This is a genomic window from Vibrio sp. 1731 (assembly GCF_033339955.1).
Taxonomy (GTDB): Bacteria; Pseudomonadota; Gammaproteobacteria; order Enterobacterales; family Vibrionaceae; genus Vibrio; species Vibrio alginolyticus.
The window spans coordinates 57,672-115,342 of the sequence record NZ_JAWOVO010000014.1; the positions used below are offsets into that span (position 1 = coordinate 57,672).

The window sequence follows — 57,671 nt, forward strand, 5'->3', positions numbered from 1 at the left end:
TTGATTGTAATTCGCTCAAGGCCTATATTGCTTTTTATCCATAAATGACAATGGTAGATTGCAATGAATAACATTAATCTCATTACAGTGGGGATTGCTTTAGCGGTTTCCGCCCCCTCTGTAATTGCTTCAATCAAAGCACCACACAATGCAGGGAGCTACAATAAAGTTATTAAGGTTCCTTCACACATGAACCAAACAAGTGCAGTTGGCTTGGATGATACTTTAGGCTCCAGAAACATCTCTGACGAAACAATCGTTGAGCTCCCAACCGTCCCAGATGATCCAGTAGGGGACTTTGAGATCCCCAAACCTGGAGAGGATGAAGATGAGGCAGTAGATATTACTATTAACTGTGGATGTGCTTCTGTGAATGTCGCAAGGGGAGCATGTTTTTCTCCAAAAAGAGCTAAAAGCGCAATGGACAGCAAAGCAAGTGGGTACTTTAGCTCATCTTATGGTTCATATTGGCCTAACTCGTCGAACATTGATTTCCTTGTAACATATAACCTGGAAACCAAAGGGATCACAAAAATAGCCATCACTGATCATAGTAAAATATACAATCTCACTGATGAAATCGCTAATGCTGGTTTATTTGAAATTTCCGGGCCAGTGACATCAACTGCTACACCTAGCTGTAGAGTAAGCTTAACTCGTGCTGCGTTTGCTGACATGGGATACTACACAATGGGTGCAGATGATCCATGGAGAGTAAGGTATAGAGGGTGGGCACATTACAACAAACCTTCCGGTTCCAGATACAAAACTGTAAATGGTGGTACCACAAGCACTCGACCTCCATCCGGGAAGACCTACTATTACTAGATAGCTTGAGTTTGTAAAAGCTTTTCTGGGCCTCTCAAACAAACCTTCCTTGGTGTACCAGGTCTTAATATACAAGTGGTACATCAAGGACGTTTTCTTAAAGCGTTAGTTTTCGTCCTAAATGTCACCCCAGACACTATTGGACCATAGTAAATCAATAAGATAGAAGAACACCTCTATCTAAGTGTGACATCTAGGACGAAAGTTTTCTATCTAGTGCCACCGCATATATTTAACTCATTGATATGCTTTTCTACTTTCTTATACTCAAGTAGGCTTTACGTCCTAGATGTCACAGAGAAGAGATTTTTATCTTTATTTTCAATGCTTTAAATATATTCAATGATATCTATAGTAACTAGCTTTTCTTAAATTCCCAACTGGGCTAAACCATTTTACCCCTACGAATGTTTTCGTCCTAGATGTCACCTATCACTCTTTACTGTATATCGAACGTAGAGAAAGTATGACTCCAGTGTGTAGCTTTTTATATCAGCCTAAGGCACAAATAAAATATCTTTTATTTTCAGTCAGTTATAATCATTAAGTTTGAGCTTTATTCTATAGAGTACTGGACACACATTGTTGCTTCTTAAAGTATCATTTTAAAACCGTCCTAAATGTCACCCCTCACGCTCTTGACACAGAAAAACAATTAAAATACATATACTTATAAAAAATCCGATTAAAACATCGCCATAGAACAGTGACACCTAGGACGAAAATAGAGAAAAAAACGCATTGCATATTCATTGATCCCTTACTTTCGTCCTAAGTGTCACCCCTCCAACTAGAAGCAATAGATACTATCCTTATAATTCAATACGTTAGAAGGAGTTCTGAAAAATTAGCTTAACCTTCATTTACAGGGTTTTCATTCAAAGGAAGCAAAAAAGCAGGTTATAAAGAAAGAATTGGGTCTTCATCACCCACAAAACAACTTCAATCACGGATAAAAAACAACAATTAGGGAGTTGGATCACAGTTATTGAGAGGTTTAGCCACCAGCAATATCTGGTAAAGGTGACACTTAGGACGGTATTTTGAGGCAGAACTAGCACACTTGATTGTTGAATGTGCTAGTTGGATGGAAATTTACTTCTTTGGTGTGCTAGTTGAAGCTAATCTTCATCATCTGTGACTATTTCATAGTCGGTTACATCAATGACGTCATCTGATTTCTTCATTGATGTACCTTTAGCATCTTTTGACTCTTCACCAAACTTCTTAATAGCGCTTAGGACAGCAGGGGATATATCTTCACCATTCAGCAATAGTTCTCCAATCTGCTCAGTCAATGCGACCATTTCACTCTGCTTTGGTTGAAGGTTGGCATTGATAGCTTTGATTGCTGACCTTGCAAGGGATAGTTTACTTGGGGCCTTTTTAGAAAGCTCCCAGGTAAACTTAAATGCGACAGTCTTGGTACCTTTTCGAACATCCTCGTAGGAAAGACTTTTGAAAATGTGCAACTTATTAAGTTCTTCAATTGCTGGGTTAAGCCAACGTTTCTTAAGAACCGCAGTTCTGTCATACGAAGAGGGCAGTTGCCACCTAGAGCGCATCCAATCAACATCTAGAATTAGGTTATTTCTTAAATTCTTCCACTGATTGATAGCCTCATAAAGCCTCATGGTATAAACGGAAGATAAGTTTCCTGCTTCACCTATCAGCAGCTGTGTATAGTTTGATGTGGTTTGGTTAATGATACTAATCAACTCAGCATTCAAATACAGCACTACATGTCCTCGTTTAGGACGATAGCTCTGTTTAGTGGTCCAGTGGATAGCATCATAAGCTTTTTCACCATCTTTGCTGTCTTCATCAGGAAGATAGATAACCACACTTTTCTCATGTAAAGATTGTGCTGCGCGTTGTATGTCTCTTGATAGGTTTTTCTTCGACTCATCATCTATCTCGAAGTATTCGATGAACTCTTTGTTAGAAATAGTGATCGGATACTGACCATATTCCATTGTTTTTAAATGTTCGGGAGTAGGGTTTTCCTGATTAATCCGCTTGAGGCACATGTATACAAGCCGCTTCTCATAACGAGTAAGGCTATAAGCTGCCGTTGTTAAAGCGTTCGCTTGTCTAACAGTAAGATCGTTTTTGCTGTTGTTCTCGGTCATGATACTGATACACACAATAAGAAATTGTACCAAATGTAACATTGTAGGCTTAAATGTGCCAGTAAGTAAGCAAACCAACCTTATACATACTTATACAGACTTATCCACAACCGAAAGCGTCCTAGATGGCACGGTAAGTCGTCCTAAGCGATCTTCAAATCTTCCTAAATGTAATAGTGTTTCGTCCTAGATGATCTTAAACGAATTCCTAACTACTTGAATTATAAAAACATAGATAAGTTATCAACACCCTAATAAGATCTTAAAAAAGATCTTAATAAGATCAATAAAAATATTATTATTAAATAGTGTCTAGAAATTAATCAGTTAGAAGGGTAAAGGGACGATCTTGGAGAACAAAGAAGTAGTAATAGTTCTTTTTTTGCATGTTAACTCAAAAAGCCACTCAGTAGAGCTATATGAGCTAATTTGCTCTATTTAGACACATATACCGGGTTGTGTCCAATCATAAGCATAGAGGCGCTCTCAGCTTGCATTTGCCCTAAATTTTCAATGACGATCTTTAGATCATTCATTTAATTAACCATTTGGTTTAAGGATCATACGCACGAACACAATGGGTTTAATCTTCCGAGGCTCTCCAGAACCATCATGTCATATAAACAAAGAAAGTTAAAAAATCATACACAAACAACTGTTATAATATGGTATTTACTGTTATACTAATGGGGAATTAACGGTTCTATCCCGTTGAAATATATGTAATAGCTTGGGGGCTAAAATGAAAAGAAGATCTTTTGTAAGTAGAGAAGAACTAAACTACGCTAAAAATTTACTAGTCTCTTATGGCTGTATGAATAAGGTGATTAACAGCGCAATTCAAATGGTAGATGAACTTGATATTGAGCCTGGCCTAAAGTTCCAGGCTAAGATGGGATCATTTAAGAAGGAATTGGATGTAGCTATATCAGCTATAGGAAAACCAGAATCACGTGCCAAGTTCATTCTAAACATAACGAACTTCTTGGTATCATGGTATGAAAGTGGAAATAAGTGCTTAGACAAGTTCTCGGTTGCCAGGTTTTCAATTTTGCTCTTTCATGCTACTGAACTTAAATTAATATCCGCTCGACAACAATTGGATATCATTTATGGGTGTTTGAAAGTTAGCGAGTTACCAAAATCAGACACACATCTGTTAATCCAACTGCCCATAACCCAGGATATCTTCACTTTAGAGAAAGTGCAGTCTCACCAATCTAAGGCTCATGTTATCAACCAAGACGATCATACCCTCGTTCAACTTGATATATCTGATGTTCCAAAAGAAAACCAAAGTGCGATAATTGGTGCGCTAGACGATTTAAGTCTGGATGAGGTCTCACTTTCAAAAGATGGAAAGTACCTTTCATTACTCGCTCCATTAACCTTGGAATGCGGCTTAGAAGATACACTCAAGAAGGTTGAAGCTCTAAAGGCGTGTTCAATGCTTGATGTATTTTGCCAATTTAAACCAATCTCTTTAGAAGAAATAGCTGTTAAGTATTGGGATGGTAAGCAGTACTTTGATGAGCTGGCGACAATGTATAAAGCAAGCTCTCAGTCAGAATCTACTCGACAAACTATAAGCAGTGCACTTGAACTAGTTAATACCGGTTACATTCTGAGTTCTTTAGATGGTTTATCCACTCTTTGTCATCGTTTAGCTGTAGATACGGACAAGGACTATAAATATAAAGGATCGTCAGCTCTATATGAGCTTCTGGACACTCTAAGGGGGTTTTATAGAGACTTACTATGGAAACTCGAAGATATGGGTTATGAGTTTCAATATACATCTGCATTTTCGAACGTGCTTTAGTTGATTTTCGGGGATTCCGATTAATGCTTCCACTAACTAAACACATTAACTCGGATTCCCTTTGCTCCCTGTCGCACTTACAAGGTCATAGCGCTAGATTTTAGCTGTATGTACTGGATAGAAACTAGGCATGGGTATAGAAGTTAATCAGAAACACTTCGACTTGATTTAACGTTTGACACTAATTAATAAATCAGCACTCAGAGGGAAACATTTTGTCAGATTTAGACTTCACAAAGCACTGGACATCCGAACGTACCCGCAAAAAGCAAACAGCTCTAACAAAGCTATCAAATGGACTTCTAAAAGAAGTAGTCGAAGACCCATTCTCTAGAGACTTGTTTGAACTCGAAGAAATTGAAGCGATGAAAGTCGCAGCAAAGGCTTTGAGTAAAGCAAAAGAAAAGTTTACCAAAATTAAAGAGAAGAAAGCCCGTATCGAAAAACGTAAGGCTCAAGAGTTAGCAAACATCAATAAACAAGCGAAAAAATATGCTATTGAGGTATTAGATTCGCTTAATTCCAATCCGGATACTTTTACACGAGAACAGCTGTGCCTATGGGTGACGGTCGCTCACTTTACTAGTTCTGTTTTAGATCCTGAGAGTTGGGAGATAGACATTAACGATAATATTGCTAATCACTATTTAGAGAGTGATCACGCATTAAGAAGGCGTAATGTTTGGACTATGAGAAGTAAGGCTCTAAACGCTTTCGAAAATTATTTTAAAAGAGCATGGCAATTCTCTTTTGAAACAGACTCTTGGGTAGTACGAGTGCCAATTAAAGAGTCCGTAGCACAACTTAAGGCACTAATAAATCATGATGAGTACATCAAAAATGAAAAGCTATATGCTCATTTACTTGAGCCTTTAGAGGCTTACAATCGTGAGGTTGATGCAATTAAACGACGCAAGAACATGAAGTCTATTTAACCAGGAGAAGATTCACCAATGACATACGAAGAATTGTACGCCGACTGGGAGTATTTGTTTAAAAAAGTTGGCTGTGCTGAAGACATGACGGGTGGTTATGTTGACTCTGAAGATTTAGAGGAACTACTTAAAAAGCCAACTAAATCTACAGCAAAGAACTGCTTGAATAGACAGATCGATTATTGGTTCAGAGCTGGAATTCAGTTCGACTATGACCTCAAAGGTAGGTCGGTTTTCGATCTCATAGAAGAGTATCCGAAGATAGAAGAAATCGCAGACAGACACTTTGTTGATTTAGATGATTGTCCCGACCCTTTCGTTAAGACAAATGATTAAAGGGGAAAGCATGGTAGATTTATCTATTTATAATATTCGACCTGAGCCTAAAGAAGCTGTCTGCATTGGCTGCGGGTGTAGTGATAATAATGCATGTTTTGAGAACTCCCAGGCATGTTATTGGCTAAAAGTGGATAGAGAAAAACAGCAAGGTGTTTGCTCAAACTGTCATGACCTTTTGTCTCAGTAAATTTAGGAAATGGATGAATTTTCTATAATCACAATCGCTTAATGCCTAACTATAGGAAGGAAATAATGAGTCGTCTTGAAACACTTATAGAACAGAGCAATGATGAACTTTGTAGTGTGTCAGTCCCTGTTAAAGAACAGTGTCTGAACCGATGCAATGAATGTCCAGTTGATGATGAGTTAATTGGAACGTTGACAACAGATAGTAAGAGCTCAACAGAAGAGTCACCAAATGAGTGAGAAAGTACTTCTAGGCACATTATTGGTTGCAGGTTTTTTGTTAGCAGTGAGATGGGCATTTAAGAGTGATACATCTTCATTTGATGAAGCACTTAACAGGTTTCTATCAAGTGAACAACGAAAAGAGAAGAAAGGTAACTCAAATCCTAGTAGTGCTTACGAACGACGCAGGAAGGCTATGTTTAGCGGCACAGATTCGATGGGTTGCTATCAAAAGCACAAAAAGGCCAACGAAAGGCTTCATCGTAAAAGGTGAACCTTAGATAAAAAAATAGGCCCCATATCATGCAATATGATGACCTGGTTTATTAATTGGTCTGGGATGTATTGGTGTAGGAGAGGAATAAAGTTTCATGCTGGTTGTCTTGAGCATCCACAGATTGAGCGGTCCCATTCAAATACGTTTCTGGACAATTATCATTTTCGGAAAATCAAACATTAGCAATCCATGAACAACTCTATGTCTGGGAAACTACTCCCGAACTCATTATTAAGGTTGATTTAAAACGCCCAGCCCCAATATTCTTATAATCCACCCACAACGCTACCTTGGCTATGCAAATCAAACGAGACTTTGACTACTACCACAACCTTCACAACGTCATTACCCACGCCCTGCTTCATTTGCTGTGTCAGGTTTCCGCATCTTCCCGTTTTGTTCCAGTAAAATCACGCAATGACATACTGATAAAGTACCTTAAGCCAAAGCTCAACGATAAGTCGTTATCGAATATCAAAAAAGACATCAAACTGATGATCAGCTTAGCAAGAAAAAAAGGTGGGAACCTAGAAATGAAACTGCATCAACTTAATTCACAATCGAAGCATACAAAACTCATCGGTGCTGAAAAGCTTTATAACCTACTCGTACACCTTTATGACGTAGAGGGTATCGAATCAAGACTGTTTGAGGAGGGTAGTGAAGCGGAGCCTGGGATTCTTTATATGCTAGAGGAACAAGTCGAACACGGTTTTGACCAAGAACACAATCAACTCACCCCGTTATCGATGCTTATCCAACTAGAGCGTGCACCTGAATTAATTGAATCGATTAATGCTCACGGCCTATTTCTTGCTGAAATGAAAGAGTGGAACACCGAGAAACATCAAGCCCACATCTTAGTACACCCAGCTTAAAAAAGCTGGCTAGCCATCATTTAAACGCCCGCTCATTCTATCTTCCATGAACTGGCTTCACCAGCTAGTTCTAAGTTGGACATAAACGTTTTAGAAATGGCGGCGTACTCTGATGGCTGCCATTAAGTATAAAACTTTAATACTCAGTATCAAACTTATTGCTTAGTAACGAAACTTTATTCCTCACAAACAAATGGAGTTAATGGGTTTGAAAGCTCTCCACTAACAGGGTTCCCCCTAGTCGCCACCGAGGCCCACCCGCCGGACTTACCCCTGCATTACTAAGTCTCGTTCCTCGCCAAGTATTGCCGCTCATGGGCTGTTGTCCACCAGCGCTAGTACGATGCCAACAAAACCCCATTGTCACCGTCCTAGCAGAATGCTGGTGGCCATATGATCCGCCTTCGGCGAGCTAAAAAGCATTTGTAACGCTTTTCTTAACGGCTTCGCCTAAAAAGCTGACCCTCTATCGAGCCCTATTGTGTCGCCTTTGTCCGGCCCAAAGTCCAGATAATAAGTTAATTATATTTCACAAAGGTTAGTGTTTAAATGTGGTATCTATTTGTTGTTTTTTATATAATTATGACATAGTTAAGGCAAGTGAGATCAATTGCTTGGGGGCAGTATGATAAAGGTATTAGAGAAGAAAGTTTCTCTCCATAGAAATAAACTAAGAGTATTCTTCGAAGGGCAGTATTTACTAATGGCGGGTTTTAAAGGAGGGGCTAAGTTTCAGCTTAAGTCTGACCGTACAAAGAAAGAAATTAAAATAGTTATTGATCGTTTCGGCTCTCGACAAGTGACCAACTCAAGACGAAACGGTAAAGAGCGACCTGTCATTGACTTAAAGCACGCTGATTTAGATATTTTCGGAGACCATGTAAAAGCCTACATCAAAGATGGTGAAATCCGAATTGTCGAATTGCATTCAGTCCAAGAGATTCGTGACAGAGAGCTGAGGTTTAAGGATATGACGAGAAATCTTAAGCCTTTAAACCATGCCGTATTCAGCTTTAATTCTAATTTAGTACTCCTTTCTAACGAGTTGGAATACAACTCGCCAATAGAGCTGTTTGATCTAAAGAAGAGTAGCATCAAGGCTGAAGTGATTAGCTTACAAGGTGCGCCAGAGGCTAATTGTTACTTTTACTTAATGACTGCCTTCATCAAAACACTTCAACCATCTGCAATTTTTATAGATACACAGTGGACAGATCCTCTTGAAGCCGCATTTTCACATACTATGAAAAATATGGGTTACGTAAAAAATGATGAATTGAATGGTTACTTATCTAAAAATATCACAGGGGCTGAGCTTGGTTCTGCTTCTGTTGAACTAACTCCGGCTTCACCTATCAAGAAGTTAAGTCTCGATAGAGTGATAAAGACTTGGAGGAATCTCAAACAAAAAGAGCGTGTTCAGAGAGCTATGTCAAAGTACAAAGCGAATATACCTTTATCCACTTCAGATATATTTAATGGTATAGGGGTATTGTGCTCAAGTATTTCCGATGGACTTAAGCGGAGTAAGCTTTCTACTTTCGTAAAGGTAATTGTCGAATCGAGTGAAAGGTACTTCAATGCATGTCTGCAAAATAATCCTGTGTGGGCTGTGGAGGCACCGGAAGAGCAATACGGATTAAATATGCGATTGGAGAGTGTTGATTTGTCCAGAGGTGGCGTTAGAACGGAAGTCAATTCAGGATCGCTGCCTTGCGAAGGGAGTTCCATAAGCGGCAGATCTAAGAACGGAAATAAATTTGCAGAAGCACACAAAAATACAGGCGGGTGTTTTATCGATTTCTTGCATTGGCAGTCGATAACGAATCCAATTATTTCTGTTTTTGAGAATGTTACTTCATTTACTAAATCAAACTCATACGCTGTTATCGTAGATACGTTTAGTAAAGTGTTTGGGTACAACTTTATAAATATGACATTAGCAGGTTCTCAGTTTGGTGCACTTGAAGATAGAAAGAGGCTTTGTGGTATTGGATACTGCAGCTCCTTCAAAGAGGGTTTAAAGGACTTTATGCCCCAAAAGGTAAGGACAACTTATAAATATAGCTGCTTAGCTGATGTACTCGATGATATACCTGAAACTCATGAAAGCTATAAGCCCTATACATATTTAGTGGAAAAGGAAAAGAGAGACATTGCTCAAAAGAAAGGCTTTCGACTCCAGTGGCTTAAGCCTACTGCTACAAAGGTAGGGTGCATAACCAAATCATACCAAAAGTGTCGATCTACCGATCCATTTCTAATCCATAGCAATGGTAAATTAGCTAGGTTATTTACAACTGTTGAACATGCCAAGTGCAAGCAAATACCAGAATCGTTCGTTCGCGATCTGACCGTAGGACTAGCCCACGAATGTTTGGGCCAGTCGGTGATTTACTCGGCCTTTTGTTGGGTTGGTGAATGGGTTGGTAAGTGGCTTAACAATGTGTTAAACACACAATACGAGCGAATGGCGGCATAGAATCTAAATAGAATATCGACCTGCAATAGAGCTCTTTTTTATTGCAGGTTATGAATTTCTCTCCACTAACAGGGGTTCCCCCTAGTCGCCACCGAGGCCCACCCGCCGGACTTACCCCTTGCATTACTAAGTCTCGTTCCTCGCCAAGTATTGCCGCTCATGGCTGTTGTCCACCAGCGCTAGTACGATGCCAACAAACCCCCGTTGTCACCGTCCTAGCAGAATGCTGGTGGCAATATGATTCGCCTTCGGCGAGCTAAAAGCATTTGTATCGCTTTTCTTAACGGCTTCGCCTAAAAAGCTTTCCCTCTGTCGAGCCCCATTGTGGCCCCTTTGTCCAGGCCAGAGTCAATCTAAATAGTTAATTATATTTAACATTTATTTGTGTGTTAATATGGTATTTATTGGGGGTTGTTAGTATAATTAACACATCAAATAAATACGTTAAATCATTTGTTAAACATAGATAGCTTGGGGGCTACAGATGCAAAATTTAGTTAATAAAAAAATCGAGGAATACATTGGAGAAGACAAGGATCTGCTTGAATATAAGAGCCAGCTTGATCCTTCATCAATTGAGCGAGCTTTTAATGGCCAATCTCAATTTCCTGAGCGTCACGCCGCTCAAGCAGTAGTTGACTACTGCAACGCATTACGGACATTCAAAATTTCACTTCATGAGCTGATCAAGTCCACTTCGGAAAGCGCACCATCGAAGGCGTTTAATTGTTCAGTGGAAGAAATTGTTGAAATTGAGTTTGAAGAATTTCAAAGAAAGTTAAAACGCTACTTCGATGAGTACATAAGTGCAGAGTCCAAATGTATCTCATGGCATGTAACAGGGCCAGCGAGATTCCCTGTGGCGAAAGCAGAAAAGGCCAATAAGAATAGTAGGGATAAGCTTAATCAATATGCAGATTATCCTCAGAGAGCCTTAAAAGCCATTGCAAAGAAACTGTTCCCCGATGGGGATGGTTCAGTTGTCAAAATGTCATCAGATAACCCGGTTGAGCAATTAAGAATTAAAATTAGTGAAGCGGAAACAATGCATGGCTACATGAAAATAGCTAATCGTTTAGTGCCAGCTGCATATAAAGCGTCTGAAAATGGAGAGCTTACAGATAATAGTGCTGCTGTACTTGAAAACAAGATGCTTGAACGTGGTATACCTCAAAACCTCCTTAAAACGTTTTTGGAGCCAAATCCAATAGTAAACACTTGGGGACGATTTAGCTTAGCAAACTCAAATGCTAATATCCGACGATTAAAACAACGTTTAGTCGAAGCAGAGCGAGTCGAAGAAAGTCGAAATTCAAACTCATTAGAAGGTGAATTAGAAAATGGAATTAAGCACGGGGTTATTGATGGGCGCATTGGTATTTGGTTAGGTGGTAGGCCACCGAAAGAGGTTACCCAAAGACTAAGAAAGTTTAGCTTCAAATTCTCACCAACCCGAAATAATGCATGGGTTCGCGCTCATACTGTGAATGCTGAGGCGGTATTTAAGAGAGACGTAGTACCATTTCTTGAACAGCTAGATCCTCAAACATTTGATTAAACGCTCCCCAAGCGAAAAGCCCTTGCTTACAAAGCAGGGGCTTTTTTTTGTCCGTATAAATTCAATAAAAGAAATAGAGACCTTGCAAGAAAATTTCTCTCCACTAATAGGGGATACCCCTAGTCGCCACCGAGGCCCACCCGCCGGACTTACCCCAGCATCACTAGGGCTCGTCCCTCACCAAGTTCTGCCGCTCAAGGCTGTTGTCCACCAGCGCTAGTACGATGCCAACAAAACCCCGTTGTCACCGTCCTAGCAGAAAGCTGGTGGCCACATGAATCGCCTTCGGCGAGCTAAAAGCATTTGTATCGCTTTTCTTAACGGCTTCGCCTAAAAAGCTGTCCCTCTGTCGAGCCCCATTGTATCGCCTTTGTCCGGGGTAAAGTCAACCAATATAGTTAAATATACTTAACTATATTTAATGTTTAAATGTGGTATTTTAGGGCGTATTTTAGTATAATTTCCTTAGTTGCTTATGTAACTATCTATTTTAAAACAATTGCTTGGGGGCAATATGAAGATTTCATCATTCGATAAGAAAGTAGTCATTTCATTACTTAATCAGCTGACACCCGAAAAGACTGAAACATCCACGGAGAGAAACGGCGAAATAGACAAAGTAGCCCTAGCTGTTCGATTAGGGAAAATCCGATTCATTAAACAAGAAGACCAGTATGTAGATTTAAAAGCTCTATCTGGTGACCTATTTAATCCTGATGTGAACATCGATATAAGTAAAGAAGAACTTAAGCGAAGTGAAAGTGCTTTTAGAGTGCGCGTTCATCGTGAAGGTGTTTGGATTGTCGAATCGCAATATTGGACCGGGAGAGCTTGGGAAGGTATCGAAGGTATCTCAAACAATGTTATTTGTGGCTTTGTAGGTGATGACTTTGTTGGCTCTGGATACGAACTGGATTTAGGTCGCGAAGCACTTACTGCATACAATAGCCAACCCCTAGACGCGCTTGGCTTTGTAATTGATCCGTTCCGTCAAGAATAGTAATCGGTAAATCTAACGTGTATAGAGGGCTCAATGGCCCTCTTTTTTATAAAAAGTTGCTTGGGGGCAGTATGGACAGAATCATAAAGATCAACGAAGAAAAGAAGGCACAAGTAAAAAAAGCACTTACACTAGCATTCAAGTGCGTAAATGCTATTCAAGGCAAACGTCTTAGAAGCATCCGAACCCAACCTATTCAGAGCAAATACGGAAATTCCGACAAGGTGCTAGCATGCTGGTACAAACAGGTACGTGAATTCGAAACCAAACTTGGGTACTTACTGGATGATTTAAATACGGTGCTCCCTTACCTGGAGTGGGTCAATCAAGTACAAGATTTAGGAATCAAAAAATCTGAATGCAAAGGCCAACTTTTAGAGGTTGATTACATTACATGTAATCTCCTTACCAATCTGATTTACAAGTGTACCGCTTTTACAGAATCCTCAGAACACCAAGTAGGTCGATTTACATTCCACGAAATACTTCATGAGTTCATAAATTTAATGACTGTAAGGCATGCACTTGTTTACGGGCTACCACCTAAAATTGAAACAGTCTTCCTAAAGATGATCCGCAATAAACAATCAAGCTTTTTTAAGAATGGCTTTATCCCAGATCTGTTTGTTGTTGATGCTTGCAGTGAGATCAATAACACACTTAAAGCCATTAAATGTAGTAAAGATCGCGTATCTACCCACTCTGTAGAGCCTGGGTATAAGCTTACAGCTGAAGAAGCTAGCTACTACGATTTATATATACTGTAGAAAAATTTGACTGGTCATTATGGCCAGTCAAGCGCTCTCCACTAACAGGGGTCCCCCCTAGTCGCCACCGAGGCCCACCCGCCGGACTTACCCCTTGCAATGCTAGGCCTCGTGCCTCGCCAAGTATTGCCGCTCAAGGCTGTTGTCCACCAGCGCTAGGACATTGCCAACCAACCCCCGTTGTCACCGTCCTAGCAGAATTCTGGTGGCCATATGATTCGCCTTCGGCGAGCTAAAAGCATTTGTATCGCTTTTCTTAACGACTTCGCCTAAAAAGCTTTCCCTCTGTCGAGCCCCATTGTGGCCCCTTTGTCCGGGCCAAAGTCAACAAATATAGTTAATTATATTTAACAATCATATGTGTATTAATATGGTATTTATGTGTGAGGTTAGATATAATTATTAACAGTTAATCAATGATATACATTGCTTGGGGGCAGTATGGAAAATTTAGCATTAAAGTTAGTACCCGTTTCAGAACAATTTGAATCAGAATCCTTTTATCAAACACCTGAAGAGATCAAGAAGGAGTTCGAGGTCTCCTCAAAAACTTCAATCGCACGTAAATCTGTTAGTGCCCCATTAAAACAGTTTCTCTCACAGTTCCCTCATTTAGTGTCAGCCCCAGCTTTGAACTATGCGAAAGGGCGTGAACAAGAAAGTAAGGACACTCAAGCTATATACGATTTATCAGGTATGTGTGCAGAGTACGATTACACATTTTGTCCTGATCTAGACATTCTTAAAGCGCATTACTCATTTGTATATTGTGGATATTGCACCAATGTATTGCCCCCTTTACCCAGAAAACAGGTCTGGAAAAACCTAGCTAAGCTCTGTAGTCAAGAGGGCGGCATAGTCGTTGTTTCAGCTCGCTCTAATACGGACCGAGGAATTAAGGGAGTACCGGAGTTTGATGGGTTTCGTACACTCCGAGGTACGTATCAAAAAGGATATTTTAAAGATGAGTTGTTTTTTGAGGCGAAAGAAGTCTTTTCCCACGTAATAGAGCTCAAAACAAAGGGCGCATTTAGGATGGTCATTTGTTCACACTCGAACATCAATTTAGACCAAGGGGAAGGCTAATGTTTGATATCAACAACCAATATACAACAGTTGAGCTTAGCACTGGCCATATAAAGGAAGGAGATGTAGTTGCCCTTGATGAAATCTCTAAGGAAGAATTTTCATTAGTAGCAAAACGAAATACGGGCTATTTCATTAAATTGCATACACAACACGATTTAAATATCCGTAAAGAATATTCTGACGAGCTAAATTTTATTCTTTCGAAAGCAGCCCAATTGGGTTTTAAGTGTGTAGAGTTAGATTCAGATGCAGGAGAAGAGCGATCATTGCCGATCTTTGAGTGGTCCTAACCTATAGAATTTAGCCATCGTCTCGGTGGCTAAATTGCTCTCCACTAATAGGGGTTCCCCCTAGTCGCCACCGAGGCCCACCCGCCGGACTTACCCCTGCATCCCTAAGGCTCGTTCCTCACCAAGTGCTGCCGCTCAAGGCTGTTGTCCACCAGCGCTAGTACGATGCCAACAAACCCCCGTTGTCACCGTCCTAGCAGAATGCTGGTGGCCATATGAATCGCCTTCGGCGAGCAAAAAGCATTTGTATCGCTTTTCCTAACGGCTTCGCCTAAAAAGCTGACCCTCTATCGAGCCCTATTGTGTCGCCTTTGTCCGGCCAAAAGTCAATAAATAAAGTTAAATATATTTAACTAAATTTAGTGTTGTTATGTGGTATTTAATAGTCTATTTGGTATAATGGCTATTATGGATTGGGGCAGAAATGCTTTAATCGTTGATTGATATTCAGGGCTTGGGGGCTTTATGAAAATTATCGTAACTGAAGGTGCATTTAAAGGTTGCAAGGGAGCACTACTTGAAGTGCTGGAAGATGGATTCTCTTATGTAAAACTTGAGACTTCAAAGGGTAGTGAAATTAAAGTTGTTTTGCGGGGCAATGAGTTTGACCAATATACGGAGTTTTTAACTTCAGTTCGATTTGGCTCTTCAGAGAGCAAAGCTTTCGTTGTCAGTGCTATCAATCCTAAGCATGCAGCCTATATTGCAGCCCAGAACATTAAAGAGTGTTGTAAAAATGAAAATGTTCATGACTTTTTTGTCGATTTGGTAGCTGACCGGGAATTCAATATCAGTCAAGGATTTCAGTTCTCATCCAAAGAGCTAGAGCAAGATTTGTTTACTGGCTTAATAGCTTAATCTCAAGGAGTAAGAGAGGAATATCCATGCTGAAATATATTGAAAATAGCTTAACTTCAATACCATTGTGCGAATCAAGGTTTACTTCTGGAGAGGAGGTCATTGTCGTTAATGGTTATGGCTTAGTTCTGCAAGGCTTCAAAGTGATAGGTTTCTCACAACCGTGTCAAGAGAGGCAAGCCTATATTCACTTAGATTGGGACTGCTATTGGTTCTCATTACCAGATAGCAGGGTATTTAAAACCTATGAGCTGAGCTCTTTTTATCGTATCTACTCACCAACCAAAGGATTTTTAGGTTTGGACGATGATAACAGCCTGATCTGGCTCAGTAACTCGCAATACAGTGAACTTTACAGTCAAACCACAAAAGACAATTTTTCAGCTACTTCAATGTGTGAAAACGGTGTTGCTGATGCTGTTTATGTTAAAGCATTAGACTCAGAACCTACCAGGGATTAACGCTCCCCAAGCGACCAGCCCCGGCAATATTGTCGGGGTTTTTTTTGTCTCTCGTGTTAATGAAATCATAGAACTAAAATAGAAACTTAAAATTGCTCTCCACTAATAGGGGGTTCCCCTAGTCGCCACCGAGGCCCACCCGCCGGACTTACCCCAGCATCACTAGGGCTCGTCCCTCACCAAGTTCTGCCGCTCAAGGCTGTTGTCCACCAGCGCTAGTACGATTCCAACCAACCCCCGTTGTCACCGTCCTAGCAGAATGCTGGTGGCCATATGAATCGCCTTCGGCAAGCAAAAAGCATTTGTATCGCTTTTCTTAACGGCTTCGCCTAAAAAGCTGACCCTCTATCGAGCCCTATTGTGACGCCTTTGTCCGGGGCAAAGTCAATGTGATTAGTTAATTATATTTTACTTTATTTAGTGTTTAAATATGGTATTTGTCTATGGGGTTAGATATAATTATTACCAGTTAATCAATTAGATATATTGCTTGGGGGCATTATGGAAATTACAACATTTATAGACGAAGATGGTCTGTCATTCATTCTTTCACAATCATTAGGAAATGTTGAGGTGCTTTATGACTGCGGCTCTTCCGTACTTCTAGACACCCCTAGTAAAGCGGAATACAAAAAAAAATTTGGTGCTAGTCGTCCCTCAAGAGCAATAGTTGTTCACAGCGATACAAAGCCCAATTGCTTAAAGAGTCTGTTCATTATCAACAATATGAAAATGTCGGCACCCTTAGAAGACACTTTCTATTACCAATGGCTGGAGAGAAATGAGTGCGATACTCGCCAGGTAACAGGCAATAAGATCATTGATAAAGCCAATTTTTTGAACGCTCTTGGTTTCCACCCAGACATTCACTTCATCAGTGAGGATACTTTGACTGTAATCAAGCATGCACATGACCATTTCTTTTTCAACAAACTTAATGAGAAAGAGCAATCTGATGATCACTCCATTGAACATGAACTGTCATTGCTTCTACCAATAGACAACACACTAGTATTACCTCAAAAGCAGCTGAAGCACTACAAAGCGATAAAGAACTTATTACTTAAGGCTGGAGGCAAATACAAAAAAGGTGCATTTCATTTCGAGTATAGAAACGTAGTTGATATACAAAAGAAACTTATCGAAGGAGAAGAGCTCAATGATAAGAAAAAATACCAAATGTTTTTCTCTCCGGACACTCTAGCAGATGAAATGATGATTGACTTAGATCTCAGGCCTGAACATAGATGGATGGAACCTAGTTGCGGCGATGGTAGGTGTGCAAATCGTATGGCTCGAATTAGTGATAATGGTGTTGCTATCGAGCTGAACCCTCAGAACTTCGACATGCTTAAGCATCATAGATACGCAACTCACTGTATGGACTTTATGGAGTACCCTGAGGGTAATAAGTTCGACCGTATTTTGGCTAACCCCCCATTCAATAAGCACCAGGACATTAAGCATATAAGAAAGATGTTCAATCACTTAGACATCGGTGGCCGCTTAGTTACCATAGCAAGTGATGGAGCGGTTAACGGGACCCGTAGAATTCAAAGAGAATTCCAAGAATGGCTGAAGGAGCTGGGCGCATCGGTCACTAGTTGTAAAGAAGGGACTTTCTCCGAATCTGGTACACAAGTGAAGACTGTAAAAATAGTGATTTCAAAAGGTAAATCTAATGAGTGTTAAATGTATAGCAAGACCTAAAGAAGGCGAGAGCTGTTTAATTACTGGACTAGAGGCATCTAATCTATATTGCTATGGGGAAAATTTTATCTTGAAGGAGTTGGTACCAGCTCCAGCTGATGGTTGGACCTACGAAGATTTAGAGGAGTGCTGCTCTAAGTTTGAATACGATTATGCAGATGTCTATCTAGGCGAGCAATGGATAGGCAGCACAGAAATTTAGTGGTTAATTGAGAATGCCATGGCCTTAGATTTTTTAAGGGCCATGTCACCCCAGGAATTCACTAAAGACGAACAGAGTAATAGAAAAAATACCACAACATAGATGTTATAATGTGGTATTTTAATTCGTGTTTTGTTATACTCTTTACATGGCTTGTTAATAAATTCAATTGCTTGGGGGCAATATGAGACACAATAATATTCTCATTTCTTTTGAAGAAATGAAGCAATTTCTCAAGTTTCATTACAGACATTCACGGCTATATGGCCGTAACAAAGATAATGGCTGGGATGATGGATACGGTGACCGCATTGTAGAGGCTTATCATATCGATATCATTAACGGTAAGCGCTGCTATATCTCCCGGCATGAGCACCAGAAAGCTGATGGCTTAAGTTTCTCTTCCCAGGATGTATTCAACTATATTGGATACATTTCATCAAATGACACCCTCGAGGCTGAGCTTGAAGTGTTAAAAGAAATGCTAGGCACTGACAGTCAAACAGAACCTAAGTTAGGTAAGAGCTCACATGTTACTACTAAAGATTTGGCAAAACAGAAATATGCTATTTACACGAGAATTTTAAGCCTTCGACCTCGAGCTAAAGTTTCTTGAGGATTACCAGTATAAAGTTTTATTTCGTTCGGCAACTAGGAGCTAATCTTATGAGTAACAATATTATCGCTTTCTTATTAATAGCAGCACTTTCTCCCTCGGTCAGCGCGGTGGGTCAAATCGATGAGAACGTGAAATATACCTCAATACCAACGGTTCATCATCTGAACCAAAAGTAGTAGAGATACTTCAAAACCCCTCAAAAAAACTCAGTGTTAAGCACTGAGTTTTTTTTTGTCCTGTGAACAAGATATTGAGATGAATTTTCTCTCCACTAATAGGGGTTCCCCCTAGTCGCCACCGAGGCCCACCCGCCGGACTTACCCCTGCATCCCTAAGGCTCGTTCCTCACCAAGTGCTGCCGCTCAAGGCTGTTGTCCACCAGCGCTAGTACGATGCCAACAAACCCCCGTTGTCACCGTCCTAGCAGAATGCTGGTGGCCATATGAATCGCCTTCGGCGAGCAAAAAGCATTTGTATCGCTTTTCTTAACGGCTTCGCCTAAAAAGCTGACCCTCTATCGAGCCCTATTGTGACGCCCTTGTTCGGGCCAAAGTCAATAAATAAAGTTAAGTATATTTTACTATTTATAGTGTGTTAATATGGTATTTATTGGGGGTGTGAGTTATAATGTTTTTAAGTTAAGAGAACAACTTATTCTTAATCTATTTTTCCGATGCTTGGGGGCAACGATGATTAAACCAATTTCAGTTACTGTATTATTTTCTGAATCAAAAATGCTTGAAGAGAAAGATTACTCTATCGAAGATTTTGAACAACTTGCTCATGAAGTAGCTGCAAAATGCGAACTAGGGTATGAAAAGACAGATGTTAAGGTAACTTTCGATTCTGGCACGATTTTCAATATTGACCTAAGCCTGGGTCGTGGTTGCGACAAAAGTATAAAAGAGCGCCTAGGGAAGTTGAAATCGTATGTAGAAGAATTCAAGGAGCGATTGACACGAGAAGAGCTGCTTGAGTTTGGTTTTCTAACTAAGGTCGATTTAGAAGATATCGACAACAGCAAGAACAAGGCACTTTATTCCTCTATTATTGCCGAAGAAGCTAAGCGCAAGGAAGAGGAAGAAAAGAAAGCATACGAAGAAAGGCAAAAGCGCATAATGGAACATCGGAAAGCGGTAGAGGCTTTCCAGGACAACTTATCTATCCCTGAAGATGCCCAGGCGGTTATCGTTGCCAAATTTACCTCTATGAGTGATAGATCAGACCCTTATACTGATTATTATGAAACACAAACTAATAGAACCATCATCCTGGCATGGTCAAAGCACACCCGAGATCTATTTTCTGAGATGCGTAAAGCAGCGCTAAACCACCAAGACACCGCAGCCCTATCCGACAAAGAGCTTAGTACAGAGCACAGAGAAAAGTATTCTATGGGACGAGGCTTTTATCTGACAAATAAAGATTACATTCGTTGCGGTATAGAAATTAGAAAGATAGTGCTCAACACGAACGATAAAAAATCAAGTGTTCCTTATGGAGAAATAGCTATTCCAGAAAAGAAGGTTACTGGCAAGAAAACAGAAAACAGTAGTAATCAATCCGAAGTAGACCTTAAGAACTCTATTGTTGGGAAGGCCAAGCCAATTGAGGTGATGCATCACACAAAAAAAGGCCATTTAGTTTTCGTGGTGAACTTCGAAGAAAAACAAAGCCCTGATGTTTTTAAGTCGTTGCTTTCAGTGGCTAAGGAGAACAATGGGTATTACTCAAAGTTTAAATCTGATGGCGCTATCCCAGGTTTTCATTTTACTGACCGTTCGGATGTAAATGGCTTCTTCAAATGCATTGGTATGTTGGCTGATTACTCATGCCTTAACGAGCCATCTAGTAATGGTCAGCAAGACAACTCTAACAAGGAGCCTATCAAGCTTAATCATTCCGAAGTCGTCAGCGTCGAAAGTGGAAAAGAGAAGGAAGGGCAAGGAAGTAGCTACATCAAATCTATGATTGCCAATAAGAAAAAGCAACATGAAGATGTAAAGAAATGGATTGGATTTACTAAGGTTATCACAGTACAGGTGGGTAGCTTTCCACAGGAACAGATAGATAAGCAGTCATTTCTCGATATGTCAGAGTTGTTCTTAATGTCAGAACCAATCGTTAGTAATAACACTGTGGTTTATAGCTATGAAGATACGATTTTCACACTCGAACTTGAAGCAAACATTAGCTTGAATGTACATTAGACTTGGTATTGGTTTTGGGTTGTTTTTTATGTGGAAATTATATTATTACAATTTAGGTGGGTCAGCAGTAGAGAGAAAGCCTGAACCTCTTTCGCATACTTTAGAAGACAGCCTGAACATTCTCGAGCGTAGGTTTAAAAGCCAATGCCTAACAGAAGTGGTGAAGGCTAAACATTTTTCCTTGTACTCTATCTGTGTCCCCCATAAGGGAAAGAGCAATCAAAAGTCAATTAGTGGAAGATTGCTGGTATATAGAGAACCAGCACCAGAATAACCGCTCCCCAAGCGACCAGCCCCGGCAATATTGTCGGGGCTTTTTTTTCTCTGGTGTACATAAAACCAATCAACTACAATCGAAACATAAAAATTTCTCTCCACTAATAGGGGATACCCCTAGTCGCCACCGAGGCCCACCCGCCGGACTTACCCCTGCAGCGCTAAGGTTCGTTCCTCACTAAGTGCTGCCGCTCAAGGCTGTTGACCTCCAGCGCTAGGTCGTTGCCAACAAACCCCCGTTGTCACCGTCCTAGCAGAATGCTGGTGGCCATATGATTCGCCTTCGGCGAGCTAGAAGCATTTGTATCGCTTTTCTTAACGGCTTCGCCTAAAAAGCTGACCCTCTATCGAGCCCTATTGTGTTGCCTTTGTCCGGTCCAAAGTCAATCAATATAGTTCAGTATATTTTACTATGTAAAATGTGTAAATGTGGTATTTTAGGGCGTGTTTTAGTATAATTTCCTTAGTTGCTTATGTAACTATCTATTTGAAAACAATTGCTTGGGGGCAATATGAAAACAGAGTTCTGCAATTACGATAATCTTAAAAAAGTCGCTCAAGGCCAAGCAATGCTCTTTGTTTGGCCAAATGAATTAATCAATAAATCACTCACAACAATTTCTTTTACTGATGAATCTAAAGAACTAGGTCTTCAACCACTACTGATAGACGCATTCACTGCTTCCATATTAGTAAAGGTGTTAGATGCGCTAAGAGAATCAACGCAAGATAAGGTTAAAGAGAGAATTCAAACAGACAGAGCGAACTTCTGTCTGTTCTACGAAAGAGCAATGAGTGTCATCTGACAAGCAAGATCATTTGTAAATGTTAGGAGGAAAGACATGTTTAAGTACTTACCAATAGCAGCTTTTCAAGCTGAATCGTTGCCAGAGACGAATGCAATTGCTACTACCCCCGATAAAACTGAATATTATCTAGACATAGCCGCTGCCAAGGAGCTTTCAGTATATGACCAACTGGTAGATATTGAGCCAGAAATTGCCACATTGGCTGAAAGCGGTACGGAAGTAATAAACCTAAGTGTTTACTAATTAATGGGTACTTGACCCCAGGTAAGCCGCAATGAGTAAACATTGCGGCTTACCTGCTCTCCACTAACAGGGGTTCCCCCTAGTCGCCACCGAGGCCCACCCGCCGGACTTACCCTTGCAATGCTAGGTCTCGTGCCTCGCCAAGTATTGCCGCTCAAGGCTGTTGTCCACCAGCGCCAGGACATTGCCAACAAACCCCCGTTGTCACCGTCCTAGCAGAATGCTGGTGGCCATTAGAATCGCCTTCGGCGAGCTAAAAGCATTTGTATCGCTTTTCTTAACGGCTTCGCCTAAAAAGCTGACCCTCTGTCGAGCCCCATTGTGTCGCCTTTGTCCGAGGTAAAGTCAATCAATATAGTTAAGTATATTTAACCATATTAGGTGTGTGAATGTGGTATCTTATGGCATGTTTTAGTATAATTTCTTTAATTGCTAATGTAACAATACATTTGAAAAACAATTGCTTGGGGGCAATATGACCAAAACAATAAGCAGCTTATCTATAAGCAAGAGAAAGAAGTACATAACTACCTGCGGAAAGACCATATCGTTGTGCCCTGAAATGCACATCTGTAACTATAATTACATGGATCAATATGGTACTCAGATTGCGAGAAGGAAAGAGCTGTTCCAGAAGAATGAAAATGCATATCTCTATTTTTCATACAATCTGGAACCAGGCAGTCCAGTGTATTACTTTTCGAATGGTTACAATGGGATTCACATCGATGACGTAGACCGGGAGGACTGTCTATTCTTCGGTATTATCCTCACTACTCAGATCATAGAAACGGACCTACTCATCATTTTTTTAATGTCTAAGATGCTGGTCAAAAAGAAAATCAGAGAAGGGACATATGTCTATGGCATTCATGACAAGACACTACCAGGACAGCTAGCACACCACGAAGTCGTATGGGATAAGCGCAAACAACTTTTCAACGATCATTCTGAAGTAATTAAGAAAATAAATGAGATTCATAGCTACCTTACAAGCAAGGAGATATTAGAACTCCATAAGGAGGCCGTTCATCATTCAATCACTGCTAGTAAGGAGAATGTATGAGATTAGTAGGATTAAAGGTATTCAATAAAGATAAAGTATTAAAAGGGAAGGTTACCCAGCAATACACATCCAGTACTGATGATAGGGAGGTGCTACTAATCAACGATGATTATGAGATCTGTATAGAGCAGGTTGATTACATACTCTTCACTCTAAAGCCGGATGAGCGTGGTGAGCATCTAAGAATAAAATAACCTTATGATAGCGGCTCAGGTCCGCTATCGAGCCTTAAGCCAGAAGAAAACATAATATCAGTCTCTTTCAATATCAAAGCTCTCAATAGACTACCAAAATTACATGTGTATAAATGTGGTATTTAACTCGGCCACTTGCTATAATATATAATAGTTGTTAGCAATTGCTTGGGGGCAATATGAAATTTAGAGAAATTGATGGAAAGCAACAGGTTTGTTTCGAACTGGAGGACATTCCAAGTTTTGGCAGTGACATCTGGTTTCAGGTCGAATGCTTAGATGGTCTGTATTGTTTGCTTCTTAGTTACCTACGAAATTGCGGACCAACAAAGCAAGAAGAGACGATAAATAAAAAACGTAGACTCGCATTGCTACACATAAGAAAAGCATGGTGGATAATAAAAAGACAGAGATTACCTTTAGATGTCGTCAAAGGATTTAGTGTGTCAAACAAGTTTGCAAAACTTAAAGGCTTTACAGTTCTAGGATAGATTAAACTACAAGGTAATTGAGTGATGACTGATACAAGTGATCTACGACATGTGTATAGGCTAACACAGCTTGGCAGTGGTACATGTAAGTTTGGCGACTGTGAAGTTTGCAACGAGCATTTTGATACCGGTTACTACCTAGTTCAAATGAGAGTGTATCTGAATAGATTTACCGGGAATGAACATTTGACATATTCAGGGTGTTTTACACTATTTGGTCATAAAGAGTGCTTGATTACTCAAACATGACTATATCGATGATTTTTATCATACGCTAAAAAGAGGCTCCCAAGGGAGCCTCTTTTTATTAGGTGGGTTTGTGAGATTTTAGCTCTCCACTAAGAGGGGTCCCCCCTAGTCGCCACCGAGGCCCACCCGCCGGACTTACCCCTGCATCCCTAAGGCTCGTCCCTCACCAAGTTCTGCCGCTCAAGGCTGTTGTCCACCAGCGCTAGGACGATGCCAACAAACCCCCGTTGTCACCGTCCTAGCAGAATGCTGGTGGCCATATGAATCGCCTTCGGCGAGCAAAAAGAATTTGTATCGCTTTTCTTAACGGCTTCGCCTAAAAAGCTGACCCTCTATCGAGCCCTATTGTGTTGCCTTTGTCCTTCCCAAAGTCAATAAAATATGGGAACAATAATTTATAAAATATTGTGTTATCATATGGTATATTTGTAAGGGTTAGTATATAATAACGCCAGTTTAATCAATTATTTAAATGCTTGGGGGCATGTATGGAATTAAATACTTTTACACATATGGTTACTGGAGAGGAAACTTTTATACCTGCTATGGTATTCATCCCTAACACGAACCAGCGCTTATCAGTGATGTACTGCGAAGAGTTAAAGGCGGTTGTTTGTATCAATGGGGGTTTATTCCTACCAGCTGACACTGAAGCAGCTTGCAATGGAGGCGTTGCTGGTACTCTTCAACTAGCATCGGCTTATGAAGTAGGACAGAAAGAGGACACTAAAAAAACAATCAAGCTAGGCTCATGTGAACCAGGCACAGCAACAGAATTTGGTACTGTTAGTAAGTCAACAAACACAAAACAATATAACGCTATCGTCTTATACAACTCAATAACTGGGAGTATTCATTCAGCGTATGATGACGAAGAAAAGGCAAATAGCGCTTTTGATAAAATCTGGTCATTAACGCAGTTCCCATCAATGAGGCTCAAAAAGCTGACTTACTGGTCAGACATTGGTAAGGCTCATCAATACCTAGAAGGTGTATCAGTAGACTCTTGTTGTGCTTGATATCAACAACCTGCCCAAAGCGGCAGGTTGTTGATTTGCTCTCCACTAACAGGGTTCCCCTAGTCGCCACCGAGGCCCACCCGCCGGACTTACCCCTGCAGCGCTAAGGTTCGTTCCTCACTAAGTGCTGCCGCTCAAGGCTGTTGACCTCCAGCGCTAGGTCGTTGCCAACAAACCCCCGTTGTCACCGACCTAGCAGAATGCTGGTGGTCATAAGATTCGCCTACGGCGAGCTAAAAGCATTTGTATCGCTTTTCTTAACGGCTTCGCCTAAAAAGCTGACCCTCTATCGAGCCCTATTGTGTCGCCTTTGTCGGGGCTAATGTCAATCAAAAAAGGCAACAATAATTATTAAATATTTGGTGTTACAATGTGGTATTTTTTGGGGTGAGGGTGTATAATAAATACATGAAAACAAAGGCATAGTTTTCATGTTAACTGATTTTTAAATAGCTTGGGGGCTAAAATATGTCAATTGATAAAAACTTCGCATACTCACTTCCTTGTACTGTAGGTAAGCAATTCAAACCATTTCATCTAGTGAATGTTCCAGCTTCAGTATTGGTCTCACTACTAAACATCGATAACAAGGGTAGTGTACTTAAACGTAGCCAGCGAGAGGTAAATATGAAGCGAGCGAAAGATTTCGCGAAATACCTTGTGAACAACTATAAGCGTTTTTACATCATCCCAACTATCATTGGTGTGGTTGTGTCGAAGAAAGATAAAAAGCCTGAATTTGAAGAGGTTATGGAAGGAGCGCGAGTTGGTCTACTTCATATATCTATGGATAGTTCCATTAAGCTATTCGATGGCCAACATCGTTCTGTTGGAATCGACTTCGCTCTAGAAATGTTGTGTGATGAACTCGCCGAGTTAGGTTTTGATCTAGAGAACGTAGATGTTCCTATTATGCTATATACGAACTTGACACTTAAAGAGAGGCAGTTGGGCTTTTGTGACATCAACCAAAACTTGGCCAAACCTCAACAAAGTATTTCAGATGCCTTTAATACACGTGACCCTCTTCCATGTTTAGCTCGTTACATAACTGAGAACTGCGTTGCGTTTAAAGACCTGGTTGATATGGAGCACAATACGATCACCAAGAAGTCTGAAAAGTACTTTCCTTTGAAAGCTATCAAAGATATCAACCAAATCCTGCTGGGGTTGAGTAAGGAAGTAAAAGAAATCTCTGATTCAAAGTACCAGCTAGCAAACGAGTTTTGGACTACTGTTTCTAGAGCCATGGGTTGGGGAGGCTTAGCATTCAGCGATACGTCAGCAGAAGAATTCCGTAATACCTGTATTCTAACTCATGTAGCTACACTAAAGGCTGTTGCAGTAGCTGGAAATATCGCAATGAATCACTATGGCTCTCTCGAAGCAGTTCAGTGGGATAAGCTTGAAGAACTTAACTACTCACGCGATCTAGGTACGTCTGACTTTACTGGCCGCATCATAGATGACAAGAGTGGCAATATGTCAGTGAATAAAACTAGCATTGACTTGGCTGCAAATAAACTCCTTACAACCCTGGGTGTACCACTTTCTGAAGCACGGCAAAAGTTAGAGGATCAGTACTTTGGTTCTCAAAGTATGAGCGATGATAGTGGTGACATTAATGGAGCAACAGAACAAGCCGCTTAACCAAGCTTTAATTAGAGAAGCCCTGACTAAGTTCAGGGCTTTTTGTTGCGAGTAAACAATATAACGCATTCACAATTTTCTCTCCACTAACAGGGGTTTCCCCTAGTCGCCACCGAGGCCCACCCGCCGGACTTACCCCTAAGCACTAAGAATCGTTCCTCTTCAAGTGCTTCATTTAATGAAACCCTAGAGCAATCTGATTGCCAAAGAAAAGAATTTGTCATTCAGATTGCTACCCTAGGGTGCAAAAGTTTATCTCGCTCAAGGCTGCTAGACCTCCAGCGCCATAGAAATGCCAACATAAACCCCGTTGTCATTGCTATGGCAGGGTGCTGGTGGTCTAAATGAATCGCCTTCGGCGAGCTAAAAGCATTTGTATCGCTTTTCTTAACGGCTTCGCCTAAAAAGCTGACCCTCTATCGAGCCCTATTGTGTCGCCTTTGTCGGGGCTAATGTCAATCGAAAGGACAATACTTATTTTTCAATACATCGTGTTATTATGTGGTATTTAACTGGGTGGTTTGATATAATAAATACAAGTAAGTTACTGTTTATATTGTTAAATTGCTTGGGGGCATTATGAAGACAGTTATTCAAAACATTGAAAAAGTGACTATTGGTCATATAGTAGGCGGGGTTAAACAGGAGTCAGAAGTACGTCTATTAATCATTGAATCTAAGGACGTTGGCACGTTCGCTACATGTGTAGTAGAGAATGATGAATTTGGTACAAGCTTGTATGAGGTATGTAGCGTCAAAAGTCTAGACAACATTGTTGATGATGTTCAACAAGGCAGAAAGGTCGCGCTTAGTACATGGGAGCCTACCTTAATCCCTAATGTCGAGTATGTAGCGGAGCAGTTTGAGATCGCAGAGCTATTGAGTAACAAACCAAATCACATTAGTTTATTGAAGTAGGGGCACCACTATGAGAACTGAGAAACAGATTGAGCTAATTAGTAAGCACTATAAAGACCAGATCAGTGTATTCAGCGGAGAACCGCATCTAATGGTATGGACAGAAAAAGGAACTGGCTTTGTTTCAGTCAAAGAAATGTCTCAGAATAAATTCGATGAATTCTTGAAGGTTGCCCTTAAGCGTGAAGAAAAAGCTAACAATGAAGTTAAGCTAAAACAGATTTGTGCAGATTTCGGGGTTCTAGAAATACTTCAGTCAACGGCTCAATGGCGGGATTCAATCGAATCATTATTGACCTTGTTTTCTTTTGCGTTACTTCCGACACGCCTTGTGGAGCTAGAGAAGGAGCTTGAAAGAGCAGCGTTGTCATTCGACCATCAATAGATAAATATTGCTCAGATTTACTGGGCAATATTTGCTCTCCACTAACAGGGGTTCCCCCTAGTCGCCACCGAGGCCCACCCGCCGGACTTACCCCTACATCACTAAAGCTCGTGCCTCGCTAAGTGCTGTCATTGAAATTTCATTCAAACCTAAATCACTATGGACGCCAACAAAAATCCGTTGTCATCCATAGTGCAGTGGTAAGGTTTGATGAATTTCAATGTATCGCTCAAGGCTGTTAGACCTCCAGCGCCATAGCAATGCCAACATAAACCCCGTTGTCATTGCTATGGCAGGGTGCTGGTGGTCTAAATGAATCGCCTTCGGCGAGCTAGAAGCTTTTGTATCGCTTTTCTTAACGGCTTCGCCTAAAAAGCTGACCCTCTGTCGAGCCCTATTGTGTCGTCTTTGTCCGGTCTAAAGTCAACTAGAATAGTTAAGTATATTTTACTTTATTGTGTGTTCTAATATGGTATTTATAGTTGCGTTTATTTATAATACATACTCTGAACAAATAAATATCATAGGCTTGGGGGCAGTATGAAATTAGAAGTTATCATCAATAATTACACCATTATTTGCAGTCGTTTATTCGGTTATGTTGGGAAAAACAATGTCGGTTTAGTAGAGGGTAAGTTTATTTCGATTACCTATGAAAAGGTGATCAATGATTCAATATACATGGACTCAGACATAGCTTTTATCTTAGGTACTAACTCGGATATCGACACAAGACATAATATCGTAGAAATCCTAAGTTGCTTATCAGAGGAAGGGCATCGTGGTTCTTCTTTATCAAAAGTAATTTCAATAGGTAAGTTTCTTCTAGGGAAGAAGTTTAATGAACCTAGGTTAAAAGTGATGAAACAGTTTAGGGGAAAGACGGTTTCTACTTATGAATGGGATGTGTCAGGACAACCCTTAATAATCGAACAGACCAATGAGCCAGATTCATTATTATCTAGTTTCAAACTTATCTAGTGATATCTGACATATATCAATTGAACATACTAGCTAATTGAAAAGGAATATATTAAGGGTAGGGGGAACATATTGAATTTAGCAGCATTGTTATTACGCATTTACGCAGTAGCTGACGCTCTAACATTTATTTTTGAGCGTTTGGGTTTCTCAAATGTGGCTGATGCTTTTACAGTATTTGTACTAATTGTTGGGTTTGCAGAGGCTTTCGGTCTAATAGATAAAATTGTAGAAACTATCAAAACGAAAACGAGTACAAAGCAAAGAGTAAAATTGGCGATACTTTTAATTTTAATACTAATAACTATCCAATTGTAACAAGTAAATTTGTTTCAATTGGACGCTCTCCACTAATAGGGGTTCCCCCTAGTCGCCACCGAGGCCCACCCGCCGGACTTACCCCTACATCACTAAAGCTCGTTCCTCGCTAAGTGTTGTCATTGAAATTTCAATCAAACCTAATTCACTATGGACGCCAACAAAAAGACGTTGTCATCCTTAGTGCAGTAATAAGGTTTGATGCATTTCAATGTATCGCTCAAGGCTGCTAGACCTCCAGCGCCATAGCAATGCCAACATAAACCCCGTTGTCATTGCTATGGCAGGGGGCTGGTGGCCTAAATGATCTGCCTTCGGCAGCTAAAAGAAATTTCAACGCTTTTCTTAACGGCTTCGCCTAAAAAGCTAACCCTCTATCGAGCCCTATTGTGTCGTCTTTGTCTGGATAAAAGTCAATAATAATAGTTAAGTATATTTTACTTTTGTTTGTGTTTTAATGTGGTATTTTAATCTGGTTTTGGTATAATGGAAACAGTTGGGAATACTACTGGCGGGACAAAAAATGAAAGTAACAGTTCATAACTTCTACATCACTAACGGCAAGATTATTGGTCAAGTTGGTGATAACGATATGGGTTTAACTCAGGGGAGATTCTTTAGCGCGGAATTTCAGAAAAAAACTCCAAACGCTGTCTACTGTGAACTGGGAATAAAATATGAATTCGGCAAAGCCTCAGAAACACCTATCGGAGACCTTGTGAAAGAAAAGTTGTTCGATCTTCAATTCGAGATTACGCAGGGGTCAATAGTTGCTAAGGCACAAGAGTTACTGAGAGAAACGTTTGGTGTGGAAACTACGCCTTCTGTAATTTCAGAAGTCCAGTACAAAACACGTTTAGTACGTAAATTAGAGTGGTCATTCTTTGGTCGCAAGATCACCATGACAGAGTCAATTGATCACTCTGGATATAGCGAATTATCCATTTAAGCACTTAGGGCTAAAGCCCTAAATGCTTAATTTCCCGCTTCTTGGGGGTCACCCCCGACAGCTCGGCCCCAGCCAACCCGTCATCCCCCGATCACAATGCAATATCAAAGAACTTGACATTGATTATTTCGATCTATATTTTGGCGAAGCCCTTTTAATTATTTTAAATTTAAAAGTATTAAAATATTTTAATTCTAAAGAAGGGTCTGCGTTTTGTTTAACAGACTTGTTTTTCTCCCATATTTGTAAATATCAAAAATTACACTGTCCTTTTGGGCTCCTTTCTATGACCTTTAAGTGTCCGATTACTCTCACTGTGACGTAATGCTTTACTCACTTATTAAATGTCCATCGGGTATATTAGCTTGATTAATGCCATCCAATTGCCATTACAGTCCCACCAAATAGCCACTAATCGGTCAGGACAAAAAAGACCCTTTGCCAGGGCATATCTACAACTGTGAGTAATTAAGTGCTGTGGTGGATTTATCTTAAGTTATCAACTTAAGAGCATGTTTTAGCTTTAGACAGCTCAATGTGTGATGTTGCCAAAGCGATAGGTGCGTCCATTTTTAAGATGTTAAGAGACGTATCTTTTGAAATAATGTGAATATTTTGAGTGAAGGCCAGGGGGATGTTGGGGAGAGCAACTGAGGTCTACTTAGAGCAAGGAGCTCAGAACAATTTACTTTAAAATGAGGTTGGAACCTTAATGATAACCTTCCACCTTTGTATTCAGAAATTGAAAATACTATTTATTATTTGACCTATGTGAATAACGAGGTTGGCAAGCAAATGGCTAGTGTGGCACGTGGGGCCATCGACTGTCATCAACTGACTTAGTGTATAGACAGTCAGAGCCAAGTTGTGTTGTTCCGTTAGAACCTCACAAGCGAATGTTAGCTACAAATCAAAGTATTGAGCTCCCATGATGTTCAGATGATTAGGCAAAGAAAACGTCGGTTGCTTGATTCGGCTCTTGACGTATGTGCTAACGTAGAAGCACCAAACTGGCTTAACTGACTACATAAGCTTCCAATTGTCGAGGGCTTAAATTATATATATTTGCAGCCTAAATCGTCGATTTGACGAAGGCGGTGTTCGCGAACATTTTGCATCACTGTAATACGATTAAAGTCTCGGTCAATCATGGGATTTAGCATCGGTTGAGGTACTCAAAGCTCTGCATGTTCATTAAGTATAAGAGGACATATTAAAATTGCTCTTACACTCTTAGTGTATATTATCTATGTTATGTTAAATTCGCGACGATTGGAATTTTGTACACGTAGTTGTTACCACCTACCAAATATCAATAAGTTAGATACCTCCTTTTGAAAGTTGACTATGTGAAATCTCTTTCCCCTGTGAATTTGAAATTTGTGAGTATTAAACATAATGGCCATTTACCATAAAATAGGTTATCAGAAGATCTATTTAACTAAAGTTAAATAGATCTTCTGATAAAAAATAACTTAGTTTTCGATTACTCTTACTAAGATTCGAAGCAATATTTACTCATTTTATTCTTTGGTAGTTTTACTCTATGTCGTTTTTCAATTAACGTTGATACCTTGCTATTCTGGCAATATTCCCATGTATTTTGTCTAATCACTACATCGACTAGGTCTAAATTTAAACCTAAGTATTTTTGTACATTTGAACTGTCAGAAAATTGTACATATACCATTCGATTCTTTTTCGATATATAGAGAGATGATACTTCTATTTGGTAATTTCTCTCCAAGTTCTCCTTTAACTTCTCTCGCCAGTCTTCAATCAACACCTGCCTCCTAAAGTGAAAATATTTGAGGTTGTCACAGACATGCTATATATTGCATTTATCACTAAAAAACAATAGAGATATTTTACTATGTTTAACGACTGTTCAACACTATTTATTGGGTATGATGACGGTAATGCCCAACATAAGATCTCAGCTGAATCTGTTAAAACCTCCTTTCCTACACACATCCAACGTTCGACTGAACGTTTTGCGGTACTAGATGAAACCTTTTCAGTATCAAGTAATGCTCCTGTTCAAACGAAATTTACTTCTGCTGTTACAGGTAACGCTTACACCATTGGTGAGGTAAAACAACCTATTCCCAGGAACGATGACTTCTCCAATAGTGAAGCAGCTCAGGTTTTACTGCAGCATGGCTTAAATCAATTTGGAGATGAGTTACTCAATAAAAAGTACGTTCTTTGTACTGGAATGCCATTAAGACAGTTCTTTAAAACAGATGGGTCCGTCAACGAAAACAATGTTAAGCAAAAGATGCTCTCTATGCAGAGATCTTTTGATCACTTAGGTACTGACCCGGAATCGAAGCTGCGGAAGTCAAATATTGAAGCTCTACTTGTTCAGCCCGAAGCACTAGCAGCCCTTCGTGTATTCCTATTTAAGAGAGATGATTCAGGGATGTTGGTACATAACCCTGAATACATAGGAAAAACGATCGCAATCGCTGATCCTGGTGGTAAAACAACTGATATAGCTGTGTTTGACGATGGAACTATTGATATGGATCGTTCTGTCACCCAGGACATCGGGTTCAATCAGATTGTCAAAAAAGCATCCAACTACCTTTACGATTTAGGTTTCACCACACCCACACATCAGCAGTGCCGTAAGTTAATTGATGAAGGTATTGTTACAGTTCGGGGGGTTGAAAAAGATCATTCAGAATGGGCAGAGAATGCACGGAAGGAGCTAGCTAGTAAGATTTTTGGCGCAATCACTGATACCTTATCTAAAGCTGTAGATATTGATTTAATCATATTCATTGGAGGTACTATTGCCGCATTGCGTGAAGAAATTACACCTTTAATTGAAGAGTATTACGGTAAAGATAACAACTCATTCCTCATACCAGATGAAGCAGACAAGCTAAACGCTTGGGGCCTTGAGTTGTTTGCAGAGCTTTGGTACCAAAACAACAAAAAGAATAAGTAGGCAAAGGTCATGGGGCGCTTTTCATTAAAAGTGGAAATAAGGATACCAAATGATTACTCAACAGAATGCCGAGAGTTAGCGAATTCAAAATCAATAACTCTCAAATCGTTAGTCGAAGAGTTAATTAGAATTGGGTATTTCATCGAAGAGGGTGAGTTCGATAAGCTTATGTATTATTTTGATAACATCCTCCCTCATGAGATCAGAGACTGGGATTGGTGCCGCAACTTAGGGTTACACATTGATAAAGTAAAGAGAAGAGCTAGCATACACATAACGGATTCTTCTGTGTATCACCAAGGTCTCGTTCATACTTATTTGTCTGCACATTCCGAAAACGATCCCAAGCAAGCTCTTAATGATGTCAACCAACATGCTATCAATATGATGAATTCTGCTATTCATTTCCTTCAAAACCAAAGTAATAAAGAAAGGTTTAAGTGTAATGAGTACAAGACACTCGAAAATGTTGAGCAACATTTGGCTAAAATAGCTTCAAGTATTGAAAAGCTTTCAAACCACCCTATTGGCTTTAGAGCTGTTGAGGGGCAAACTGAACAGCCAGATGCTTTTTCTACGAAAGATGATTATCTTGAAAGTAAAGATGGTGTCTCTGATAGCTTAGCTATTGATAATTTCAACATGGAGTCATTGCTGATAGCTTAAGAAAAATGGGGCTAATGGGGCTTAGCACTGTTTAGTTAAGCCCCACTTTTGAAAGGAGTTGGTAGCGATTTTATTCGTCAAAGAGAGCCTCAATTTGTTCATTGTCTAAGTCCCCTTTCCGACTTTTGAACCTATTAAAACCTTGTTTAACTGTTTCTTTAACTCTTGCTTTAACAGCGTTAAAAAAGTCCTTCCAGTCGATCTTGTAATCTGAGTCCAATGTGTATGCAATAATGCTAGGAATTGAAGATCGTGCAACGCTATCCAGAACAGCCATCTCTTGTGGTGTCGGTTCCGCCTCTTCTAAATGCAATTCAAAAACCTTGATCGTTATGTACCACTTCTCACTATCGTAGTGTACTAAGTCACTATCGAATTTCGAAAGGAGAAATTTAATCTCGTTAGAACTTAGTTTATAGGTAGGGAAACCAACGACAATGTTCATGAATTTTGCAGCCATACCATTGTCTATTATTTTTCTTCCTGGAATCTGGCTAGCACTACCCTTTCTGAGCTCGTTTTTGATGTGTGAAAAACTACAACGCTCTGTGAACTTAGCCCTAAGTTCGACTAGGGTGTGTTTTGCTGCTCTATCTGCAATCGTACTTGCTTCAGTTATACTGATTTTTTTGTTCCTATTTTGTTTTAGCAAAATTGCTGTTTTAAGTCTTCTGGCGTATAAGCCAGGGAAACCTTCTAAGTCACTGTAAGGGTAATCGTATGCTGATTCTAAACATTGTTCATACAGTTCCACCCAAGGGCTTTTTAACTCTTCTAGCTCTACAGTCATTGTGAACTCCACTTTCTATTGTTTATAGTCCATTTATAGCATATATCTAATTTTATTAACACAAAGCTGACTTAACATTTGCTATAATATATAATAGAATTCTTAGCAATATGGTTATTACCGCAATATAATAAATACAAAAGTAGTAAACCTTTGATTTAAGGTGATAAGAATGCCAAAAACCAAAAAGTTACTTATCTCTAGGCTGGCAGACATTGTTCAAAAGATTGAACTACTAGAGAATCCCAAACGCAACGCCCGAATTTTAGAGTTGGCACTAGGGCTAAATGGTGAGGGTCCACATACTCAAGCTCAGATTAAAGAATTTCTTGACGTGGAGTACCCAGAAGCAACTGTTAGTACCGAAAGAATCCGTGTCATCAAGAGTGTACTTGTAGATTCGTTTGGCAAGGAACTAGTTAAATCGTGGGATGAGTTTTTCGAAAATCTGTTTGATTACCTGTACTCTCAGGTCCCAATTGAAATTGGGCTACTTGCCCAACGTTTAGCCGATCCCAAATATCAGAGTTTTAACCCCAAGCTTGGACATCAAGAAGCATTTAGTGAAAAACCATTTAATGTTTTGGGGCTGATGAAAATCCTAGAGTTCAGACCAAAAGTCGACACGAGACAACTCAAAATTAAGAGGCTCTATTTTGAGTTCAATGACACACGTATAAAGGGTCGTGAGAGAAATACTAAAGAGTCTACGCTTTTCCTTATTCCAAACAACTTTAACGTTAAGTTAGAAAACCTTCTTAACCACGCAGAACGAGCTGTAAAGTTCAATGGGATGATACAAGAGCAAATCTTACTACCTCTCATGCCTAAAAAGCTGCCTGTACATAAAAGAGAGGAATTAGCTCACTCTTTGCTTATCTGTCATAAGGATTTCATGTGGCTAGATGAGCGATTAGGCTACTTGACCCTAACTAACTCTTTAGATAATAGGATTACAAGATTTGCAGCTAAGATTTTTAAAGTTGTTGATGAGATTTCAATTGCCCTATTTTCATGCCAAATATCAAGAGCAGTACGGGCCCAAGCTCGCGCATTAAGAAGTGACTCAGATTTAGAGTTTCTACAAGAGCGCTCAAATTTATTGAATAATGTCTCTTATGGTTCTGACATACCTTTCAAAGTGCAAGACGCTTTAATGTATTTCGTTAGAGCGGGATTATGCACGATTGATGAGAGCAATACTCTTCGTCCTACTGAGCTGTTACTGGATAACGTTGATGTTTCTCTTCGTCGTTCAGAAGAAATAATGATGGACGTACTAAAGAATGCACCAAACCAAACGTTAAGTAACTCTGAATTCCGCGAGAAAAGCATAAAAGAGATATCTGAGAGGACAGCAAAGCTGTATGACGAACGTTTTGAAGATTTTATTGCTAAGGACATTATTCTTAAGAAAGACCAGCTCGTGCTTTTTAATAGGGATAGCGTTGACTCTTTAAAGAGATGCACTAGAAGCGCTATTGAATCTCAAAGAAGCATTTATAAAGGCGCTCGACAACCTCTTTATCTAAGACTAATTGAACTTGCCAGTTTATATATTGAACGAGCCAAGAAAGCTAACGCTTCAATTGCATCTAATCGTACACAGTTGAGAAAAGCTAAGGCAGATAAGAAGGTGAAGCTTGAGAAAATCGAATCTCTTGAATCAACCTCTTCTGACTTACGTTTGTTAAAAGCAGAGTGCTCTGATTTCTCGTTAAGAGTTGATAAGTTACAAGAGGAACTGCAACGATTAAACAGAAAAGTTTCTCAGTATGAAAAGGCAGGTGAATCTAGGAGATCTTTGTTGAACTCAGAACTTGAAAGGATTCATATTGCTGAAAGACACATGTCATTCTGCGAGCGATTGCTAACTACAAGAGACTCAATTTATGAAAAATCAATTCAAATCGTTGTCGATGAGCTTTGTTCTACTCTGATGTCACTCAAAAGTAGTGAGGTTGATGAAGAAATACTCAAATCCAAGTCAGACGTTGCTATTAACGATGTTCTCGGCTCAATTCTAAACAGAGTTGAAGGCATCGATTCTGAGTTTTCTAATGATCTCGAGAAGCTTAAATTTACTGATATTCTAATCTACCGTGTGATATCAGATTCGATTTCCTTACTCGATAGACTCGACTCTGAGCTACCAGAACCAAATGATAAATTTTCAGATTTGATATTGAATTTGATTTTGGAGTTACCTGAGGATTCCGATGGTAATAGGAGCACTACGTATAGCGAGTTTAAATCAGCTTTAATCGAAAGAGCTATCGCTGACGAAAGAAACCATGCTGTTGGCCACTTCAACCAACATAATAGCTATAGCCCCCTCTTTGTTCGTGTGAGAAAAGCGGAATACTCGTACGTAGGTACTGAAGCTTCTAAGCATGCTGACTTTGAGTATATATAACTAAGAGATCAGGAGTACAAATGCTAAAGATTTTTAACAAATTTATGATGTTACTTGCCCTATTTGCTACCGTAAGTTTGGTGTCATCAGTTGTTGAAGGAAATGCAGTCTTAGTCTTTATGACGTCGGCATTTGTACTTGGTTTGCTATGCATCATTCATAAGTTCAAAGGTGGAGTACTATCTCCTACCCTCTTAAAGGCCGTTGAGGTTGCAGTGGTAATTGTATCTATTGGATGTTTGCTTACAGCTCCTCCCGGCGAGGGATTTTACGTTTTAGCTTGGTTATGGACGACCGTGTTTTTCACGCTGTATAAAAAGGCCGATACTCATGTCTAATTCATTAAGCAAAAAAGTTAACATACGTGGGCCAAATAACTACCAGTTTTTAAAGTGGATTCTGGATGCTAACGATAATTTTTTGGCACTTAACCACTGCAATGACCCGGATGGTTTTCGTACAACATCTAAAGCAATTCAATCTCAGCTTAATAAAATTGATGAAACGGATGTACAGAAGATTCGGTCTACTTTCATGCAATTATTGGTTTTCTTTCCAGAGTCTAGAGTAGATAAGTTCGTCGGTTTGTTTCATGCTGCGAAATCTCGTGATAAAACTTCAACAACCACAATGGCACTGTCTAAGCTTACCAAAAAAAGGTTTGATTCCTTATGTAAGAGAGTAGCTAAGTCTTCAACGAATGATGAGTTTTTAAATCTGCTACTCGATTTAGCGGAGACAGAATATGGGTTGGATGAAAGTAACATGAGGTAGTGGTTTGGTAGGGCCCATATTACTATTCATATTAGAAAATAAAGCAGCTACGATAGCTGCTTTAATTTAAAAATTAATAGTTAAAAAACTGGGATTGTTGACTATGAATGCTATGTAAGAGCTTATCACTATATATGGCCCCAGTGGATACTGCCCTCTCGTTCCTCTTATGTATGTTATGACGATGAACACAAACATAAAGAGTATTGTGAGCATTGTTATCTCTACGCCAGCCCAAGCCCCTATACCAGCCCCCAGCCTTAAATCACCATTTGCCATTCCAATATTTTTGTAAAGCACTTTATGCATAGTATTGAAAAGGTAAAGAAGCCCATACCCTAATAAAGCACCGCTAAGCGATTCTTCGGAAGATAGATAGCCATACTCTGTACAAGCCAGAACCAAACCAGACCATAAAATGAAATTTGTTAGTTTTTCTGGTAGAAATTGACTCGCTAGGTCAACCAAAAACGCCATTGCTGTTAGGCAAAAGAAAATGAGCATTAAAAGAAACTGCTCAAATGAAGTTGCTATTTGGTATAGAGTCACCGTTGAAGCGGCTACGGTAATTTCTAATACAAATACCTCTTTATAAGTTTGGTTGTTTCCCTTCAGGCCACCAGCAATGCAGGAGAAAGGTACCCAGTATCCAACACTTTTGCATAAGCTAGTGAAGTCAAACCGTCCTTCACGGTTACTTGGTTCTAAAGAGTATTCAGGATAATAGGTGATGAGATCATTTCTGATCTCATCTTCTTCAATTTGTGGCAGTAATCCAGCTATGACATAAGTGATCTTTGCAATGAGACTACCAGTAATTACCAGGAACAGATAAGAAATCATTGTTATCTTGTAATCTCCATAGTTTCTTGCTCTTTGGAGTTCATATCAGAACGCGAACCATCACCTCTTCGCAATGTTGCTCTCCATGGCTTATCTAAATCAATCTCCGTTTTTAAAGGAGTACTAATTTCAGTTAGATTCTCAAATGCTTTAGCTACGAAGTAGCTGTATGGCTCACGTTGATTCTTCTTCGCTGTTCGAGGCATTTCTTTTGCAGCTTGTATTTCACGTTCTGCTACCAAACCAGCTGCTGCAGATTTTAAACTTGAAATCTTTAAGGACTTTTGTGTCCCATCTAGTGGGTCTTCATACAGTAGATTTTGTCTACTACTAGGGTCATTCTCAATAATACCTTTCTCTTTAAGATCGTTAACTACCTTCCTTACTCCAGTTTCGTGCAGTCTGGTAGCAACTTTGTTGTAGTATTTAGATAGTTCACCTGTATTACCCACAGGGCTATTCCATATGCCGAAAAGAGCTTGCCTAAGCGTATCCTCAGGTATTTGACGTTTTTCAATAGCGTCCTTTAGACAAATTCGACTAAAGTATATAGGGTCATTAGCGCCCTTAATTGGGCTTGAAGGCGTGGTAAGATATTCATGTACCTTTGCGTGTAGCTTTTTATCAAGAGCAGAAAATTTCGTCACGTAGCCTTGCTCATTGCGTGTAGATTCGATCATCATCCCCACTCTAGCTTCAGTCGCCAACCAATTGCCTATTTCACTAGCTTTAGATGCATATTCTTGTTTAGCTAAGTTGTCTTCAGGTTTTTTTATTGATACCAATACTTCAAGTGCTTTTTGAGTTAGCTCTTTGGTATCTGATTCTGGAGATGTCTTTGATGCGTATAGGAAGGCTGCTTTCTTTTGTATAGCTGACTGTCCTTTGTCGCCTACAAGTTCATTAGCAAGTTTCACATAAGCTTTTACATCAGGATTATCATCGAAGTCGAAGTCATTAATATTGACCTTTGTTGTCTCCGAGAATGTTTTGGTTACAACCTGGATAGGCTCCTCTGATTGGTTAGTCACTTCTACTTTATGTGGTGTCTCAATTCTACTTTTAACGTCATGGACGTCTATGGCATTTTTGGCTGCACTCTCAGCTATGTTTGTAAGTAGTCCAGTAAGATGGGCCACACTCTCCTTATCTGAGGATTTGAGTGACTGAAGTACTTTTAAAAGTTCCTTTTCTATCTCACTTTGGTGTTGTCCATTTCTGGATTCATCCTTTATCTCGTTTGCAGGAGCTGTATTTTCTATGTCAGGGCTTGTTGTGTCTTTTGACGGTATCGCATCTGAGGATGTCTGTTCACTATTAGGGTTATAGGAAGAGGAAGTACCATCAAGGTCTGGTGCAACATCTAGGTTCGCATTAAAGTTTTGGTTCTCAGAAAGCGCAATTTCCTCAAACATTTCGACTTGCGCCTGGATTGAGTTTGCGGCTCGTTGTTCATTCCAAGCTTTCTGCTTAGATTTATCGAATATAGACGTTAATTGTTCTGTTGTTGGCACATTAACATCTGGAGCTTCTACGTCTACTAAAGGTAAATCGATTTCACTTCTAACATTCAAAGTAGAGGCTTCTACAGTGGTTGTTGATTTCCAATATTTCGAACTATCGGCCCAGGCACCTACCGTCGTAAAGCTTGAAATTCCAACAAAAGTATCTTTTGGTGTGAACTGGTCACTAAAGTTAATACTTGTAGCATTTAGTTCATCTAACACTAGCTGACTTAATGATTTTGCCCCAGTATTAGTTTTTATTACTTGTTCATCGCTGTTTGGTGGTCTTGTTGTAGAGTTGACAAGCACATCTGTCGTTCTATCAATCTTCTCCATAGATTGCTCAGCCAAGGAACGCTCGCCTACCCCTGTAGTTTTCTGATGCTTAAGATCCAGTCCATCGGACTTGGGGTCAACTTGACCCAATTCAATACTTACGTCATTGATTGTCGTATCTATACTGTGTCTTTCTGCTTGACTTACAGATGATGGCTGTTCGTTAGATACGGATTGGACTTCCACTTCTTGGTCAGCTAACTCAAACAAATCTATTGTGCCCTGGTTTTCAACATGTTCTGAGCCAGCAACACTAATGGTTTGCTCTTCCTCATCTATGCCGAAATCATCAAGACCCCATTCAACGTCTTCCATACCTGAAAAATCAGGCATATCGCTCTCTAATGGGTCGATTGTTGAGGGTTTAAACGATGGGGCGTCAAGTTCAGATAATTCATCCAACCAGTCATCTGCATTATCGAGTAATTCTGGGCTATCCGTTTCTGCCTCAACCTCAATGCTCTCTTCCAGGTTATGATTGCCGTGAGTGAGTTCATCGGACCAAGCGTCAGGGTTAGTCAGTTCTTGCTCGTGGTTTACAGGCTCGTTGTCTGTTTCTAGGTCAATAGCATCAACTATATTTTCTTTGAGCTGTTCTAACTGGGCTCCCTCTATTTCAGGTTCCAGTTCATTCATGTCAAGGTTAGCTAATGTGTCAATATCAAAGTTGAAATCATCGACAATGGGTTCTATTTCATGTGTGGTTTCAATAAGATCATGGTCCAAGCCTGTATATTGTTCTCTGAAATCAATATCGAAGCCACCATCGGCAGCAAGCTCTGCGAAGTTGGTACTATCTAAGGTTAATTCATTATCGTTATCTAAACCTTCTGTATGGGCGTTTTCGATGTTGTATAGCTCAATTAAGCTAAGAGTCTTTGTCGGCTCTCCAGTTGATGCATTAACCCAGCTACCCTCTTGGTTCAACATTATCGGGGTATCATTTGATATTGGGAGTTCGTACGTCCCCCAATCTGTTGAATCAATTTGTACTAAGCAGGTTTCTAGTTCTCGAGAAAGTTGACCAGGTTCCTCTTGCAGTGGTGCTTTTGGCTGCAATAGCGGTAAATCCACAGGGTCGATTGTTGTTGATATAGGCGTTTCACCATGCTTTGAAATATAGTAAACGGTTGTAGGTATGGTGAATTTAGTGCCATTCAATGCGTCAATTTTATTCTCTGCAAGAGCCAATGAATCGAACTCATAGTTACCGTTTACAGCTCCATTAGGTGCAAATGATTTAACTGTGTAAGGTTTTGACTGCCGCTCAGCGGGTTCGATATAGAAGTTTTGATCTGCACTAGAAAAAGCAGATGTATCGATATCAATAATGTTTGGTTGAGAGCTGATTCTGTCAAGCTCATAAGCAACTTCATTACTGTCAATTTCTAATTCAGTTACTGGTTCAAGTTCGTTTGTCGTCGTACAATTTATTTTGATTGTCTGATTTGAGTTTTCGAGCTTTGCTTGTATCGACCTTGGGTCCACTAATGTAGACATTACTTCCGATACGCTGAGGCCGAATTCTTCCTCAAATGTCCTTGAAGTAGTTCTGTCTGGCTTACCATCTGCATCAATATCTCGTAATACAAAGTTTTGATCAGTAAGCCACTGATAATTATTGTTACTAAAATATATTGATTCGACTACAGCGTTGATGTCTTGTGCAAGGTCTGCTCTGCTGTTGTATCTCGGTTGTTTCAGCCCTTTGCTACCTCCGATAACAAGCTCACCATCTTCAGAAACTCTTATTGGTCTAGCAAATGTTCCCGTTTCATTCTCAACAAGCAAAACGACATCATGGGCCAATTGAATATCCCTAATATCGTTGTATGTATCTGCGGAAGTAAAAGGTACTTTTGATTCCTCGTCAAAGCATCTGTATGTTGAACCAACATATTCGAGAGCTTTGGTGTAAGCACTATCAAGGTTTTTTTCAGCTTGAGAAAACTTCTCATAAGCTATCTGAACTGCGTGTCCCTTTTCAATTTCTAGGTTTATTAAAATTTCTTTAGCGGTGTCTGCTTTCTCAATAGTTTGCCAATCTCCGTCGATGTGACGTTGTAGCGAATATGACACTATTCGTTCTATATTATGTTCATTAGGAGCTACGTTAGCTTCTTGAACAGGTAGCTCAGAGACTCGGTGATCTATTCGCTCTTGTTCTACGGATACTGCTTTTGGAGTTTCGAATTGCATTCCAACGGGAAAGCTAGTGGTTAGTAGGGTCCCATCGATGCCATATGCATCAAAGATATCAGTGAATTTATCTCTTTCTGCATCCAGAAATTTCCTGGGAGCGACATACTCTTTTGATGGTGTAGTATTGTTGCTTATTACCAGCTCTAACTGGTCTCCCATAACTTCTATAGCTTTATCATATTCAAAAATATCGAATAAATTATTGTAGTCTGTAGCCTTAATTGCAGTGGCTTCTGGAAGTACATCTAACTTTTCCCAATCAACGCTAAAGCTTTTTACCCCAAATTCGTCGTAAGCTTGAAGAGCGACCTTCGCGCCTGTATTCAAATTAAGAGCTCTAATCGAGTGTTCACTCGTAGGGGCTTTTAAAAAACAGTCATTATCTGAGGCGTTTAATAGGGGGTTGTTAGGGTAGTCCTGGCTGTACCGCTTTATTGCGTGAGAGATATTATTAGCAAACATCGCACAAACAACAGCAACATCTAAACCACGTTCCTTAGCGGCGATAAACAAAGACCCTCCATTAGCAAAGCCTTCACTCGTTATGATCGTTGTCTTAGGTGTAATATTGCCGAGTTGAACAAAATTGTTTTTCATGTCGTCATTCATGACTTCAAACATTTTGTTAGTGGGATTTTCTTTGTTCCAGGGAGAGCCATTATGGGCTAAGAACTGTAACCCTCTAGTCTCCTCCACATTAGGGCCCATTTGAATGCTAACCGCTGGTTGGTCGTATAAAGATGTTAGTCTCATCAGACCATGGAGTTCTGGATAGTTTAGTAAGGCCTCCAAATGTTTTTTTTGGATATAAGTGCCTTTTACGGAATCTTTAGTGAGTTCTGGTTTTTCGAAATTGGCATCAATTAAGGTTTTAACCTCGATCTCACGTTTAGCGTTAGCTTCAGCTATCTCTTGCATCTTCTGTTGATGCTTAAGCTCTGCTTCTTTTGCGGAGGCAGCTATTTTATCCGCTAGTTCTTTTTGACGAGTTTCGTGAGCAAGACGAGCTTGCTCAGCTGTTAGGTTTGCCTCGTTACCCAAAGGGGCACAAGGTAGACGTTCGCACCAGCCTTTGAAGTCAGGTTTAAAACTGATAAATGTAGAGTCTCGACCTATAAGCGAAATACCGACGGCAAGTGAGACCGTTGGCGTTATGTCACTCGGATTTTTGTCGTTGTAAAAAACCCTAATCCCAGCTGCAACCGACCATTCTGACTTTTTACCGCCTTTGTGGTGGAATTCCTTAGCGATACCTCCGACTTTTGCACCATTTTCACCAATAGTTGGAGAGTCAGCGTATGAGTTTAGGTCAATGTCAAAATCAACGCGCTTACCACTAGAGCTTGTGTACTTTTGACTATCTGCGTAACTTTGTATCTCACTTAAGTGCTCTTGAAACATATTTTTACCAAGAAGCTGCAGTGATTTAGTGTCTGCTTGATACGTTTCGCTCAACATTAGCTCATAAAGTTCAGCTTTGTGTTGATACATTTGAGCAGGATTAGCTAGTTCATTTTCATGAACCCCGTTATTTAGAGACTTTATGTTTTCTCTAACTAGCTTCTCTAATCTAAAAAGTGAAGAATGATCTATGTACCCAAGTTTAACTGCTTGGCTAGAGAACTCACTTAAAAGTGAATCTTGAGCTTTGTGAGTTTTATCTAAGATTGATGCTGAGTTGTGTTCTGGACTAAACCTACGTTGCCATGCTTCATATGCTTTGTTTTTAGCGGCCACATACTCAGGATTTTTATATACATCGTCTCCGGTAGCCCTGAGCTCACTTGCAATTTTTCCGAGCTTTTTACGCTCTTCAAAGAATTCAGAAATACCATTTTTTGAATAGACTTCAAATCCAGATGTTAGATGGATGGCCAATGCAGCGGCTTTAGCCCAATGAACTTCTGCAAATTCCCTCGAATAAGTTTCATTGAGACTTTTTGACTTTCCATTCACGTAATCGGAAAGCTTTAAACTAGCACCCATTGAGTTCTTGGAGCGTCCGAATGGATGTCCATAATCTCTCAAAATAGTTTTGTTACGGTCTTTTTTAGTGGCATAGACCGTGCCTCGGAGACTTGCTTCTAGTCTTTCTACAATGTTACTAGGTGTATTGTGATTCATAGTTCCCCCTACTCGCTAGTTTCATGTTCAATTTGGATAGGTCTAACGAGTTGCCCAAGTGCATGAGGTTCGCTTTGTCTATAAATAGATTGTTTATACGTGAATTTTTTTAGTGCGCCTGACTCTGTGGCCGAATAAACCCATCCGAACACCATAAAGCCATTTTGTGCTGCAATCAGTGCAGTATTGGCAATGAATTCGCTAGAGATTTCTCCAATTATTAGGAACTGCATACCTGAAGAAGCGTACTGTGAGAGTAAACTATTGATATCACCTGAGAGGTTTGTGTGAACAAGATCTGTTAAGTAGATAGGAAATGAATCTTCATACGCTAGAAATGTATCTCCATTTTCTTCATTCAAATGCTCTCGTACGCTATTGATCATTCCACCAAGTGGATCTTGTTTAATACTCCCGAAGCTTAACTGAACAATTCCCTCTTGAATTTCAGGAGTGCTTGTCTGATTTGTCTCTATCTCAAACTCAGATGTGTACATCATGTCCAAAATTAGGGTATAGCCGCCAGGGATAGGGATTGAGTTTATTTTAATGCCGCATTCAAAGCTTTCATCAGTATGTTCTGATGTAAGCATTTCTATAACCGTGAAACCTGAATACGGGGTTTCATTTAAAGCTTTGGTAGGTATGCCGGATTCTTGCAAAAATAGCTTTAACCCCTGATACATACCTAGAGAAGTCCAATCAAAAGATTCAGTAACCATTTGATTTAGACAGACGACTCTATTGATAGAGCTATCTATAATATTGAAGTGGATCTTGTGTATCAGGTGCTTTTCCGCAAAAGAAAGAAATTCAATACACCCTTCGGCCTGATGTGGTAATTGGTCTTCATATAGCTTTTCATTAACTTTCGAGAATACACTGGAGTCTATCCTAGAAAGGTTACGAACAATCTCACTTTCAGGTGCTATGGCTATATAGTAGTTATTTGCCATGACTTGTTCTTGTATGGCGATCCCTGTACCGGGAGCCGATGATTCGGTGGCTGTTGTAGGTAATAAGCCAGCGCAATCAAGCCAAAAAACGATTTCGTTAGAGTGGTTTTTGCTACTAATATCGAGCTGTAGTTGATAGTAATCATTTTCGCTAGGCAAAAATATTATGGGTTTATTGTTTAGGTTCAGAACAATTGATTTACCATCAGTGCAATAGTCATAGAGGTCCTTATACTTGTAGGCTTCTTTGTTTATTTCTAGTTGATACAAGCCATTGAAGTAAGGTACTCCTGATTTCAAGATAGATAACTTTTCTTTACTCATATTTAGGTGAGGAAACTGAATGCATAGTTCTTCAAGCGTCATATTGTTAAGCAAACCTAAGTCAACGCTATCTTCAATGTATTGATCTAGTAAACCAATGTGCTTTGCGATTCCGAAGTGCGAAAGCTTGCTGGTCTCTTGATGGAATCCTAGAAGAAATTTAAAGTTTGTTGGTACGTTTTCACTTTCCATTAACTCAATAAAATTGCTCATCGTTAACCTCTTCCTAACCCAAGCATGTTGATGGTTGTGTTAATTGTATTTGTAATGTTTTCAACAGTTTTGTGCATGTTTTCCGCAGCTTTCTGGACAATCTTGCTAGTCTGCATACCTACTTCCTGAACGTTTTCTCCAGAAAGTAATTTAGTTGCAGTTTCAAGTGATTTTTTACATTGGGATAGCTTGTCTTGGCCTACGGCTTTGCCTAGTTGGTCAATCGCATTAGGACCAAGGTTGTCCAATCCCTTTTGAACTTTTGAAACACTTTTATTTAGGTCACTAGCTATCTTCTCGAAGTTTTTCTCAGCTTTTTTAAGTGTTGAAGCTGGTGCTCCTTCTGCAATCAGTCCTTTTAGGTCCAGGTAGGACTGTTGAAGATCTCTTGACCTATCAATGACACTGTTGATTTGTTTCAACCCTGGCTGTTCTCCTTTTAATTTGTTGTAGGAGTTTGTTAAGAAAGAAGGCCCACCTTGAGCTTTGGAGCCGTTATGGTTGAGGTTAAATAGGCCATAAGAGTTCCTATTTGTATTTATGTTTTGGTTGTACTGGTCGACCTTCTTGTTTTCTTTATTTTGTACACTATCCTGCTCCCTTCCGTTTTCCTTACTTGGTGGGGTAGTTTTTTTTCTATTATTTGGTTTCTCTTCATCCTGTTTAGGAACGTTTTCATTCTCAACATTACGTTCAATAGTTGCTGGTTGGTCTGGGGATGCAGTTTTTTGTTCTGGGGGTTCTTCTTTTGTTTTTATATGCTTTTCCTCAGCAGGTTCAGTATGCTTCAATACATGCTCTTCAGTTGAAGGTGATCCTTTTCCTACGGAGTGCTCAATAGCTGAATTTTTTAAGCTCGCAGCTACATTTGTAATACCACCAGCATCGATACCAGTACTTTCAATGTTAACGGTAGGTGAAAATGAATACCGTTTTATTGGTGTGTCAGGTGTTATTTCTGATATTGGAGTGAAGTTGATAGTTTCTGGTAAATTGGGAGCTACAGAAGAGGTGCTTAAGCTCTGTCCTTGGCTTGCGAATTCAAAGTCAGGTGTTTCAAGCCTAATAGACTCTAGCGGGATGCTGTTAATAAGGTCTGTTATTGAGTGTTTGTTATAGTCCATTTTCTGCTAACTCCGCTAAAATTTGAGTCTTAAGAGCAAGGTTGGCTTCTCTTGTAAGTAGTGATTCGTAGTAGGCCAAAAGGTATCTTGCTAATCGTGCTGATTGAATTGCATCCATCCGAGCAACACTTTCGCTGGTCGGCCTAGGAGACAGCCCATTAACTGTCTCTACAGGCATTCCTAAGGATTTCATATCGCTAAGCTCTTCCGTTCTGCCTTGCCATATATCTGACTGAATAGAGTTCATATCGCTCAATTGGGAGCGTTTTATATAACTCGATTTCATAGTGGCAATCGCTAAGTCACTTCGAAGGTATCTATTCAGTTTTCTAGTTAATCTGAGTTCATCGTCAGAACCTTTCATGTCTTTTGGGTGAGGGATCGTAGATTGATTTTGAGTTGTTAATAGACCAACTAACTGATCCATAGCTAAACGGTCTTCGTGCGATAACTCACTCAATACTGCTTGCCCAAAGGTGTCATTTAGAAGGATTGTGTATTCTTCGTGAAGGTTAGGTGCGCCAATAGGAGCTCTATGAGATATGCTGGACTTAAGGTTATCAAAGGTTTCTTCGGCTAGTTTTCCAGGAAGTACCTTCTCCCCCTCAATTACTAGTGAACTAGTTAGGCCATCATCATCAAAGAATAGACAGCCTTGTTCATCAAAATTAGCTACATACGCCCTCTCAACAAATTCACAAAGGCCTGGTGTAACTTCCATCTTTGATTGCATTAGCAAATTGTGCGTTTCAGAGTGACTACCTGATACAGTAGCTGTATGGAAAGCTTTGAGGTTGTCGTCGTTTTGGAATGATTTAATCGCGTTATTGATCTCGTTTGCCATTTCTTGAGACTTAGTCAGCGCTCTTTCAGCTGCTGTCATACCATCAGTGGCTGTTTGACTAGCTTTTTGACCTGTTTTGGCTGGATCTACAATCGTCCAAGCTAAGAATGCATGGCTTGTGTACGGAATGAATGCAACTATAGCCACCCCAATTGTAAAGAATTTCTTCATCTTTCCACCCCAATAGAAATGTCTAATGCTGGGTTAACCACTATTTCGTTATCTGGAATTAGATTGTGCTTGTAGGTTGTCTGGTTGATTATCTGGTTTTCAACACGATTACTTAGCATTGATTGCGTGTTAGGTACGGCCAAACCTGACGAAGGTTCGAAGAGATAGTCTGTTCTATCTAATAACAACGGAATCTGATGGGCATTCGGTGAATTGCTGCTACGATGGTGTTCAACAGATCGCTTAATAACACTATGTAGTTCATTCAGCTGTGCAACCCTTAGCCATGTCTTAAAGTTTTCACTAGGTTCGCTTTTATCAAGACGAATACCGTGCATCTCTATTATGGATAGAAGGGACTGTTGCTTTGGCTTGCTCCAATCAATTTCATGGGGGAGTTCGAGCGATGTTATATCCCCATCTTCATCAATAGAAACAATAGGCAGCTGGCAGTCAAACGTAGATGTTCCGTTAAGAGCATTAGCAGCCATGTAAGACGAAAGCATCAACTCATTCGTGTTCCAGTTAACTGCAAATTGAAGGTGTTGCTTTTCATTGATAGTTAGACCTAATGACCTACTAATTGAATCAAAAACATGGTCTTGTAGGCTATCTTCTAACCTCATGTTTGCCTCGTTGCGCGGGGGGTAATAGTTGTATAATATAAGACATTCATCAATTAAAAACAATGGTGTCAAATGGGTGACTATGAGGGAAATGCAGCCTGGATTGCTGCAGTTAGTGGGCGAGCAGACATAGAGCTATACTCTATCTTCAGCCTAGAAATTAAAGAAGTGTCGGAAGGTAGAATAGGACTTTCAAGGAGTATGTCTTCTATGATTGCTTATTCTATTGATTCAAAACACAACCACTATTTAGGTTGGCCACTAGGTGAAGTTTGGGATGCTGTAAAGAAAATTGAGTTTACCGGGTTCAAAGTAGAACCAACACCACTCTCTTTATCAAGTAGTCACGAATTGCAATTGCATTATGAAGTCGAAACGGAGGTGATTGTTTCTGAACGATCTCGCAGAGGGGTTCATAACATGACAAAGAGTGAGAATCGTCAACTTCATATGTGCCTACCTGTTACAGCAAGCGTTGGTAACAAGTTAGAATCTGCCTCTCTAATTACTCTAGTGCCATATGACGGTAATCATGAGTCTGACGATGCGGATGCAATAGTAGTAACTCCCATAGATTAGACTTTTATTATATTGAATAAAAATTTGGCCCAAGATGGGCCAAATAAAGTTTCAGGGTTTGGGATGATCTCTAAAGTTATTATCTAGTTACTAACTTTCCTTTCGTTTTAGTAGATCGAAAATTGTTCTATCACTTCTCATAACTCCGCGAATATAACCCCTTTCACTTGCTGGAGTGTCTTCGTCTCCCCAAACTAGGTAGGGAGTTCCACCTGCGAACATTAAATCGCCCAAAATCTTGAATTCCCTCATTTTAGTTTCACAACTCTTCGAAATGTTACTTGGAAAGTTTCTTAAGCTCTTAGTAGAAAAGAGTTCATTGTATGCGGCTTTATTATCATCAGAGCAGTATCCATTAAGCACTAACTCACCAAAGCTATTAAGGGGCTCTTGGTGAGTACGATATATATACTGATCGACTGTAAAGTTATTCTCGAATGGGTAATCAATAATCCGTTTTCTAGGATAAGGCATGTAACGTACCTTTACACCCTCAGCATTTAAAGAAGGAATTAGAGTATGTAGCTGTTTACATACTGGACAACTAAAATCGGTAGCAACTGTCAAAGTTCCCTTATAAGGGACATCTGCATCATTTTCATAAACAATAAAGCTATCATCATCTATTGCTGGAAGAAGCATCGGAGCGTATGTAGGTCCTAACTTTTGACGCATATGAGGCTCGATGTTCTTTAATTCATCCATGATTGTGTTAGATGTTTTTTCGGAGCTTACGCTTGGAATAGATGACTGAGTTACGGGTTGTTGTTTGCTAGAATCAGAACTTTCTTGATGCTCAAGCTGTTCTTGTTTCGCTTCCATGGCCAACTTTCTTTTGATTAACGCCTGAACTCCTGGAGATTTACGTAAAATCTCGTTTATCTTTTCTTCATGAGAGCTGTTTAAGTTGGTGTTATGTTCAGAAGGTTCAGCTGGAATTGGTTGAGGCTTGGGCTTGGTGTCGCTCAATTTGACTGAAGCTTTATGACTGCTATCTGTGAAAGCAACTATTGCCTTCTCTTTGGTGATTATTGACTGTATCTCATCCTTATGTGCGCCGAATATACGACCAAGGATGTTATCGCCATTGGACAGATCAATCATTTTCCCCTTAATTGCAAAGTTAACATCGCTATCAACAATGAATGTCCCTTTGTTTGTGAAGGCGGCATAAAGGTTAGTGTCTTCCATGATTTTAATTATTTTGTATGTGGTTACACTCATTTTTTCTTCAACGAGTTGTTCAATTGGCAAAGTACTCGAGCCACTTACATAAACCTCACTTGTTGGATTACTCTTTATAGGTGCTTTATCAGTTTTATACTCAGCAAAAGCGTAGAAACTGGCTAAGGCCATTAATGATAGTGCTAAACCTTTCTTTTTATGGAATTTGATCATGATTACCTACTCATCGTTAAATTATCAAACAAGGTGTTGGCCATGTTGTTAGTGATAGTTAGTTCCGTCCCATCTACTTTATGGTTTACTCGTTGGGTGATTGGATTTTGACGCATCTCTATATGTTCTAAGAGAGAAGGGAAAAGACGCTTAGTGATAGAAAACTGAAACTTTAGAGCTTCTTTGTTCAGTTGTGAGTTAATGTAAAAAGCTGAGCTAAGGGAACTACAAAGAGTTGGGCTGGTAGAAGGCTTATATAGGCCAAGTTCATTTAAGCTTTGTAAGATCTGGATATCTGGGGAGCTGCGTTTTAAACCAGGCTGAACTAGTTCTTCAGTTGACAAAATAGGTCCACCAGCATCAGCTAGATACGTCTTTTTATCGCTCAAGCCCAAAGCACTTTTTGTAAATTCAGTTACCATTTCTACTTCTGAATGTTTGCTGTACACGGAACGATGATCAACGACATAAATAGCTGAGTGGGCTTGGTTTCTTTCTGTTAATGCCGCAAATCTTTCCATGTCTATAGCTACACAAAGCTCGCTTAGGGTATCTTCTACGGAGTTCTCTGCACTTGGATACCAATAATTCTCGGTCACACGCCCGTATGAAAGCTTTCCAGATTGATATAAGTCTTGAAGATTATTTGCGATATCACAGACAGGCGTATCGTAGTGTATTGCTACGTTCTGGTAGATGTTTAAGGTTGATGGCGGTTTCGTTGGAACTTCAACTAATTCAGACTCGGCTGACTTTAGGGAAGTGTTGTAAGTTAGGGCTTTAACGGAACTTTCATCATCTAAGAATGTAGCTACATTAAGAGTAGGTGTATCCATTAAATGGCTTGCAACCATTAACTTATGAATACTCGTTGGTCCAATACCCTGATTAATACCATAATTGGCTACTTTAAGATTTAATAGTCGTTCTGTATGTGCTTGTGCTACAACGTCTAGGTTTATTGGCCTAACCTTACTCAGTGCTGTTTTTATGCCTAAAGGTGATAACTCACTCAGATCGGCTTTCACAAGTGAACGACCATATTGATTTGCTATGGTTTGCAATTGGTAGGCGATGTACTCTCCTTGTTCGTCAGCATCTGTCATAGCGATAACATTGTCTGAGCGTTGAATTTGAGTAGACAGATACTGGTATACGTCAGAGTTCCTTGGGGACCACTTTAGAGAAGGGTCTCCGACCTTAAAATCGAAAACTCTCCCCATAGTAAATCCGCAAGTAAACTCTTCTTGAATACCTAGTGCACCTAGAGCCAAGTTAACTTGCTTCGATTTAAGGCTGCTTTCAACAAGTATTAAATTCACATTACCACCCTTTTTTCACATCCCATTTTGGTTTGGTAGATTGGTTGGTATCTCTTGATGAACTAGGAAGGTTTTGTTCAGATTGAGGGTAAACGGCTTGTCTGCTTGTACCGTTTCTACAAGGTATTAAGTTACCTTCAGAGTCAAAGAAACTGTCTAACTCTGAGCATATTGGCAAAGTTGGGTCTTTCTCAGGGTCATAAGGTTCTGGGTCTGGTTCAGTTACCTCTCCTTCATCATCCTTACAGTATGTAATTCCATTTTGTGTATAACATTCTCTGTCTCCATGATCAGGGTCTTCTATGTCTATAATGTCACCGCCACCATTCCCATCAGACGCACATTCGTACGAAACCAGTTTTCCCTTGTCGTCATAGACAGGGCAAAATTTACTTTGCATCTCAATTTGATCATCGAAGATGCCTTCCATCAAATTATCTAGGTCGAGGTCTACACTATCTGGAATCGCATCAAGTACAGGGCCAAGTGCGTCGTCAATGCCTTGCTGCCCAATATCCTGAATGGTATCGCATAGAGCTCCTTGTAAACCATCGAGGCTAAACGAAGGTAGACCTGGCAAACTAAAAGAGAAATCACACCCTTGAGTCGGGTCTATATAAGCAAATGGGTTTCCCATCTTAGGATTGCTTGTATCTACGTCACATATACCAGCTGAAGGTGCTGGCAATGAGACTTTTTGTCGACATACCCTTGCTGCTTCACTCTTAAAGGGAGTGACAGTTGCAATGACTGAAGCTAGAAGTGCAAAACGAATAATTTTATTATTATCCATCCTTAGTATTCTCCTGAATTAATCTTTTGTGAGTTGCCAGTGCCAATCGAGTTGCATCCTCACTCATATATTGCTTGTCGAATTCGATTAGAAAGTTGAAGAGGTTTAATCTTGTGTGAAGAATTTTGGCAAACTTATACCGGTTTCGGTTTTCTATACTTTGACTCGCTAGAGTTTGGTTCGCGTGGATAGAGACAATGTAATTCCATTTGTGATCGTTTTGACTAAAAGCCCCCAGCCAACCAAAAGCAGCTAAAGACGTTTTTAGCGGTAAGCACCCCAAAATTACGAGTAACCGATCGGCTTGCTCTTGCACATCCTGATTCAATGGGAAATTTGCTAATTGAGGTAGGTTTTCAGCAATGCGATTAAGTTCTCTTAATGATGGAGACTGATCCTCAACAACCCAGCTTTCTCTGGCCTCAAAGGATGAAATGCTGCTCATTACTTTTGGCTCAACCTCTTGCCAGTATTCATCTATCCATTTTTTATCGAACGTTAGTCTAATCATAGGTGACTTTTGGGTTTTGCTGATGTTGTTTTTTATTGTAATATGACATTAGTTTCGAGTCTATTAGAGGTTGAAATGAAATTCAATAACTCAATTATCGGCCCATTGGTCGACCCACAAATGCATATCTTAAGAAACCACCCTGCCTCGAATCGCGAGGTTGGACTAAACGATGCAAAGTTCGAACATATGTGTCTGCAAATTGGTGTTTCAGAATACGCATTGAATACGGATAGGGCGTTGAAGACTGGTCATTCTATTGAACATACACAAGTGCCTGAACTCGACTTCTCCGAACTATTCAACGAAGCAACTCCATCCAAACCATCAAATGATGGAAACTCACCGTCTCAACCAACTCAAGACCTATCATTTGATATTGGTGGGTTTGATTTATAGAGAGCACGCTAATGTTTAAGAAAACGTTATTAAGTTTATCCCTGGCGGTCTTATTGCCAGGGACAGCAAACGCCGTAATCTGTACAGACCCAACAGGCTTAGGTCAGATAATCAGCCAAAGTGCTCAAGATGCGATGTTATGGGCTGAAGAAAAGGGTTTAAAGATTTCTGAAATGACAATGACAGAACTAATGGAGGAATGGAAAGCATCTCAAGATACGATGCGCGAACTCGCATCAACACAGGCCATTTCTAACAGTGTTTCGGAAACTTCTAACCTTGAGCTTCAAGCAAAGATGGAACCCTCACCATTGATGTGTGATGGCATAGCAGCGGTGTCTGCACTTTATGAAGCTACAGATGACTTTTATTGCGAAGCCCAGACAAATAGCCTTGATTTTGCTGTGCAGCTTTCAGATGAAATTGATTGTGAAGGAGATAGATGTGAAACAGGGCTGCAATCATTAGCAGATGAGTCTGTATCACTTTTAGAGGGCGTTACGCATGGAGATACTGTTGAACTCGATTTATTAAATATAAAAGGTGTTTTACCCGGCATGGGTGAAGGTGGCTACTCCAAATCAACTGATGAGAAAGAGCGCACTGACACCATGCTTAAAGTACTTTTTAGCTCCGGTGAAATAAATAAAATGCCCCGCGGTGAGAATAACCAAGTTATCAATGAAAACTCGGGTGCAGATGCAAAGATGGCTTACAACCGATGGCTTAAACGTCATCTAAGAACTACAGCTGGATTTAATACAGCTCTTAGAGTTAACGGGCTCACCAACCCTCGTGATGAAAATGGGCGCCCTATTCAATCTATTCTTGAGCAAATAAAGGCTGATATTGATTTCTATAACTCTCCTGAGCAAATAAAGCTCTACGGAAATGGTGGTGACAAGTCTTGTTATTCACGCAAAGCCGCAATGGTAAATACCCAGCGTGAAATGGATGATTGGTTAAACACACCAGCTGGTCAAGCTTGCAAGGCTAATTTTACCACTGTGGAACAAGTCCAAAGAATGAACGCTCAAATTGATGCAAGGGTCCTTGCTCTGCTGGGTCATATACTGGATTCCCAGTTATCAAGCGAATTCAATTTAGGCTTACAAACTCAACTGCTAAATGAAATAGCTGGAAATGCAAGGAAATACTAATTATGGCTGTAGAGGTCACTGACGTTCTAGAGCGGTTTCTGACGCATGAATTTGTCATTTTAGTTGATGGAATAATCCTAGTAGCTCAGGGGCTGGGTTTATATCTATTTGTCCAGGGTGTCTATTTATGGCTTGCCCTCATGAGGACAAGAACGTCGTCCCCCATGGTTAGCCAAATGTATGGAAGTCCTCCCTCACCTAAATTGATAATGGCAGTTTTTATAGCTTCAGCATTTATGTGGAAATTTGGAGAAGGAATAGCTGCTTGGGGGAGTCTATTTTGGCATGGTTCAGGATTAGATTTTAGCACTCCCTATTCTGCGGCAATGTTTGATGACATAAGTCAGCGAGCTACTAACCTAGTCAATGTTTCTACCGTAGGAACGGGGATGCAAACTCGTTCTATTGCTATACGAGCTTGTTTTGCGGTCATGTCTATTTACGGAGTTATATCTTACTTCAGAGGTGTGATGGGAATAACTCTCTTAGCCAATCCACAGATGTCAGGACAAATTAAGTTTAGTCATATTGTTGTTCATATGGGGTTCGGAATTTTCCTTGTGTACATCGATTTCTTCTATCAATCACTGAGCAACACTATCACAGCTGCAACCATGAACTGAGGTCCCCTATGGCAACTTGTGCAGATTTTACTCTTACTTGTATAGAGGCTCATGTTCAGACAGGGTCGACAACAAACTTTTTAGCAATTTTATTCGGTGGTTGGGTACATCACCTTTTTGGTAATCAGAGTGTAGAAGCGACATTGACGCCTTTAATGGTCATGTTGGGGGGGCTCAATTTCTTAGCCCTACTCTATGGATCAATAAATGTCATATATAACTCTGGTCACATCATGATGAATGCTGCTGCTACAGGTCATGTCTTTGGGAAAATGTCACCATACGTTCCATTAAGAATTGCAATAGCGTTGGGGTCATTGGCGCCTATGATTCATGCTGCTGGTTCCTTTGTATCGGTAGGACAAGCTTCTGGGATGTATGTAATCGTCCATGGTGCGGGAGCAGCTGATGTATTCTGGAAAGCTGGAGTAAATGATTATGTGAATCATACTGGAGCGCAAATAGCGTCTACGAATGTAGGTGAAGTGTTCTCAGTTGGAGAAACTATGGTTTCTATGCTTTCTTGTGCTGAGTTGTTTGAAAGCTCAAATGATAGAAAATTCACTTTAAAATCGATTAATTCAAATGGGACATCTAGCATATTCCCAACCGACTCATTTCCATCATTTTCACGAATCAGCTCAATGTACCCTAATTCAAGCGGGTCTTCTTCTTCTCTTAATTATGTCGATGAGCCTATAGGAAAGAATGGGGCTGAAAATACTGGCGCTATTTTAGAATTTCGTGGAGGAGCCTGTGGTTCAATCAGGTTTGATTTCGCCCGTAAACCTACTGCTAGCTCATCAGTGGAGCAAAAGCTTGCATATTACTCGAACTACTACGGTACAGAGGCTACGTTCACTTTCATGTCAGAATTACACACGCTTGTATCGAGTATGTTATCGCGGCTGAAGAACGCAGATTTATCAAAATATGTAACGGCAATGCGAAGAAGTGATGACTCTTATTATCGTGAATATTTACTCAATGAATTAGGCTCTAAAGAGTTAGCTGAAAACCTATTCAAAGCGCACGTTGATTTAGCAATGTGTAAGTCTAAAGTTGTAGAGCGCGGTTATATGGGGGAGTTATCTCAGTCTTGGCAGGGTCAATATGAAGCAAGTCGTTGCGGTAGTTCTAAAGCGAATATCAGCATATCAGGCTCATCCTCGCTGGTCGAAGAATTAACAGAAGGGGGCTGGATGATGGCTCCTCTAGCGTTTAGCCGTATGAATGGAATGATGCAATTAGCTTCATCTGGAGTAGGTTTTTCATTAGACAATGTAATGAGTACAAATATACCGGAAAGAACCAGTTTCTGCCGTTCTGTATTCTCATGGATTCCAAGTATAAACCTTTTCGATTCATCTCTTGATGATGAAATAGATGAAGCAAACGAATGTAAGACGTATTGGCTGGCAAGCAATTTTCCAAAGTTCACTTGGGACTTAACTGAACAACTTGCAATGAGTGGAGACATAAAATCAGATTGGCCTGAGGCGCAGAAGTTGAATAACTGGTCCGCACTAATGGCCGTTCACTCGACAAATGAAAACGCAAAAGCAGCGGCGACTGGCAACGAGTCTGCAATAGTATCTGT

At 40.0% G+C, this 57,671-nt stretch carries 52 protein-coding genes (1 of these 52 only partly in view); 40 read left to right on the forward strand and 12 right to left on the reverse strand.

The window, feature by feature from the left end; genetic code table 11:
• Nucleotides 1–63 precede the first annotated feature (63 nt).
• Complete coding sequence (locus tag R7035_RS16280) at nucleotides 64–828, forward strand: hypothetical protein (protein ID WP_025633937.1); 765 nt, start codon at nucleotides 64–66, stop codon at nucleotides 826–828.
• Between the two features lie 1,121 nt (nucleotides 829–1,949).
• Here R7035_RS16280 and R7035_RS16285 read toward each other — a convergent pair.
• Nucleotides 1,950–2,960, reverse strand: a complete 1,011-nt coding sequence (locus R7035_RS16285; protein ID WP_158083951.1) for a RepB family plasmid replication initiator protein — start codon at nucleotides 2,958–2,960, stop codon at nucleotides 1,950–1,952.
• A 742-nt stretch (nucleotides 2,961–3,702) separates the two neighbouring features.
• On the opposite strand from R7035_RS16285, the gene R7035_RS16290 reads away from it, so the two are divergent.
• From R7035_RS16290 to R7035_RS16440, 31 genes are all read left to right on the forward strand, one after another.
• Nucleotides 3,703–4,782, forward strand: a complete 1,080-nt coding sequence (locus tag R7035_RS16290) for a hypothetical protein (protein WP_025633934.1) — start codon at nucleotides 3,703–3,705, stop codon at nucleotides 4,780–4,782.
• Nucleotides 4,783–4,997: 215 nt separating this feature from the next.
• Nucleotides 4,998–5,717 (forward strand): hypothetical protein, encoded by a 720-nt coding sequence (locus R7035_RS16295; RefSeq protein ID WP_025633933.1) that lies wholly within the window; start codon nucleotides 4,998–5,000, stop codon nucleotides 5,715–5,717.
• 18 nt (nucleotides 5,718–5,735) lie between these two features.
• Nucleotides 5,736–6,053: a hypothetical protein gene (locus tag R7035_RS16300; RefSeq protein WP_025633931.1), complete on the forward strand. Its 318-nt coding sequence runs from the start codon at nucleotides 5,736–5,738 to the stop codon at nucleotides 6,051–6,053.
• 255 nt (nucleotides 6,054–6,308) lie between these two features.
• Nucleotides 6,309–6,482, forward strand: coding sequence for a hypothetical protein (locus R7035_RS16305; RefSeq protein ID WP_155486753.1), 174 nt, complete (start codon nucleotides 6,309–6,311; stop codon nucleotides 6,480–6,482).
• Complete coding sequence (locus R7035_RS16310) at nucleotides 6,475–6,738, forward strand: hypothetical protein (RefSeq protein WP_025633930.1); 264 nt, start codon at nucleotides 6,475–6,477, stop codon at nucleotides 6,736–6,738. The genes R7035_RS16305 and R7035_RS16310 overlap by 8 nt, the downstream gene beginning before the upstream one ends.
• 299 nt (nucleotides 6,739–7,037) lie before the next feature.
• Nucleotides 7,038–7,619 (forward strand): DUF2913 family protein, encoded by a 582-nt coding sequence (locus tag R7035_RS16315; RefSeq protein WP_054574998.1) that lies wholly within the window; start codon nucleotides 7,038–7,040, stop codon nucleotides 7,617–7,619.
• A gap of 625 nt (nucleotides 7,620–8,244) precedes the next feature.
• Nucleotides 8,245–10,101: a DNA cytosine methyltransferase gene (locus R7035_RS16320; RefSeq protein WP_025636632.1), complete on the forward strand. Its 1,857-nt coding sequence runs from the start codon at nucleotides 8,245–8,247 to the stop codon at nucleotides 10,099–10,101.
• 484 nt (nucleotides 10,102–10,585) lie between these two features.
• Nucleotides 10,586–11,659: a hypothetical protein gene (locus R7035_RS16325; protein WP_025636739.1), complete on the forward strand. Its 1,074-nt coding sequence runs from the start codon at nucleotides 10,586–10,588 to the stop codon at nucleotides 11,657–11,659.
• A gap of 514 nt (nucleotides 11,660–12,173) precedes the next feature.
• Nucleotides 12,174–12,659, forward strand: coding sequence for a hypothetical protein (locus R7035_RS16330; protein WP_025636715.1), 486 nt, complete (start codon nucleotides 12,174–12,176; stop codon nucleotides 12,657–12,659).
• A 71-nt stretch (nucleotides 12,660–12,730) separates the two neighbouring features.
• Complete coding sequence (locus R7035_RS16335) at nucleotides 12,731–13,426, forward strand: hypothetical protein (protein WP_025636716.1); 696 nt, start codon at nucleotides 12,731–12,733, stop codon at nucleotides 13,424–13,426.
• A 441-nt stretch (nucleotides 13,427–13,867) separates the two neighbouring features.
• Nucleotides 13,868–14,512, forward strand: coding sequence for a hypothetical protein (locus tag R7035_RS16340; protein WP_025636769.1), 645 nt, complete (start codon nucleotides 13,868–13,870; stop codon nucleotides 14,510–14,512).
• Nucleotides 14,512–14,805 carry a hypothetical protein gene (locus R7035_RS16345; RefSeq protein WP_025636768.1) on the forward strand — a complete coding sequence of 98 codons (294 nt, stop codon included), beginning with the start codon at nucleotides 14,512–14,514 and terminating at the stop codon, nucleotides 14,803–14,805. Before R7035_RS16340 ends, R7035_RS16345 begins: the two co-directional genes overlap by 1 nt.
• A 465-nt stretch (nucleotides 14,806–15,270) precedes the next feature.
• A complete protein-coding gene (locus R7035_RS16350) occupies nucleotides 15,271–15,663 on the forward strand; it encodes a hypothetical protein (protein WP_025636765.1) in 393 nt (130 codons plus the stop codon).
• Between the two features lie 26 nt (nucleotides 15,664–15,689).
• The gene (locus R7035_RS16355) at nucleotides 15,690–16,124 is read left to right on the forward strand and encodes a hypothetical protein (protein ID WP_025636763.1); all 435 of its coding nucleotides are present in this window, start codon (nucleotides 15,690–15,692) and stop codon (nucleotides 16,122–16,124) included.
• Nucleotides 16,125–16,625: 501 nt separating this feature from the next.
• Nucleotides 16,626–17,816, forward strand: coding sequence for a class I SAM-dependent methyltransferase (locus tag R7035_RS16360; protein WP_025636575.1), 1,191 nt, complete (start codon nucleotides 16,626–16,628; stop codon nucleotides 17,814–17,816).
• Nucleotides 17,817–17,904: 88 nt separating this feature from the next.
• Entirely contained in the window at nucleotides 17,905–18,036 is a 132-nt protein-coding gene (locus R7035_RS16365) for a hypothetical protein (protein WP_254919935.1), read from the forward strand.
• A 184-nt stretch (nucleotides 18,037–18,220) separates the two neighbouring features.
• Entirely contained in the window at nucleotides 18,221–18,652 is a 432-nt protein-coding gene (locus R7035_RS16370) for a hypothetical protein (protein ID WP_025636572.1), read from the forward strand.
• Nucleotides 18,653–19,344: 692 nt separating this feature from the next.
• Complete coding sequence (locus R7035_RS16375; RefSeq protein WP_138058894.1) at nucleotides 19,345–20,865, forward strand: LPD25 domain-containing protein; 1,521 nt, start codon at nucleotides 19,345–19,347, stop codon at nucleotides 20,863–20,865.
• A 788-nt stretch (nucleotides 20,866–21,653) separates the two neighbouring features.
• Nucleotides 21,654–21,947: a hypothetical protein gene (locus R7035_RS16380; protein WP_025636822.1), complete on the forward strand. Its 294-nt coding sequence runs from the start codon at nucleotides 21,654–21,656 to the stop codon at nucleotides 21,945–21,947.
• Nucleotides 21,948–21,983: 36 nt separating this feature from the next.
• Nucleotides 21,984–22,193: a hypothetical protein gene (locus R7035_RS16385; protein WP_025636820.1), complete on the forward strand. Its 210-nt coding sequence runs from the start codon at nucleotides 21,984–21,986 to the stop codon at nucleotides 22,191–22,193.
• Nucleotides 22,194–22,668: 475 nt separating this feature from the next.
• Entirely contained in the window at nucleotides 22,669–23,259 is a 591-nt protein-coding gene (locus tag R7035_RS16390; protein WP_077202324.1) for a hypothetical protein, read from the forward strand.
• Entirely contained in the window at nucleotides 23,256–23,453 is a 198-nt protein-coding gene (locus R7035_RS16395) for a hypothetical protein (RefSeq protein ID WP_025636691.1), read from the forward strand. The genes R7035_RS16390 and R7035_RS16395 overlap by 4 nt, the downstream gene beginning before the upstream one ends.
• A gap of 1,228 nt (nucleotides 23,454–24,681) precedes the next feature.
• On the forward strand, nucleotides 24,682–25,212 hold the full coding sequence (locus R7035_RS16400; RefSeq protein ID WP_025636817.1) for a hypothetical protein: 531 nt from the start codon (nucleotides 24,682–24,684) through the stop codon (nucleotides 25,210–25,212).
• Between the two features lie 468 nt (nucleotides 25,213–25,680).
• Nucleotides 25,681–26,862: a DGQHR domain-containing protein gene (locus R7035_RS16405; RefSeq protein ID WP_025636717.1), complete on the forward strand. Its 1,182-nt coding sequence runs from the start codon at nucleotides 25,681–25,683 to the stop codon at nucleotides 26,860–26,862.
• Nucleotides 26,863–27,441: 579 nt separating this feature from the next.
• The gene (locus R7035_RS16410) at nucleotides 27,442–27,780 is read left to right on the forward strand and encodes a hypothetical protein (RefSeq protein ID WP_025636798.1); all 339 of its coding nucleotides are present in this window, start codon (nucleotides 27,442–27,444) and stop codon (nucleotides 27,778–27,780) included.
• A gap of 10 nt (nucleotides 27,781–27,790) precedes the next feature.
• Complete coding sequence (locus tag R7035_RS16415) at nucleotides 27,791–28,165, forward strand: hypothetical protein (RefSeq protein ID WP_025636800.1); 375 nt, start codon at nucleotides 27,791–27,793, stop codon at nucleotides 28,163–28,165.
• A gap of 540 nt (nucleotides 28,166–28,705) precedes the next feature.
• Nucleotides 28,706–29,146, forward strand: a complete 441-nt coding sequence (locus tag R7035_RS16420; RefSeq protein WP_025636794.1) for a hypothetical protein — start codon at nucleotides 28,706–28,708, stop codon at nucleotides 29,144–29,146.
• 72 nt (nucleotides 29,147–29,218) lie between these two features.
• Nucleotides 29,219–29,464 (forward strand): hypothetical protein, encoded by a 246-nt coding sequence (locus tag R7035_RS16425; protein WP_025636793.1) that lies wholly within the window; start codon nucleotides 29,219–29,221, stop codon nucleotides 29,462–29,464.
• Between the two features lie 523 nt (nucleotides 29,465–29,987).
• Nucleotides 29,988–30,413 (forward strand): hypothetical protein, encoded by a 426-nt coding sequence (locus R7035_RS16430; RefSeq protein ID WP_025767165.1) that lies wholly within the window; start codon nucleotides 29,988–29,990, stop codon nucleotides 30,411–30,413.
• 1,873 nt (nucleotides 30,414–32,286) lie between these two features.
• Nucleotides 32,287–33,372, forward strand: coding sequence for a ParM/StbA family protein (locus R7035_RS16435; RefSeq protein WP_025634167.1), 1,086 nt, complete (start codon nucleotides 32,287–32,289; stop codon nucleotides 33,370–33,372).
• 9 nt (nucleotides 33,373–33,381) lie between these two features.
• Nucleotides 33,382–34,038 (forward strand): hypothetical protein, encoded by a 657-nt coding sequence (locus R7035_RS16440; RefSeq protein ID WP_025634166.1) that lies wholly within the window; start codon nucleotides 33,382–33,384, stop codon nucleotides 34,036–34,038.
• A 70-nt stretch (nucleotides 34,039–34,108) separates the two neighbouring features.
• Here R7035_RS16440 and R7035_RS16445 read toward each other — a convergent pair whose 3' ends face one another.
• Nucleotides 34,109–34,828: a hypothetical protein gene (locus R7035_RS16445; RefSeq protein ID WP_025634165.1), complete on the reverse strand. Its 720-nt coding sequence runs from the start codon at nucleotides 34,826–34,828 to the stop codon at nucleotides 34,109–34,111.
• A 172-nt stretch (nucleotides 34,829–35,000) separates the two neighbouring features.
• Here R7035_RS16445 and R7035_RS16450 point away from each other — a divergent pair, with 172 nt between their 5' ends.
• From R7035_RS16450 to R7035_RS16460, 3 genes are read left to right on the forward strand one after another with little or no spacing between them, the layout of a single operon-like run.
• Entirely contained in the window at nucleotides 35,001–37,244 is a 2,244-nt protein-coding gene (locus R7035_RS16450) for a hypothetical protein (RefSeq protein WP_025634164.1), read from the forward strand.
• Nucleotides 37,245–37,264: 20 nt separating this feature from the next.
• Nucleotides 37,265–37,582 carry a hypothetical protein gene (locus R7035_RS16455; RefSeq protein ID WP_025634163.1) on the forward strand — a complete coding sequence of 106 codons (318 nt, stop codon included), beginning with the start codon at nucleotides 37,265–37,267 and terminating at the stop codon, nucleotides 37,580–37,582.
• Nucleotides 37,575–38,018: a hypothetical protein gene (locus R7035_RS16460; protein WP_025634162.1), complete on the forward strand. Its 444-nt coding sequence runs from the start codon at nucleotides 37,575–37,577 to the stop codon at nucleotides 38,016–38,018. Before R7035_RS16455 ends, R7035_RS16460 begins: the two co-directional genes overlap by 8 nt.
• 66 nt (nucleotides 38,019–38,084) lie before the next feature.
• On the opposite strand, the gene R7035_RS16465 is transcribed toward R7035_RS16460, so the two are convergent.
• Genes R7035_RS16465 through R7035_RS16490 form a run of 6 tightly spaced genes read right to left on the reverse strand, consistent with a single transcriptional unit; the run spans nucleotide 38,085 to nucleotide 49,286 of the window.
• Nucleotides 38,085–38,861, reverse strand: a complete 777-nt coding sequence (locus R7035_RS16465; RefSeq protein WP_025634161.1) for a prepilin peptidase — start codon at nucleotides 38,859–38,861, stop codon at nucleotides 38,085–38,087.
• A 2-nt stretch (nucleotides 38,862–38,863) separates the two neighbouring features.
• Nucleotides 38,864–45,028 (reverse strand): hypothetical protein, encoded by a 6,165-nt coding sequence (locus R7035_RS16470; RefSeq protein WP_077202327.1) that lies wholly within the window; start codon nucleotides 45,026–45,028, stop codon nucleotides 38,864–38,866.
• Nucleotides 45,029–45,036: 8 nt separating this feature from the next.
• Nucleotides 45,037–46,521: a hypothetical protein gene (locus tag R7035_RS16475; protein ID WP_025634158.1), complete on the reverse strand. Its 1,485-nt coding sequence runs from the start codon at nucleotides 46,519–46,521 to the stop codon at nucleotides 45,037–45,039.
• 2 nt (nucleotides 46,522–46,523) lie between these two features.
• Nucleotides 46,524–47,645, reverse strand: coding sequence for a hypothetical protein (locus R7035_RS16480; RefSeq protein WP_025634156.1), 1,122 nt, complete (start codon nucleotides 47,643–47,645; stop codon nucleotides 46,524–46,526).
• Nucleotides 47,635–48,660, reverse strand: a complete 1,026-nt coding sequence (locus R7035_RS16485) for a hypothetical protein (RefSeq protein ID WP_025634155.1) — start codon at nucleotides 48,658–48,660, stop codon at nucleotides 47,635–47,637. The genes R7035_RS16480 and R7035_RS16485 overlap by 11 nt, the downstream gene beginning before the upstream one ends.
• The gene (locus R7035_RS16490) at nucleotides 48,657–49,286 is read right to left on the reverse strand and encodes a hypothetical protein (protein WP_025634154.1); all 630 of its coding nucleotides are present in this window, start codon (nucleotides 49,284–49,286) and stop codon (nucleotides 48,657–48,659) included. The genes R7035_RS16485 and R7035_RS16490 overlap by 4 nt, the downstream gene beginning before the upstream one ends.
• A 72-nt stretch (nucleotides 49,287–49,358) precedes the next feature.
• On the opposite strand from R7035_RS16490, the gene R7035_RS16495 reads away from it, so the two are divergent.
• On the forward strand, nucleotides 49,359–49,865 hold the full coding sequence (locus tag R7035_RS16495) for a hypothetical protein (protein WP_025634152.1): 507 nt from the start codon (nucleotides 49,359–49,361) through the stop codon (nucleotides 49,863–49,865).
• A gap of 90 nt (nucleotides 49,866–49,955) precedes the next feature.
• Here the strand turns inward: R7035_RS16495 and R7035_RS16500 are convergent, their stop codons facing one another.
• The 4 genes from R7035_RS16500 to R7035_RS16515 are packed head-to-tail and all read right to left on the reverse strand — an operon-like array spanning nucleotide 49,956 to nucleotide 53,889.
• A complete protein-coding gene (locus tag R7035_RS16500) occupies nucleotides 49,956–51,263 on the reverse strand; it encodes a hypothetical protein (RefSeq protein ID WP_025634150.1) in 1,308 nt (435 codons plus the stop codon).
• Nucleotides 51,264–51,265: 2 nt separating this feature from the next.
• Nucleotides 51,266–52,585, reverse strand: a complete 1,320-nt coding sequence (locus R7035_RS16505; protein WP_025634149.1) for a toprim domain-containing protein — start codon at nucleotides 52,583–52,585, stop codon at nucleotides 51,266–51,268.
• 1 nt (nucleotide 52,586) lies between these two features.
• Nucleotides 52,587–53,378 carry a hypothetical protein gene (locus R7035_RS16510; RefSeq protein WP_025634147.1) on the reverse strand — a complete coding sequence of 264 codons (792 nt, stop codon included), beginning with the start codon at nucleotides 53,376–53,378 and terminating at the stop codon, nucleotides 52,587–52,589.
• Nucleotides 53,371–53,889 carry a hypothetical protein gene (locus tag R7035_RS16515; protein WP_025634146.1) on the reverse strand — a complete coding sequence of 173 codons (519 nt, stop codon included), beginning with the start codon at nucleotides 53,887–53,889 and terminating at the stop codon, nucleotides 53,371–53,373. Before R7035_RS16515 ends, R7035_RS16510 begins: the two co-directional genes overlap by 8 nt.
• A 75-nt stretch (nucleotides 53,890–53,964) precedes the next feature.
• Here R7035_RS16515 and R7035_RS16520 point away from each other — a divergent pair, with 75 nt between their 5' ends.
• The 4 genes in view from R7035_RS16520 to R7035_RS16535 are tightly spaced (at most 11 nt apart) and all read left to right on the forward strand, a layout consistent with a single transcriptional unit that may run on beyond the window.
• Nucleotides 53,965–54,288 (forward strand): hypothetical protein, encoded by a 324-nt coding sequence (locus R7035_RS16520; protein WP_025634145.1) that lies wholly within the window; start codon nucleotides 53,965–53,967, stop codon nucleotides 54,286–54,288.
• 11 nt (nucleotides 54,289–54,299) lie between these two features.
• Nucleotides 54,300–55,448: a hypothetical protein gene (locus tag R7035_RS16525; RefSeq protein ID WP_025634143.1), complete on the forward strand. Its 1,149-nt coding sequence runs from the start codon at nucleotides 54,300–54,302 to the stop codon at nucleotides 55,446–55,448.
• Between the two features lie 2 nt (nucleotides 55,449–55,450).
• The gene (locus R7035_RS16530) at nucleotides 55,451–56,071 is read left to right on the forward strand and encodes a hypothetical protein (protein ID WP_025634142.1); all 621 of its coding nucleotides are present in this window, start codon (nucleotides 55,451–55,453) and stop codon (nucleotides 56,069–56,071) included.
• 8 nt (nucleotides 56,072–56,079) lie between these two features.
• Nucleotides 56,080–57,671: the 5' portion of a DotA/TraY family protein gene (locus tag R7035_RS16535; RefSeq protein ID WP_025634141.1), read on the forward strand. It continues 970 nt past the right edge of the window; the window shows 1,592 of its 2,562 coding nt (coding positions 1–1,592); it begins with the start codon at nucleotides 56,080–56,082; its stop codon lies off the right edge, out of view.

Coding starts and splice junctions, on each gene's coding strand:
- R7035_RS16280 (WP_025633937.1), top strand. CDS start 64: ATGAATAACATTAATCTCATTACAGTGGGGATTGCTTTAGCGGTTTCC.
- R7035_RS16285 (WP_158083951.1), bottom strand. CDS start 2,960: ATGACCGAGAACAACAGCAAAAACGATCTTACTGTTAGACAAGCGAAC.
- R7035_RS16290 (WP_025633934.1), top strand. CDS start 3,703: ATGAAAAGAAGATCTTTTGTAAGTAGAGAAGAACTAAACTACGCTAAA.
- R7035_RS16300 (WP_025633931.1), top strand. CDS start 5,736: ATGACATACGAAGAATTGTACGCCGACTGGGAGTATTTGTTTAAAAAA.
- R7035_RS16305 (WP_155486753.1), top strand. CDS start 6,309: ATGAGTCGTCTTGAAACACTTATAGAACAGAGCAATGATGAACTTTGT.
- R7035_RS16310 (WP_025633930.1), top strand. CDS start 6,475: ATGAGTGAGAAAGTACTTCTAGGCACATTATTGGTTGCAGGTTTTTTG.
- R7035_RS16315 (WP_054574998.1), top strand. CDS start 7,038: ATGCAAATCAAACGAGACTTTGACTACTACCACAACCTTCACAACGTC.
- R7035_RS16320 (WP_025636632.1), top strand. CDS start 8,245: ATGATAAAGGTATTAGAGAAGAAAGTTTCTCTCCATAGAAATAAACTA.
- R7035_RS16325 (WP_025636739.1), top strand. CDS start 10,586: ATGCAAAATTTAGTTAATAAAAAAATCGAGGAATACATTGGAGAAGAC.
- R7035_RS16330 (WP_025636715.1), top strand. CDS start 12,174: ATGAAGATTTCATCATTCGATAAGAAAGTAGTCATTTCATTACTTAAT.
- R7035_RS16335 (WP_025636716.1), top strand. CDS start 12,731: ATGGACAGAATCATAAAGATCAACGAAGAAAAGAAGGCACAAGTAAAA.
- R7035_RS16340 (WP_025636769.1), top strand. CDS start 13,868: ATGGAAAATTTAGCATTAAAGTTAGTACCCGTTTCAGAACAATTTGAA.
- R7035_RS16345 (WP_025636768.1), top strand. CDS start 14,512: ATGTTTGATATCAACAACCAATATACAACAGTTGAGCTTAGCACTGGC.
- R7035_RS16350 (WP_025636765.1), top strand. CDS start 15,271: ATGAAAATTATCGTAACTGAAGGTGCATTTAAAGGTTGCAAGGGAGCA.
- R7035_RS16355 (WP_025636763.1), top strand. CDS start 15,690: ATGCTGAAATATATTGAAAATAGCTTAACTTCAATACCATTGTGCGAA.
- R7035_RS16360 (WP_025636575.1), top strand. CDS start 16,626: ATGGAAATTACAACATTTATAGACGAAGATGGTCTGTCATTCATTCTT.
- R7035_RS16370 (WP_025636572.1), top strand. CDS start 18,221: ATGAGACACAATAATATTCTCATTTCTTTTGAAGAAATGAAGCAATTT.
- R7035_RS16375 (WP_138058894.1), top strand. CDS start 19,345: ATGATTAAACCAATTTCAGTTACTGTATTATTTTCTGAATCAAAAATG.
- R7035_RS16380 (WP_025636822.1), top strand. CDS start 21,654: ATGAAAACAGAGTTCTGCAATTACGATAATCTTAAAAAAGTCGCTCAA.
- R7035_RS16385 (WP_025636820.1), top strand. CDS start 21,984: ATGTTTAAGTACTTACCAATAGCAGCTTTTCAAGCTGAATCGTTGCCA.
- R7035_RS16390 (WP_077202324.1), top strand. CDS start 22,669: ATGACCAAAACAATAAGCAGCTTATCTATAAGCAAGAGAAAGAAGTAC.
- R7035_RS16395 (WP_025636691.1), top strand. CDS start 23,256: ATGAGATTAGTAGGATTAAAGGTATTCAATAAAGATAAAGTATTAAAA.
- R7035_RS16400 (WP_025636817.1), top strand. CDS start 24,682: ATGGAATTAAATACTTTTACACATATGGTTACTGGAGAGGAAACTTTT.
- R7035_RS16405 (WP_025636717.1), top strand. CDS start 25,681: ATGTCAATTGATAAAAACTTCGCATACTCACTTCCTTGTACTGTAGGT.
- R7035_RS16410 (WP_025636798.1), top strand. CDS start 27,442: ATGAAGACAGTTATTCAAAACATTGAAAAAGTGACTATTGGTCATATA.
- R7035_RS16415 (WP_025636800.1), top strand. CDS start 27,791: ATGAGAACTGAGAAACAGATTGAGCTAATTAGTAAGCACTATAAAGAC.
- R7035_RS16420 (WP_025636794.1), top strand. CDS start 28,706: ATGAAATTAGAAGTTATCATCAATAATTACACCATTATTTGCAGTCGT.
- R7035_RS16430 (WP_025767165.1), top strand. CDS start 29,988: ATGAAAGTAACAGTTCATAACTTCTACATCACTAACGGCAAGATTATT.
- R7035_RS16435 (WP_025634167.1), top strand. CDS start 32,287: ATGTTTAACGACTGTTCAACACTATTTATTGGGTATGATGACGGTAAT.
- R7035_RS16440 (WP_025634166.1), top strand. CDS start 33,382: ATGGGGCGCTTTTCATTAAAAGTGGAAATAAGGATACCAAATGATTAC.
- R7035_RS16445 (WP_025634165.1), bottom strand. CDS start 34,828: ATGACTGTAGAGCTAGAAGAGTTAAAAAGCCCTTGGGTGGAACTGTAT.
- R7035_RS16450 (WP_025634164.1), top strand. CDS start 35,001: ATGCCAAAAACCAAAAAGTTACTTATCTCTAGGCTGGCAGACATTGTT.
- R7035_RS16455 (WP_025634163.1), top strand. CDS start 37,265: ATGCTAAAGATTTTTAACAAATTTATGATGTTACTTGCCCTATTTGCT.
- R7035_RS16460 (WP_025634162.1), top strand. CDS start 37,575: ATGTCTAATTCATTAAGCAAAAAAGTTAACATACGTGGGCCAAATAAC.
- R7035_RS16465 (WP_025634161.1), bottom strand. CDS start 38,861: ATGATTTCTTATCTGTTCCTGGTAATTACTGGTAGTCTCATTGCAAAG.
- R7035_RS16470 (WP_077202327.1), bottom strand. CDS start 45,028: ATGAATCACAATACACCTAGTAACATTGTAGAAAGACTAGAAGCAAGT.
- R7035_RS16475 (WP_025634158.1), bottom strand. CDS start 46,521: ATGAGCAATTTTATTGAGTTAATGGAAAGTGAAAACGTACCAACAAAC.
- R7035_RS16480 (WP_025634156.1), bottom strand. CDS start 47,645: ATGGACTATAACAAACACTCAATAACAGACCTTATTAACAGCATCCCG.
- R7035_RS16485 (WP_025634155.1), bottom strand. CDS start 48,660: ATGAAGAAATTCTTTACAATTGGGGTGGCTATAGTTGCATTCATTCCG.
- R7035_RS16490 (WP_025634154.1), bottom strand. CDS start 49,286: ATGAGGTTAGAAGATAGCCTACAAGACCATGTTTTTGATTCAATTAGT.
- R7035_RS16495 (WP_025634152.1), top strand. CDS start 49,359: ATGGGTGACTATGAGGGAAATGCAGCCTGGATTGCTGCAGTTAGTGGG.
- R7035_RS16500 (WP_025634150.1), bottom strand. CDS start 51,263: ATGATCAAATTCCATAAAAAGAAAGGTTTAGCACTATCATTAATGGCC.
- R7035_RS16510 (WP_025634147.1), bottom strand. CDS start 53,378: ATGGATAATAATAAAATTATTCGTTTTGCACTTCTAGCTTCAGTCATT.
- R7035_RS16515 (WP_025634146.1), bottom strand. CDS start 53,889: ATGATTAGACTAACGTTCGATAAAAAATGGATAGATGAATACTGGCAA.
- R7035_RS16520 (WP_025634145.1), top strand. CDS start 53,965: ATGAAATTCAATAACTCAATTATCGGCCCATTGGTCGACCCACAAATG.
- R7035_RS16525 (WP_025634143.1), top strand. CDS start 54,300: ATGTTTAAGAAAACGTTATTAAGTTTATCCCTGGCGGTCTTATTGCCA.
- R7035_RS16530 (WP_025634142.1), top strand. CDS start 55,451: ATGGCTGTAGAGGTCACTGACGTTCTAGAGCGGTTTCTGACGCATGAA.